The organism is Legionella beliardensis, from assembly GCF_900452395.1.
In the GTDB taxonomy this organism is placed as follows: Bacteria; Pseudomonadota; Gammaproteobacteria; order Legionellales; family Legionellaceae; genus Legionella_C; species Legionella_C beliardensis.
Window position 1 is genome coordinate 858,870 of the sequence record NZ_UGNV01000001.1, and the last position, 57,671, is coordinate 916,540.

Sequence of the window (57,671 nt, forward strand, 5' to 3'; positions counted from 1 at the left end):
CAGATAGCATTGATCCTAGTTGGCTAAAAATTTTTCTTAGCTCATTACCTTATATGACCAGTGGTTTTTGTATAGGTTTATATCTTGAGGAGCTTTCTTTACTGTATGCTGCTTTATATGTAGTTGCTCAAAGTGGCAGCTGGCTTAAAAAATCTGATGTAAAAATTTTGCAGTATTTAGGCAATGTAGCGTATGAATTTAGCCGAGCAATCTCTAATGCAGCGACGACTTTAACGTTTTATTTTATTAGTATGAATTTTGCAGCTATTAATACCACTTATTACCTTGGTATTGAAGCCTGTTCAAAGGTTTATCAGCTCATCGATTCTGTTATTTCATCTAAGGCTACTACTAATCCAGCCAATGCTCACTCCCAATCTTTAATTTTAGCGCCACAATATTTTTTACCCGGTAAATTCATTTTTGAAACGTTAGAATTAAAATTAATGGCTTTGAAGTTAGAGCAATATCAAGAGCAACAAAAGCAGCAATATTTTGCTTCTTGGCGCAAAGGTTGTAAAAAAAGTAAACTTATCGAGCAGGCATTGCAACAATTTAAAGAAATTGATGTAAAGTCTTTGCCAACCGAACAAAAATTAGCTGAAGCTGAAGTCATTATTAATAGATTAGCTAGCCAACCCTATTTTAAAGAAAATAGAAGTAAGGCGCAGGAAACAATGGAAGCAGTAAAGGTTATTATACGATCTTTAAGTAGCAATTTTAACAAAAATCAAAACGAGCAGCCTAGGGTAGTAGATGAAGATTATATCGCAGTCGATGGTACTTTTTTTATCTAACCACATCAAAGATTAAAGGCCGTGCAAGCGTTATTTGTTAAATAATGATTAAATATTGTCATCCTGATGCGGTATTGTTGCGTGGATAAACTAAGCTGCCTATGGCTTTAATCCATTTGCTCGTCTTTGCGAGCGAAGCGAAGCAATCTAGGGCGGGTGTTGTAAATAGTACCGTTCTGGATTGCTTCACCTTTTACTTCGTAAAGGTTCGCAATGACGGGGTGTTTTGATCATTTAGTTATCCATGCAACAATGCTTTCCGTGTAGGCGCGAATCCATACTCAATATTCGCACCCCGCTACTTTGAGGCATGGATCGCCTCTAAATTCAAAAAATTAACCAAAGATCGGCTGAATATCAGATAATAGACATCTTTTAACAAGATTATTTGTTATTCATGTAAATTTTATTAATAATACTCCCTAGGTTGATAGTGTGAGTAAATAATGATCATTGCAGTTTTTGGTGCTGGTTATGTTGGTTTAGTGTCTGCTGCCTGCTTTGCTAAGCTTGGTCATCAAGTCATATGTGCAGATATAAATACTAAACGTATAGAAATGTTGCAAAAAGGTGTTTGTCCTATCTATGAAGAAGGCTTAGATAAGCTAGTGCAAGAGCAATTAGCCTGTGCAAATTTAATGTTTACCACGGATTTAATTGATGCCGTGCAATCCAGCCAAGTATTTATTATCGCTACTGGAACACCGAGTCTAGCTGATGGTAGTGCCGATTTATCACAAGTATTTTCAGTGGCAGACTTAGTGGCAGAGCATGTGCAAAATGATGCTTTATTAATAACGAAGTCAACTGTGCCTGTTGGCACAGGCGATAGCATTGAAAATTTAGTGAAGAAAAAATTAGCTAGTGCTAAAAAAACTATCAAGATTGATGTTGCCTCTAATCCAGAATTCCTGCGTGAGGGTTGTGCAATTGATGATTTTTTAAATGCTGACCGAATTATTGTAGGCGGTGATAAACGCTGCATGCCGCTGCTAAAAAAACTGTATCAACCTTTAATCGAACAGGGCGTCCCTTTTTTAACGATGAATAGAACTTCAGCTGAATTAACCAAATATTCAGCAAATGCTATGCTCGCGTGCCGTATTAGTTTTATGAATCAAGTCAGTCAATTAGCCCAAGAATTTAATGCTGACATTGATGATATCCGTGAAGGCATGGCACTTGACCCACGCATTGGCCCTTATTTTCTACAAGCAGGCATTGGCTATGGCGGTTCATGTTTTCCCAAAGATGTTCGTGCGCTAGCGCAATCAGCTAAATCTATAGGTCTAGATACTTCATTTTTAGAGGCTATCGATAAGGTTAATGAATTACAAAAAAATTGGTTATTCAAACAAGTTGCTAAGCATTTTAAACAAAAGTTACAAGGCTTAAAAATTGGGTTTTGGGGGTTATCTTTTAAACCTGGTACAGATGATTTGCGTGAAGCAAGCAGCTTAGTTGCTATTTCTGCTTTTTTGGATGCGGGAGCAAAGATCATAGCCTTTGATCCTGTTGCTGTAACTTGTGCGCAGCAATTATTTAAACCGCAAGATGATATCGTCTGGTGTCAGACTATGGATGAGGTTTTTGAGTTTAATCTAGATGTATTAATTATTGCCACTGAATGGCCTCATTTTAAAAATTATTCCTTATCTAATTTACGTAATAAATTGCAGGGAGCGCCCCTATTTGATGGACGTAACTGTTTTTCATTAGTAGCAGTGCAAGAAGCAGGGATAGCTTACTATTATTCTGTTGGTCGGCCTGTTATTTCAAAACAAGAAAGCATGGAGCTTGTTGGTTATGCAAATTAAAAAAGCTGTTTTTCCAGTAGCAGGCCTTGGTACACGCTTTTTACCAGCAACCAAAGCAAACCCAAAAGAGATGCTGCCTATTGTTGATAAACCATTAATTCAGTATGCAGTAGAAGAGGCTGTGCAAGCAGGTATTACCCATATGATTTTTATTACCAGCTCAACTAAGCGCTCAATTGAAGATCATTTTGATAAGCATTTTGAATTAGAAGCACGCTTGGAGGAAGAGGGAAAAGAAGTCTTATTAGAATTAGTGAAAAATGTTTCGCCTACTAATATTCAATTTACGTACGTGCGGCAAAATCAACCGCTAGGCTTAGGGCATGCTATTCTTTGTGCTGAGCATGTGGTTGGTAATGAGCCTTTTGCGGTATTGTTAGCAGACGATTTAATTGATGAATCAAAGCTGCCTTGCTTGTCTGCCATGACTGAGCATTTTAACTCGCATGCGCATTCTATTTTTGCCGTACAACAAGTACCGTGGGAAAATGTTCATCAATATGGGGTTGTTAGGCTAAGTGATACCAGCGGTGATTATGCCCAAGTACAAGCCATGGTTGAAAAACCAAGTGTTGAAAAAGCACCTTCAAATTATGTTGCCGTGGGGCGCTATATTTTTACAGCAGGTATTTTTTCTTCTCTTAAAACCATTAAAGCCGATCATCGCGGCGAAATTCAGTTAACCGATGCGATTCAGCACTTACTAAATTACGAAGCAGTGACTACTTATCACTTCCGTGGTAAGCGTTATGATTGCGGTTCTAAATTAGGTTATTTACAAGCGGCAGTTGAATTTGGATTACGCCATGCTGAAATTGGTAGTGAATTTTCTATGTATTTAAATGAGCTTTTAACTTAAGAAATGCTACTAAAAATTAGTCTTTAAGAATATAATGCGTGCTCTTTGAAAAATATGTAAGCAATTGATATCTTTATGAAAAAAAATATTGAGCTAACTAATGAAGAGCGAGTGAAATTAAAACTTAAAAATGCTTTACACTATGTTTTAAGTATGTGCGAATGGGGTGCCTCAAATAAAGTTAAAGATGTAAAAAAAACAAATGCCTGGAACTCATTTCTTGAAGAGCGTTACAATTTTTATGGTAAATTTTTTAAAACTAACAATTTGCCCTTGCTTGAACGTAAAGGGACATTTAATTCTGGTATTAATAACAACCACTTGGTTTATTTCTTTAATAAAAAATGGAATTACCGTGCCAATTTAATTCAATCAAAAGGCAACCCCTTCCACTTAAAGCTAAATGCTCGTGTCGATGGGGTATCACCACTAGAGGATAGCCAATTTGATTTGAGTCTAGAGAAACTTACCTTACTTGGGGCAGCGATGTTAACTATGGTAAGGAGACAAGGAAATTGTGGTGATAGATCAGCTTTATTAGCTAAATATCTTTGGGAAAACAACGCTGACATTACCAGGATAGAATTAACAGGTACTTCAACCTTTGATCATGGGTTTGTCATTGTCAACCGCGCTGCCAATAGCAATCTAGCAAATCCAGATGAATGGGGGCCTGCCTGGATTGTGGATTCATGGTATGAGGATGAGGGTTTAATTTTTCCAGCATCTGAGTTTAGAGCTAAAATTAAAGACATTAAAGACTTTGTAATAGAGCAATATGATAAATTGTTTCCAAAAGGAATTTTGGGTACGCCACCTCTTAGAGGTGCGCAAGAAGAAATCTTAACAGTTACCTGTGAAATTAACTTATCTTCTGATCATTTTGATAAATACCCTACGTATTCACGTGATCCATTTTACCCGGTTGAATACTATTATAGAATCGGTAATGAATATCCTCTTGATTTCCGAGATAAGATGATGGATGACTTACAAGCTCATAAAGAAAAATTTGAAGATTGTCTAACCGAAATTAAAATGCGTTAAGCTTTAAAAAATTAAACGATTACTTTGAAGGGTTGTGTTTGTTTAAACTATAGTTAAAGTACAAGTTTAGAAGTGATGTTGATTTTGGTACTTAACAGTCCGTTTAAATTATTCGATAAAGAATAAAATGCTTCCCAACTTGAATTGGATATATACCTCTGGCAAGATGCTTGTTGATTTGGATTTCCAGCGAGGAAGTATGAAAATTCTTGTTGCAATAAAACGTGTTATTGATCCCTACGTCAAGATAAGGATAAAACCAGATCACACTGGGGTTGAAACACAAAATGTAAAAATGTCAATAAATCCTTTTGATGAAATTGCTCTAGAAGAAGCAATTCGCTTGCGAGAGCAAAATATTGCTTCTGAAGTCATTGCTGTTACCATTGGCAACGATTTGGCGCAAGAAACCTTAAGACATGCGTTAGCATTAGGAGCAGATAGGGCAATTCTTATTAAGAGTGAAAAGGCTTACTGCAGTTTAAACATCGCTAAAATTTTACAAACGATCGTAAATCAAGAGCAGCCTGAATTAGTATTAATGGGTAAGCAAACGATTGATGGCGATAATAACCAAACACCGCAAATGCTAGCGGCACTTCTTAATTGGTCACAAGCAACGTATGCCTCGAAAATTTTAATTGAAGGCAAATCGCTTACGGTAACGCGTGAAATAGATGGTGGTTTAGAAACATTAACCATGAATTTACCTGCCGTGGTAAGTACTGATTTACGCTTAAATGAACCTAGATACGCAAGCCTACCTAATATTATGAAAGCAAAACGCAAGCCTTTAGATATTCTAGAGGTGGACAGTTTGCAATTAGATTTAAAAGACCATATTCAAATACTTTCTGTGAAACCTCCTTCAGCACGTACAGCGGGCGTGATCCTTGATTCAGTCAAGACACTTGTTGAAAAATTAAATGAAGCCAAAGCGCTTTGAAGGAGAAAAAATGAGTGTTTTAGTCATTGTAGAACATGATAATCAAAAAATGCATCCCTCAACTCGTAGTACCTTTGCTGCGGCATTAGGTCTAGACGAACACCCGGTATTATTAGTCATAGGCTATCAATGCAGGCAAGTAGCTAATGAGGCAGCCACGTTAGCTGGCGCAAGTGCAGTCTTATTGGTGGATAATCAATGTTATGAACATCAGCTAGCAGAAAATACCAGTAAGCTTGTGTTATCATTAGCAGAAAATTACCAAGCCATATTAGCCCCATCAACGACGTTTGGTAAAAATTTAATGCCTCGGATTGCTGCTCAATTGGATGTGGCACAAGTGTCAGATGTTATTCGCATTATTGATGAAGATACCTTTGAGCATTCTATTTATGCCGGTAATGCCATCGAGGCCGTCAAAGTACTTGATGCTAAAAAAGTGTTAACCATTCGCACGACAGCTTTTGAAAGCGTTTCAGCAACGCAAGAGCCATGCTGCATTGAAGTAATCGAAAATGCTATTGATGAAACTAACACAACATTCGTTAAACAGGAATTAAGCAAGTCCGTTAGACCTGATCTGACTAGTGCTAAAATTGTTGTTTCAGGCGGTCGGGGTTTGCAAAACGCAGAAAAATTTAAACTGATTGAAGAACTAGCAGATGCTTTAGGCGCTGCTGTAGGTGCGTCAAGAGCAGCGGTTGATGCCGGATATGTTCTCAATGATTGCCAGGTTGGGCAGACAGGTAAAATTGTCGCCCCTGATTTATACATCGCTATAGGAATTTCAGGGGCTGTACAGCATTTAGCTGGTATGAAGGATTCAAAGATCATTGTTGCTATTAACAAAGATGCTGATGCTCCTATATTTCAAATTGCGACCTATGGTTTAGTGGGCGATTTATTTGAATTAGTTCCAGAATTGATTGAGCAATTGAAGCAACATTAGGAGATATTATGATTGTTGGTGTGCCTAAAGAAATCAAACCGCAAGAAAATCGGGTTGGTTTAGTTCCTGCAAGTGTTAGAGAGATTGTTCGAGCTGGGTGTTCAGTGTTTGTGGAAAAAGGAGCGGGCCTTGGTATTGGCATTAGTGATGCAGATTATCAAGCAGCAGGCGCTGAAATTCTTGATACGGCTGATGAAGTATTTGCTAAGGCAGAATTGATTGTTAAAGTTAAAGAGCCGCAGCCTATTGAATGTAAACGCTTAAGAGAAGGTCAAACCCTATTCACTTATTTACATCTAGCGCCAGATCCACAACAAGCACGTTTATTAAAAGAATCAGGCGTGACCGCCATAGCTTATGAAACTGTGACTCAAGACGACGGTGGGTTACCCTTGTTAACACCTATGTCACAAGTTGCAGGCCGTATGTCAATTCAAGCGGGTGCTCACTGCCTTGAAATGGCTCAAGGCGGTAGTGGGGTGTTATTAGGTGGCGTGCCAGGGGTAGCTGCTGCAAATGTAGTTGTCATTGGCGGTGGGGTGGTTGGCACCAATGCAGTGCGTATGGCTATGGGTATGGAGGCACGGGTTATTGTATTAGACAAATCGCTGCCTCGTTTAAGAGAATTAGATTTTCAATTTGGTGCTAAATTAAATACCATTTATGCGACCTCTGATGCCCTTGAGCATTATGTGACTTCAGCTGATTTAGTAATTGGTGCGGTCTTAGTTCATGGAGCAGCAGCACCTAAATTAGTCACGCGTTCCATGCTAAAGGCAATGCGTCCAGGCTCCGTTGTTGTCGATGTGGCGATTGACCAAGGTGGTTGCTTTGAAACAAGCCGTGTGACTACTCATCAAGAACCTACCTATGTTGTCGATGGCGTTGTCCATTATTGTGTAGCGAATATGCCCGGCGCTGTACCCCGTACGTCTACCTTTGCTTTAAATAATGCGACTTTGCCGTTTGTAATGAATTTAGTGACTAAAGGTATTAAATCAGCCTTATCAGATGATCCACATTTATTAAATGGTTTAAATGTTCATAAGGGTATGATTACTTATGAAGCCGTGGCTTTGGATTTAGGTTATGATTATATTCCGGCTATGAATGCATTAAAAAGCTAGCGTAATCTAATGGGACTGTGGTGTTAGGTTCCTTACCTAGGCAGCAATAATGCCTAGGTAAAATGATAAATGAAGCGAATTTGAAGCACTTAAAATAAATCTTCCTGCTCCTGCTGTTGCTCTGGCACTCCTGCAACATTTGGCATACTGGCGACACCTTCCTCTGTTGGCACATCTTGTTCTTTAAAATATTCTATAATGCTATTACTTTGATCTTGCCTAGCTAATAAGCCTGTTTTTGGATCAATACGCACGGCTACAACATTTTTAGGCTGCGGCAATGCTTTCTCAGGTATTTCTTGTAGAGCAACTTTCATAAAATCAATCCACATAGGTAATGCCAGGCTTGCTGCATATTCATGCAACGATTGTGGATTATCGTAACCAACCCAAGTTGTTACTACGATATCGGGTGTAAAGCCTGCAAACCAGGCATCAACTTGCTCGTTAGTTGTTCCCGTTTTTCCAGCAATATCTTGACGATTAAGTATACTGGCAGCGTGAGCAGTTCCATGCTGAACAACACCCTTTAAAGCAGAGGACATCAGAAATGCAATATCAGCAGGGATAACCCGTGGCGCCAGTAAAGAGGGATCAATAGTGTTCTCTTGCCCATCACACTCTGGGCAAACCTTGGCGGGGCTGGCTTGTAGTAACAGTTTTCCTTCATTATCCGTAATATGATCAATTAAATAAGGCTCAACTTTATAGCCGCCGTTAGCAAAAACTGCATAGGCTGTCGTTAACTCCATAGGACTTACTGATAAAGTACCTAACGCTAATGATAAAGCCTTTGGTAACTTCTCTTTATGAAAACCAAAGCGGGAGACGTAATCAATGGTATAATTGAAGCCTAAGTCATCTAGTACCCGAATAGAAACCATGTTACGTGAGCGTACCAGTGCTTCTTTAAGACGCGTTGGGCCATTAAATGTTAAATTGTCATTGTGTGGGCGCCACAACGTTGGCTGGCTTGGATCATCTACGACAATCGGCGCATCATTGACTAAGGTTGCTAGTGTATAGCCTTTATCTAAGGCTGCGGCATAGATAAAGGGTTTAAAGCTAGAACCAGGTTGTCTATTAGATTGGGTGGCTCGATTAAACTTACTTTTATCAAAATTAAAGCCTCCAACTAAGGCTTCAAGCGCGCCGTTGTTGGGATTTAATGCGATTAAAGCCGCTTCAACTTCAGGAAGTTGACTTAAAATCCAAGTGTCTTGTTGCTGCTTGACATAAACAATATCACCTGCTTTAAGAATTTGCTTAGCACTGGTTGGCTGTTTACCAACCCAACCTTTTTTAAGAGCAGGCCTTGCCCAAGACATGCCTTCCCACCCTAACGTAAAGTGTTGATTAGTGCGTGTTAATGCTTGCGCTTCCTTGTTATCAACAGCAAGGATAATTGCTGGCTCTAAACCATTAAAAGCTGGGTATTGAAGGAGGTGTTTGCTCAATGATTCAGGTGACTTATCTTTTATGACTAAGTTACCTACAGGGCCGCGATAACCATGCCGATGATCATAATTGATTAAATGCTCTGCTACCGCTTGATTAGCAGTTAATTGTAATGGTGCTTTAACAGTTGTGTAAACGTTATAGCCTTTTGTATAAGCGGCAGGCCCAAAGTGATTATAGAGCGATTGACGAATCATTTCTGCCACATAAGGTGCTGGCACTTCAACATTTGCACCATGGTATTTAGCCGTAATAGGTTGGCTAATGGCTTCTTTATACTGCTCTTCCGTAATGTATTTTTCTTCAAATAAGCGCTCTAACACATGATCACGCCGCTTACGTGCAGCCCCAGGATTTACAATAGGATTTTGGGTAGAGGGAGCCTGCGGTAGGCCCGCAATCATAGCTAATTCAGCTAAATTAAGTTCTTTTAAAGGTTTGCCATAATATACGCTGGCTGCTGCACCTACACCGTAAGCGCGATTACCGAGATAAATTTTATTAAGATAAAGTTCAAGGATTTTTTCTTTACTTAGTTCGCGGTCAATTTTAATCGCTAGCAAAATTTCATTGAATTTACGTAAAAAGGTTTTTTTGCGGCTTAGGAAAAAATTACGTGCAACTTGCATGGTAATCGTACTGCCGCCTTGCGATTTAGTTCCAGTTTGAATCATACGCAACGTAGCGCGGCCTAGACCAAAAATATCAACCCCAGAGTGCTCAAAGAAGCGTTGATCTTCGGTTGCTAGCAGCGCATAAACTAGCATTTTAGGAATTTCATCATACATGAGTGGAATGCGTTTTTTTTCACCATATTCTTGAATCAATTTTCCATCTTGGGTATAAATTCTTAAGGGAACTTGTAAGTGGACAGTATTAAGAGATTCAACATCAGGTAATTGGCTTTCTAAATATAAATAGAGGAAGCTTACCCCAATGATAAGAAGAAAAAAAAGGCTAAGTAGCGACCATAAACTATGTCGCCAAAAATAAATCGCTTTTTTCATATTAGAAATAATGTAAATTTGCACTTAAATTTATTGAACTTGCGATTATAACGCTATTTGACCTAACTTTGCGAACGATACTAAGCATAATTATTTAAAAATAACTTAGTTTTAGCAGGTAAGCCTCATTTAAGAGGCCTAGTTTTGGTAATCTTTAAGAAATTAGTTCTAAAATTACTCGATAGTACCAGTACCTGAGCCGCCAGGATTTAAGGAAGAGGAACCTACGCTAGAATCATTATTTTGTGAACCTGTGTCGTTAGTTCGCTCAAATATACGAGTATTAGGAAAGAAACCATGAAAAGATGAACGCCCACCTAGCAGTAGATTAGGCATTAAAATAGGGGGAGTTGTTGTTCTAGTTGCCTTAAGTTGTCTATTTTCTTCTTGTAGCGTTGCAATAGTATTTGCAGATTTAAGATTTGATTCTTGCGAACTAGTCAGTTGCTGTTTTGTTTCTTGTAATTCAACTTGTTTAGTCTCAAGCTGATGTTGTAAAAGTGAGCTTTCTTTTTGCAATTTAGCAATAATTTGTTCCAATTTATTATATTGTTCTTGGGAAAAATTGAGCTGATCTTTAGTTTCCCGTAATTCAGATTGGCAAACTTGAAGTTGTTGCTGAAAGTACTCATTTTCTTGTTTTAGCTTATCAATGATTTGTTTAGATTCAAGGTATTGTGTTTGTGCGGCAAGAAGTTGTATTTTTGCTTCTTTTAAATCACTGCTTTGATTTTCAAGTTGCTGTTGTAATTGAATTAATACTTTTTGTAGGCCAGCAATTGTTTGTTTGGCATCATTGTATTGTTCCTCTAGAAAAGCTAACTGCTTTTTCATTTCGGGTAGTTGGGATGAACTGAGCTCTGTTTCAAGTTGTTGTTGTAGTTGTGCAATAAGTTCTTCTTGTTGTTTCTTAATTTCTTCCAGTTCTTTTATCCGCTCTTCAAGCAATGGCTTAAGCATAATGCTTTGATGTTCATCGATAATTGTTTCAACATAGTAAGCAACTTCTTTACTTGTTTTAGCACTAATATTATTTACTAAATAATCAGTTAGCGTTTTCCCCATAACGGAAAGTACACGTGATACTGTCCAACTTCTAGTACTAATAAAGCGTTGTGCTGTCGTCTCAATATTATTATACTTTAGTTGTACCTCGGTTGATTTAGTGATATCTAGTAACTCAAATAAAGTCATTAGAAAATTATTGAGGATCTCTTTGATTAGTAATGTTTCTTCTTCTGTTAAGGGTGTTGTTTTTGCTACCAGCGGCTTTACTGTGTTTATCACGTAGACAATATAATTTAAGACTGTGTTTCGGGTTTCATATTTAATTGCTTTTTGAATAAGGTCAGTTAGTTCCTCTACTATTTGTGGGTAAGGCTTAGCTAAAATTTCTTCAGTATTGTAAGAGTCTGACGTTTGACTTTCAGCATAACGTATAATAACTCGGCCTAATTTAGTGATAAATTCCTGTAAGCGTGACATAAAAGCTCCTTTCACGTAATTTAAAGAGTAGTTTCCATAGTTACCAACTATATTTAATCCGGGCTGCAAGTGCAAGCTTTGAACAGTTTAATGAGTTAAGAATTAATGTGCTCTTTTAAAAATCTTACATACATTCAATTAAATAGTATGTTAAAAAAACAGTAAAATTGACATTTGTTTTTGAATAAAAACCCTAATAAAGATTTATTTTTTATAGGGCTTAAGCTAGCATGCTATATATACATATGGAGATGGTAACATTGTTTAATTTTAATACTAAATGTCCTCCTGTTTTAGGAATAGATATAAGCTCAACGTCTATTAAAATTGTTGAAATATCTGGAAGAGCAGGTCATCGTATTGTTGAAGGGTATGGCTATCAGATGTTGCCGCCTAGTGCTGTTGAAGGGCATACCATTAAAGATATTGATATTGTCAGTCAAACGATAAAAAATGTGATTGAGCGTAGCCGCTTAAAGAGTAAAGTTGCTGTATTGTCTGTGCCCGATTCACTGGTAATCAGTAAAGTTGTGCAGATTAATGAAGGATTGAATGACTCGGAAATTGAAGAATTAGTCATTATGGAAGCAGATAAATTTATTCCATTTCCAATTGAAGAAATTAATATTGATTTTGAAATTATAGGTCATTCCGCCAGGAATACGGCCATGTTGAATGTACTGATTGTGGCATCACGTTCTGAAAATGTGACTACCCGTATAGAAGCAGCAACAAGAGCAGGTTTACAAGTTAAAATCATGGATGTAGAGTCTTTTGCAGTAGAAAGGGTGTGTCATATCTTATTAGAGCATTTACTTCCCCAAAGCGTAAATAAAATTATTGCGGTTATTGATATTGGCGCATTGTTTGCCAATTTATATGTGTTACGCAATAATGAAATTATCTTCACACGGGAAGAGGAATTTGGCGGCAGCCACCTTACTAATGCTATTGAGCATCATTATAATATCTCACATGAAGAGGCTTTACGAATTGAGGCTCAACAACCTTTACCAGCAGATTATCATGAGGAAATTATTATCCCCTTCATAGAAACATTAACCTTACACGTAAAACGTGCTTTACAATTTTTTTATTCTACAAGTAATTACACTACTGTTGACCAAATCATTTTAACAGGTGGGGTAACTAAATTGCCTAACTTAGTGCAAGCAATTGAACAAGAAATAAAAATACCTACTCTTGCGGCTAATCCTTTTAGCTATTTAAATTTAGGAAGAAAAATAAACGCTGAATACATTGCTAATGATGCTCCGTTTCTCATGATTTCTTGTGGATTAGCTTTAAGGAATATTGGTAAATCGCTATGACTGATATTAACCTATTACCTTGGCGAGAACGAAGGCGCGAGCAGGAAAAGAAAAAATTTCTGACCCTATTATTAGGTGCTACGTTTATCGGCATCGGTATTGTTATGCTTATAAATTATTATGTGCATGATTTAATTAATATTCAAACAGCAAGAAATCAGCGCCTACAAGATGAAATTAACACATTTAACCGACAAATTATCGAGATAAAGCAACTTAAAGAGGTTAGAGCGGGTTTAATTTCGCGCATGAAAATAATTCAAGGCCTACAAGCGAGGCGGACTTTAACGGTCTATTTATTTGATGAGTTAATTAAAGTAGTTCCAGACGGGATTTATCTAACCCAGGTTACAAGAGAAGGTGATAAAGTCACGCTACAAGGTTATTCGGAATCAAATACGAATGTTTCTATCTTAATGCGTAATATTGAACGAAGTCCCTGGATTAAAGAGCCTGTATTAACGGAAATTAAAAAAAGCAAAGAAGCAACGACAGCTGTAAATAATGAATTTATTCTAAGCTTTGTTCTTAAACCAAAAAATGCGCCATGATGAATAATTTTAACTTAAGTGAATTAACAATAGAAAACGCTGGTCAATGGCCATTAGTCGTTAAATATTTAGCAGCAGCGATACTTGCAGCTGCTATTATTGCTTTTGGCTATTTTTTGTTAATCAAGCCTAACCTCGCTACACGCGACAGCCTTTTAGCACAAGAAACAACCTTAAAAGAGGAATTTGAACGAAAACAACAATTAGCGGCTAATTTATTTGCTTATAGAAATCAGCTACAAGAAATGAATAAACGATTTGGTGCGCTATTAAAGCAGCTACCTGCAGAAAATGAAATGCCAGGCTTACTGGAGGATATTTCAAAAACGGGTATAGCCAGTGGATTAACATTTGATAGATTTGCGCCTCAGCCTGAAGTAAAGCACGATTTTTATATTGAACTACCTATTAATATCGTTGTTGTAGGTAATTACCACCAATTGGCGGTGTTTATTAGTCGTATTATCCAAATGAGCCGAATTGTTACCTTACATGATTTTGAATTAAAGCCTCAGATGGATGAAAAGCAAAAAAAGCCTATCGGTGATTTATTGGTCATGCAATTAACAGCAAAAATTTACAGATATAAGACTAAATGAATAAACTAGGATGTTTGATTTTATTATTGATTTTAATATTGACAGCTTGTTCATCTCCTCAGGACGATGATTTAGGACAATATATTGAGCAGGTTAAGGCGAAAAAAGCACGTCCAATTGAGCCTTTACCTACATTTGTGGTACCCAAAAAATTTATTTATCCTGAAAATGATAATCGTCGTAGTCCATTTAAACAGAAAGAAGTAGTCGTTGCGGTACCTGATCAATTAGCGCCGGACACGAAACGGCCAAAACAACGTTTAGAGCAATTTCCACTTGATGCTTTAAAATTTGTTGGTACATTAGAACAAGGTTCTATCACGTGGGGTTTGATTAGCCTACCTAACGGCGAGATTGTGCGCGTCAGGCCAGGCGATTACATGGGAAAAAATTTTGGTCGCATACTGCGTATTACGGATACGGTCCTTGTCCTTGAAGAAACTATTCGGGCTGCAGGGAAGTGGCAGAAAAAACAAACCATCTTTAATTTAAATGCAGGGAAATAGGAGTTGCGTTTTGCATAGAATCATTTTAGTAGTTGCATTGCTTATTTGTTTTTGCAATCCCTTATTAGCTCAAGACAATACATTAGTTGGCTTAAAAGTAACGCCCTTGCCAAACGAACGAGTGAAAATAAATTTTATCTTTGCAAAGCCAATCACAACCTTACCAACTAGCTTTATTACACAAAAGCCTGCACGCTTAGTTCTTGATTTTGCCAATGTCACCAACCAACTTGACGACACTGTGGTTTCTAAAAAAATTAATTTAGGTGCATTAAGTGATTATACTATTTTAGCAGTGGATAACCGTTTGCGTGCTGTTTTTAATTTATCAACATTAGCTATCTATTCAGGTTATGTGGCGGGTAAGGTTTATACGCTGACCTTGAGTGGTAAAACACCGCAAGTGTTTGAGCAGCGTAAGGAAGTATTTATTACAAATAGGCCGGTTAAAGCGCATTTTACGATTAATAATATTGATTTTCGTGGTACAGGTAAGCAAGCTGGTCGAGCGATTATTGATGTGTCTAGCAGCAGTGTTCCCGTTGAAGTAAGCCAAACAGGCAGGGAAGTGGTTATTAATTTTATTAGTACTCGCGTTCCTGGTCGCCTAATGAAGCGCTATGATGTTGCTGATTTTCAAAGCCCAGCCCAACTCATGACGCTGCGTCAAGTTGGCAAAAATGCCCGGCTCGTGATTAAAAGTAAAGGCGATTATGGTCATTTTGCTTATCAAGTCAATAAACAACTTTTTGTGGATATTTTTCCTCTGACTGCAGAGGAAATTAGGCAGGCTAAGTTAAGAAAGCAAGTTTATACAGGCAAATCGCTATCGTTAAACTTCCAAGACATCTCTATTCGTGCTGTATTGCAGTTATTAGCTGATTTTAGTGGTTTTAACATCATTGTTAGCAATGCTGTTGAAGGTAAAATTACGCTGCGTTTACATGATGTGCCTTGGGATCAAGCGCTAGATATTATTCTTAAAACCAATAATCTAGATAAGAGACAAACGGGTAATATTATATTCGTAGCGCCGGCTAAAGAGTTATTAGATAGAGAAAAAGCAGAACTTAAATCACAGCAAGAGGTTGTTAATTTAGTCCCATTGCGCTCGGAGTTGTTGCAGTTAAATTTTGCTAAAGCTGCAGATATAGCTACCCTTTTAAAAGATAAAAATACTTCCCTTTTATCAAAAAGAGGCTCAGTAAGCGTTGATGAGCGCACTAATATGATTTGGATTCAAGATGTTGGTGAGCAAATTGAACGTGTTCGTGAGCTGATTAAACAATTGGATATTCCAGTTAAGCAGGTGCAAATTGAGGCGCGTATTGTGAACGTAACTCGGGAAGCCATTAAAGATTTAGGCGTTCGTTTTGGTGTTTCTCGCCCCCCTCATTTAAGTGGAACATTAGAGGGCGCAAATCAGTTAGCCGCAGGCGTGCCACCAGCCGAGATAATTCCATTAGCTGATCGCTTAAATGTCGATTTGGCCGCACCTGCCGCTAATCCAGCGTCTATTGGAATTGCTTTAGCTAAACTTGGTGATGATGTTTTACTAGATTTAGAGCTATCAGCGTTAGAGAGTGAAGATAAGGCCGACATTATTGCTAGTCCACGTTTAATGACGACTAATCAACAATCAGCTATGATTGAGTCAGGTGAAGAAATTCCTTATCAAGAGGCGACTTCCAGTGGAGCTACAGCTGTAGCCTTTAAAAAAGCAGTGCTTAGCTTGAAAGTAACGCCACAAATTACCCCGGATAATAAGATTCTGATGGACTTACAGATTAATCAAGACGCACCATCAGGTCGTTTGGTTAATGGTGTACCTGCTATTTTAACTAAGCAAATACAAACGAATGTTTTAGTAAACAATGGCCAAACAGTCGTATTAGGTGGTATTTACAGACAAGATAAAAATAATACCATTAATCGAGTGCCTTTTTTAGGCGAATTACCAGGGCTTGGTATCTTATTTCGTAATAAACACTCTAGAATTAGAAATGAGGAGTTGCTCATTTTCATTACTCCAAGGATAATAACGGATAATTTATCGATTATGACAGTGAATGGACAGGGTGTTGGTTTGGACAAATTTGGCAAGCCAATAGCTGTATATAAATAAACTTCTTGAATAATTAATAAGAAATTAATAATAATTTGCAATTTTAATCGGAATGTACATCTACTTTTTTGTATACTTAGTGGTTAAATCATAATTTAATAAGAGATGCGCCTAAAGTTTTGGAGGAAAAGCAAAGTTCGGGCGGTTGTATGTCAATGTCAGCTTTAGGTATTACGTTAATCAAAAAGAATTGTTAAGGCAATTCTATCTTAGCAAAGAGGTATGTGATCAAAAATGAGCATAGTTAAAGTACGCAATATTTTCTTAATTGGGCCTATGGGAGCAGGAAAAAGCACTATTGGCCGTACTTTGGCAAAAGAGCTCAAATTAGAGTTCTTTGATTCTGACGAAGTAATTGAAGAACGTGCAGGAGCCGATATTTCCTGGATATTTGATATTGAAGGGGAAGACGGTTTTCGACGACGTGAACAGAAAGTAATCGATGAGTTAACGCAAAAGACAAATATTGTCCTCGCTACCGGTGGTGGTGTGGTAATGACACCTGAGAACCGTAATGCTTTGGCTGGTCGAGGAACAGTTATTTATTTAAAAACATCATTGCAGCAGCAATTTGAGCGCACCAAACGTGACACGAAAAGGCCTTTGCTACAAACAGACGATCTAGAAGGACGTTTAGAAATGTTGCGTGATGAGCGCGAACCCTATTATGAAGAGTTAGCTGATATTAGCTTTGAAACGGATAAACTAACTGTTAAAGCAGTTGCTAATAATATTATTAAATATATTTATGGCGAGCTCTGAGTTGCTTTATCAATTAAAGGTTAATTTACTACAACATGATTACCCTATTTTAATAGGAACTAACTTTTTAAAAGATAATGAATTATTGCCTGCTTATGTTAAATCTAAGCAAGTGATGATCATTACCAATCAAACGATTGCGCCTTTGTATTTAGAAGGTCTACAACGCTTGTTTGCCGATAAGCAATGTGATTGTGTCATTCTTGCTGATGGTGAAGAATATAAAAATCAACAAAGCCTTTTTCAGATATTTGACACACTAATCGAAAAAAAGCATCATCGCGACACGACTATCATTGCATTAGGTGGTGGGGTAATTGGTGATATTGCGGGATTTGCGGCATCTGCGTATCAGCGTGGCGTTGACTTTATTCAAGTTCCTACGACATTGCTAGCTCAGGTTGATGCATCAGTAGGTGGAAAAACTGCTATTAATCATCCACAAGGTAAAAATATGATTGGCAGTTTTTATCAACCAAATGCCGTAGTTATTGACGTTGCTGTTTTAAATACGCTACCTATACGAGAATTTCGGGCAGGCTTTGCTGAAGTCATTAAATATGCCATTTTAGAAGGCGGGGATTTTTTTTCTAATGTAAGGCATGCTTTAAAAAAAGGCTTGTCCAGAAACTCGCCTGAACTTGCTGAGATTATTTATCAGTGCTGCCAAATCAAAGCAAATTATGTGCAAAAGGATGAACGTGAATCAGGCCTTAGAGCCTTACTAAATTTAGGCCATACCATAGGGCATGCCTTAGAAGCTTATACACAGTATAAGCGCTGGCTGCATGGCGAAGCAGTAGGTATAGGTTTATATTGTGCTGCTTTATTATCTCATCAGCTAGGGGAGTTAAGCTTGCAGGCTGTGGAAGAAATAGACGAGTTATTAACATTAGCGAATTTACCTAGACGAATACCAAAAGATATTAATCTGGAGCATTTACAAATGTTGTTAGCAACAGACAAAAAAATTAAGAATAATACGTTGCGCTTTATTGTGATTAAAGGAATTGGCAATTGCTCTCTTGCAACTAACATTAATGGATTAATGATTCAACAAGTGATGGTTAGCGCAGTTGAGGGAGAATAACGATATGTTATCTAGTTCCAATGCAGCTATATCACCTACTGAATCAGTCAATACGTTACTATATAAGCCTAATAACTGGCTTGCCAAGATTAATTTTATTAATCATCTCATATTATTTAATGATTTGATGATTGTTGTCATGGCTGAACAAGGTGGCGGAAAAACAGCGTTCATCCAATTATTACAAGAGGGTTTAAGTGCCGAAATAAGTGCCTATACTGTCGATGCTAAAGTTCCTTTAGCAGAAGCGCAGACCTTAACACAAATTGAGAAGTTTTGTCATTTACCGGCTAGTTCTGAGCCGCAATTAAGTGATTTAGTCGAAAAAATCAATACGCTTAAAAAACATATCTTAATCATTATTGATAATGCACATTGCCTAAGGGAAGATTTTTTAAAAAACTTGCTGCATGAAGTGAAAAAATATAGAAATAATTTTTTCCATGTTTGCTTAGCATCCGATTTTTCGCTTAATCCCCTTTTAAATGTATTGCATGGCGATACATTTAAAGACTTAATTCACACGATTGATTTGGGTCTGTTAAGCAAGCAAGAGACTAAAGAATATTTATTGAAAAAATTACCTGTCTCTACCAAAGGGTTAAATAAACAGTTAACCGATAAAATTTTAAATGAATTTTATGATTTAACCAGTGGTTGTATTGCTCAAATTAATACACATTTGGCTTCTTTCTTTAATTTAAATAAGACAAATTACTCATTTTTAACTAAGCGTTTACCGGTTATTACAAGTTTATTTTTACTGCTTTTAGCTATGACTTATTTAGGCCAGGCAAAGATTAAATCTAATTCCCCAGCAGCAAGTTATGCTGACTTGACTAAGGGAAATGGTACTATAAAAAGTAATCTAATCAGACATAATGATATAAAATTAGATAGTAAGCTGCTTGCTATCCCTATTAATCATGAACAAGAAAGTTTGCCACTCCAGGAAGAAAGGACAAAAACTGTAACTGCAACGGCGCTTGACCAGCACCATCAAGAGTTCGTAACTGTTAATGAAAGCACAATAGCCAGTGCTATTTTCCCAGAAGAAATCGCTGAAACGGTATTAGAATCATCTTTATTGGCAATAGATGAGGTTTTTAAGCAATCTAATTTGGCAAAAACCACAGCCGAGCAGCAATTAGAAAATTTTTATACTATCCAACTATTAGCAGGAGCTGATAAAGAAGGTTTAAATCACTTTCTAAGGAAGCAGCCCATTCAAGGGACAACAATAAATCACCTAAAACGACGAGGTAAAGATTGGTTTGTTCTGACTTTGGGTGAATATAGTCAATCTAATCAAGCCAAAATTGCCTTACAACAGTTACCGCCTGAGCTTAGGAAACTAAAACCATGGGTTAGAGCGTTACCTAGAAAGTAGGAGATAAAAATGGGTACCGTGGTTAAGATCAAAGCGCGGTACGTTGGGCTAAACGCAGTGCAGCCCAACAAGATTCAGAATAACCTACCAGAGCTGCTTTGGTTTAATAACAATCTATTAAGGCTTAAATGAAGCCTGGTTGCAGGTTAATTCATCGGTTACTTCGTTACCATAATTTGCCATTAATTTTTCTAGCTCCTTTTTATTACACTCTGCTGTTAATTTTTCTAACTCCTCTTTTTTTTCTTGAAAATTATCTTTAAAGGTTAGATGTGCATTATCTAAAATAAGGGTTTGCTTAGGAAGCACGCCAGAAAATATAGTGACTTTATGTGTCGTATGATTAAAAATAATACTTTTAGTTTGTAAAGTGTCGTCCAGCGCAAGTTGATTGTAATTATCGTGATAACTGGCAGTAATTTTTATATTTTGTGAGGATAGATAAGCTGCTATAGCATCAAACAAACGTTGCTCCCCACCAATTAGGATTGCTTCATAAGTATCCACTGGTAGCGGGCTATCTTTTAAATAACCCATTATCTCTTTAAAATCATCATTAAGCAGATTTCTTGGGCCGGAAGGTAAAATATATTCTATGCTATTAAAATGTCCAAAAAAATAGGTGGTATTCGATTTCGAGTAGATAATAAAAATACAGCAACTACATACGTCTCGTGTTTCTGAGCTAACGCCATTTAAAATTTTATACGCTGGAAAACTAATCACTTCTATTTCTTGAAAATTTTTTCTTTCCGATTCGTATTTTTCGAGAGCGTTATTTCGTAAGCTTCGAATGCTGATGGTTGAGCTTAAGTCAGTTTTCTTAAACATCTTATGACTACTTTATAATATATGTGTCCTAGTTTAAGCCACAAAGCTTAAGATTATATTAAATATATTTAATTAGGAATCAGCTGTATTCTATCTCGGCGATGGTTTCTTAAAGCTTTAAGCCAGCTGAAATAGCCATAGCTAGCCATGATTGTGTAGATAAGCATTAACAAAACATGAAAGGGAATGTGCTTTTGTAAGTATAAATACGCATAAAGCGCATCAGTAATAAACCAAATTAGCCAAGTTGTTATAATTTTATGACACATAAGCCATTGGCCTGCCAAACTTAGAGCCGTTGTTAGCGCATCAAGCGCTGCTACGTTCGAGTTAGTGAACGCCGTTAAAATGAAAAAGATAATCATAAAAAGCGCTAAAATTGCTATACCTAGCGTAAACCATTGCTTCTCTTTTAAGACAAGAATAGGTTTATTAGTGCTGGTAATGGGGCGCTGCCATTGGAGCCAACCATAGCAAGTCGTGATAAAGTAAAATGATTCTAAGAGCATGTCAGAATAAATGCCCTTTTGCCAGTAAAGCCAACCATTTAAGCTTGTAGCCACCAGACTGATTAGCCAACCGCGGCTATTTAAACGAATAAAATAATAAGTAGCTAAAAATGAGGTCAATGCACCAACAATATCTAAGAACATCACTAAATCCCTACGCCGGCATGACCCGAACAGGTTCAATGGGTATAATCTCAGCCCACAGTTGGGCACCCCGCAAAATGAAATAGTTCTCTTTCGAAACTTCAAGATCATAGCAATTACTTTGTAAATAGATACTTTTAGGCACAGTATTTGATTGCTACGATATAATTTAAGCGCTTAATTTAACAAAAGAGCAATGGTATATGCAACCCGTTGCTGTGCCATTAAAAGGTATAAAATTTGCTAGAATTACTGAGCTTTAATAAAATAAATTAATGCATTTGAGCGCCATATGAAAATTTTACTATTTCTGATAGGCTTATATTAAGCAGAAGTCCTAAGGGAGATTAGAATGTATAAAAGGGTAATGTTTGCTACGGATTTTGATGAAGTAGGTATTAAGGCCGCACAAAAAGCTAAAAAAATTGCTGATGAGAATGGGGCTGATTTATTACTTGTTCATGTAGTAGAACCTATTCCAGCTTATGCTTATCCAGGGTTTGCTGGTTTTGCGGAAGTAGAGATTTCTATTCGTGAGCAAGCAGAAAAAGAATTGGCATCGCTTGCGCAGATGTTAGGTATTGATGCAGCACATTGTATGATTGAATATGGCTCTACCAAAAATGAAATTCTGCGGGTTGCCAAAGAAAAAAATATTGATCTCATTGTAACAGGTAGCCATGGAAAGCATGGGCTTTCTTTATTACTAGGCTCAACAGCAAATGCAATTTTGCATGGCGCAGAGTGCGATGTGTTAATTGTAAGGCCTGTTCTTGATAAGAAATAAGCTTAGCATCACCCACTAAGCTTTATACGTCATTGCAAGCTCCTTCGGCTTTCTTCTACGCAACAATGCCTACTTGCAAAGACGAGCAAATGGCTGCATTAAGACAAAACAAATGTCGCCTGGGTGCAGGTCCGCAGGACCTAAACCCGGGTTTCACTTCGTTTCACCCAGGCTAAAAGGTCGTTTTAATCACTTATTCTATCCACGCAACAAGGCCAAAACTTAGTGAGCGATGCTATATTATCCCGCATAAGCGGGAGTTTAAAATCTTAATATAAAGTTAAAACTAATCCATTAATAATGCATCAACCTTGGCGGCGCAGATAAAATCATTCATGGTGAGGCCTTTTAAGGCATGGGTCATAAAACTAACATGGCAATAATTATACCCAACTTCTAAATCAGGGTGATGGTTTTCTAAATTAGCAATCCAAGCTAGCGCATTAACAAAGGCCATCGTTTCATAAAAATTATGAAATTTAAACGAGCGTTTAATGACCTTGCTATCAGCCGAAACTTGCCAATTATTGTTAAGTTGGGGCATTAAATGCTTAACTTGTTGGTCATTTAAGGCCTCCCCAATGCCTTCACAAGATTGACAATGTTTTTGACGTAATTCGCTACTCATAAAAATATCCTCATGTTGCAAGACAAGCTGCTAGATTATTAAGAAATCGAGTATTATGTTCCGGCATACCAATACTAACGCGTAGGTGATTAGGAAGGGCATAAGCATTAAGTGGGCGCACTATAATACCTTTTTCGAGCAATTGCTGGTAGAGTGTTAAACCATCTTTACCGCAATCAAAGGTAATAAAATTACACGCAGAAGGTAATGAGCTAAGGTTTAGGGCATTTAAACCCTGCTGCATTTGTTTTAATCCCGCTGCATTTAAGTCAATTGTGTCTGCAAGAAATTGTTCATCTTCTAGCGCTGCATAACCACCTGCTAAAGCGGCTTGGTTGACTGAAAAAGGCAGTTGTACCTTATGTAATAAATTAATAATATCTGGATGGGCGATGGCATACCCTAATCTTAAGCCTGCAAGACCATACGCTTTGGAGAAGGTTCGGGTGACCACTAAATTAGAAAACTGCTCAAGTAAGCTCAGTGAGGTTCGCTCGTGCGGCTCATAAGCGTATTCATAATAAGCCTCATCAATGACTACTAAGGTTGAATCCGGTACATTTTTTAGTAAGTAATGAATTTTCTCTAGTGGAATAAGCAGGCCAGTAGGATTATTTGGATTAGCTAAAAAGATGATGGCGGTATTTTCATTAGCCATTTTTACCATAGCCTCTATGTCAACTTCCCAATTAGGCAATAAAGGACTTGAACGTACAGGTATACTTAAGATTTGTGCCTGAATACTATAAGTAATAAAAGCCTGATCGTGCGTTAACATATGCTTATTGGTGTGTAGGCCAAAAATAGTAAGTAGTAAGGAAAATAATAGGTCTGAGCCATTACTTAATGCTAAATTGCTTTCAGAAACACCTAATTTTGCACTTAATTTTTTCTTAATAGGGTGATTTGCGGCGTCAGGATAGGTAGCGATTTTTAAGTGATTTAATTTATTAATAGCAGCATTTACTTTAAAACTACAGCCTAATGGGTTCTCATTACTGGCAAGTTTAATAATGTCTGTTATTCCCTGTTCGTGACTGAGTTCCTCGACTGACTTTCCCGGCACATAAGGGTTGAGATTTCTAATACCGATATGGGGCAGCTGTTGATAATCACAAGGCAACGTTCTCTCCTTAATAGTGCGGTTATCCCAAAAATCTTAGTAAGTTAGTCATATTACTTAAGAAATACCACAAAGTGAATGCTCTGTTTAAAATTAAACATTGCCTCTACCGGATGAAAAGATTATCCTAAGCCGGCAATTCAAACCTCAAAAATGGATTATTTTATGCAGCGCGGATTTTCTTTAATCGAAGTGCTTATTTCTTTATTTATAATGAGCACCACTGTTTTATCTCTCTTAAATCAACAACTACACAGCTACTTAGTAAGCCACCAATTAGTTATTCATGGGGATTCGTTAAATAAAGTAATTAACTTAAAAGAGCAGTGTATGGCAGAGGCGCTGTTGCACTGACGTCTTAAATGGCACTTATGCAACGAGGCGTGAGCTTAATTGAACTACTCATTAGCCTTACTTTATCGTGTTTATTGCTAGGGATGTTGATGCAATTTTATTTAAACAGTAAGCAGCATTATTTGAGCACGCAAAAAAAATTTGCACAAAATAGTGATGTGCAGTTAGTCAGTCAACTACTACGTGACAGCATTAGGAGTGCAGGCTTTACCCCTTGCCTTAGTATTAATTACTTAACTATGCAAGATAGGCGTAATGAACAATCAGCGCTTATAGCTATCGAGACAAAAGGTAGTGGCAGTAATCACTTAATTGTGAGGCGCATGAGCGATGACTTTTTTTTAATCACTAAACAACTTGATGCAAAGCATTTATTAATTGCCAATAAAACATTAACACCTGGCGAAGTTGTGGCAATTACTGACTGCTTTCATGGTGAAATTCAGGAAATAGAAGCAGTTAAGGTTATTTCGTCCGGTTTATTAATCACTTTAAAAAAACCACTTCTTTTTGACTATGCCTCGCCTGGTTACATAGGCGCATGGCTAGAGGAGCAATTTTTTATGCAAGCTCGGAAGCAGAGTATTAACAAGCTTTTTTACAAGGTAAGTCATGCAGAGCAATTGACAACGGCTATTAGCTCTTTTGCTGTAAAAATATTAAAAAATAAAGATTATCAAGAAGTTGTTATTAAGTTAGGTCTAGAAGACCGGGTGATTAGCTTAAATACCAGAGTGCGTATGCCTTGAAGCAGCAGGGAATCATATTATTAACGACCGTCATTTTCTTAAGTATTATTATGTTGCTAGTAGTGGCGCAAGCTCAACTCGTTGCTTTACATACCAAAGCACTTAATTACCACACAAAGCGTGCTTATGTCTTGCAATCTTTAGAAAAACTAGCCTATCGCTTGATGAGTGAGCAACTGACAAAGCAGCAAACGTGTTGCTTAGCTAAGGAACTTAATCCAAACGAAGTAATTAATCTATTAAAAAAACAGCAAGAAGGCTGCTTTATAAGCGATGATAAATTAACTTATATTTATCTAAAAGAATATTTAGGCCAATTTAATTGCTTGCACTCTACAGTAAATGGGCACATCTATAGTACCAAGCATTGGCGACTGACTATTGCAGCACTTACCTCTCCACACCCCTTTGTCCTACAACTACGTTTTGCGACTCTAGCCCCCTTCAGTCCTGAAATCTGTAAATCGACCTTAATGATTTCCCCGGGTATTTTAAGCTGGCGTTATTTAACCTAATTGCTGTATAATGGACGAATTTTTATTAAAATGCACTTATTATGTTCAAATTAATTAGAAATAGTTTCCTTTATTTAATCGTTTTTTCGTTTTACATGGTGCAGGCCACTGCCAATTCAGATGTCGTATCGTTGTTTCCTATAGAACATTATGATCAAAAAATAACTTCTTGGATTAAACCGACTGACCCTAATTATAATAAACCGCTGTTAAGCAAAGAAATCCAAGAGCAGCGTTTAAAGGAATTCTTTGAGCATTATTTTGGTACGATGTCGCCCTGGAGTGCAAGCTTTGTTAATCGTCTATTAGAGCAATCTGCGCCTTATAACCTCAAAGCGCTAGAAGAAAGTTTATTAAATGAATTTAATAATGAAGGTAAAAGTGATCATGCTATTGGTTATGGTGAGAACTTTAGGCCTTATTCTAAACAATGGATAAGAAAAATTGCGCAAAATATTGATTTAAATCAATTGGATAATTTAACTTATCAAAGTACTAACAGAGCTATTGCCATAGATAATTTATATGCACGAGCCCTACCAACTCATGATGTTTATTTTTATCATTATAAAATCCCGGGGCAGGGCTATCCTTTTGATAACTTACAAGAGTCAGCACTTTGGGCAGGAACACCTGTGTATATTTTGGCCCAGACTAACGATAAGGCTTGGTCTTTAGTATTGACACCTGACTACATCGCTTGGGTTGATAGTAAAGGTATTGCGCGTACTAATAATAATTTTGTGCAACAGTGGAAAAAGGCAGCGCAAGCGAATATGGCTGCCATTATTCGCCCGCAAACCAGTCTATTAAATCAGCAAGGGCAGTTATTATTAACAGCTTATGTTGGTGCGGTTTTTCCTGCGAGCAGGCAACAGAATACCATTCATTTATTAGTTCCTACTGCTAATAGCCAACACCAGGCATTAATAAATAACGTAGATGTCTCAACGCAGCAAGCCGTATTAATGCCTTTTGCTGCAACGCCCCACCATTTTGCACGTGTTATGCGCCATTTAATTGGCCGTCCTTATGGCTGGGGTGGCGCTTATTTTTATAATGATTGCTCTGCCGAATTAAAAAGCTTATTTACCCCATTTGGCATTTGGCTGCCCAGGCATTCTTCCCAACAAGTGCACGTAGGCCAACAAGTCGACATATCATCAGCAAGCGCAAAACAGCGCGTTGATTTTTTATTAGAACACGGCAAGCCGTTTGTAACTATAATCTATATTGGCGGCCATGTTGTGTTGTACCTTGGAAAATTTTTAAATCCCAACAACCCATCTGCACCAATGGCTATGACTTATCAAAACCTATGGGGTTTAACGCCACGCGCAAGCGACAAACGTGAGGTCGTCGGCGGTTCGGTGTTCTTTCCAATGCTATTGGAGTACCCTGAAGACTCAAGCCTAATCTCGCAAGCTGATAAGTCTTATTTTCAAATTGCTTATTTAGATGAAACGCCTAATTTATTGCATGAATTCAATAGTATTGATATAAAATCATTAATGTCCCCAGTAAATAACTAAAATCATGAGCGGGATTATTTTAAGGCTTATATACTTTTAAATTATGAGTAAATTCATGAGGAATTACGAGTTTTATGGGCCTATAATTAACGTGAGCTTGATATAAATGCTATACGAGCCTTTATATCGCAAAGCGAACATTATCTCGTAAATTAAGAGCATTTGTACGGGATCCAGATTAAACAGGTCAGTTCGCTTGTAAGGGTTAAAAGTCGAACTTACCTTAGTCAGGGATAAACTATGAATCGTGAACAATTGGCTGAATTTCAATATTGGCCGCATTTGATCACGCTGGTTATTGTTGCCTTATCTTTTTTAGGCTACCGTTATTTTGCTTATTACGACACGCGATCAGACGATTCTTACGTATCCGCCAATGTGATTAATATGGCCTCATTAGTCTCAGGTCCTGTTAGTACGCTCTATGTCCAAGAAAACCAAAACGTAAAAAAAGGCGATAAGCTGATTGAAATTGATCCTAGGCCCTATTTATATGCCTTAAATAAGGCAAAAGCTGATCTAAATTTAGCAAAGATTCGTTATGCAAATGAGAAATTAGCTATCCAAGTCGCTGAAGAAAAATTAAAACAAAACCAAGCTTTTTTAAGTTTAAGTCAAGATCACTTAAACCGCTATCGTAAGTTAGTCAAGCAAGGTGATTTGGCAGAAATACAATTAATTGATGTGATAGCCAGGATACGCGAGCAGGAAGCCGATGTATTAGCTGCAACGCATAATCTTAAAATAGCTCGGCAAAATTTTGATGACAATGAAATCAAAAAGGCACAAGCCGTTTATGATAAGGCCCTTTATTTATATGAACACACGACGGTTGTGGCGCCAACCGATGGGCTAATTACCAATTTTAATCTGCGTGTTGGTCAATACATTAAAACCGGCGAATGGTTATTTGCGCTTATTGATACCAAACAATGGTGGGTAGAAACACGCTATCGGGAAACAGCAATTCGTCTAATTAAACCAGGCGATAAGGCAAAAATCTGGTTGGATATGTATCCAGGAAAAACATTTTATGGCCATGTTAAAAGCATTGGCTGGGGTATTAATCGGGTACAGTCTAAGGGCGCGCCTTCGTCGTTAGTTTATATGGAGGCTACCGAAGATTGGATTCGGATTGCGCAGCGCTTTCCAGTGCGTATTTATATTGATAATGTTAGTCCTGATTATCCATTGCGTATTGGTGCTAGTGCAACCACGGTAACCTATCGTGATTAACATGCCTATCATGCCTGTTCTAAAAAGTTTCTTACCTAAAACCTTAGAAAATCGTGCGGCGTTACGTACAGCAGTTGGGGTTGTATTGGCCATTGTCATTTCTTTTGCTCTGCATATTGAGAAACCCTACTGGGCTGGCATGACAGTTGCGCTTATTGCGAATATTTATACAGGAAATATCATTGATAAAGCGATTATGCGTTTGCTTGGTACCTTTATTGGTGTCTGGTTTGGTTTTTATCTTACTCATTTTGTCGTTAATAGTTTGTTACTTTATATCGTCGTTAATTTTTTTATTATTGCAGCGGCAGTCTATTATTATAATTTTAATAAGTATGCCTATGCTTATTTGTTAGGAGGGATCGGGGCTTTCTTTGTGGTTGGACAATTAGCAATGAATCCGCAGGAAGCATTCCTGGTGGCAGTATGGCGTCCCGTTGAAATTGGCATAGGTGTGGTTGTTTCTGCCATGGTGGCCTTATTTATTTTTCCTAATGATATTGGCAAAAATATTGGCAAAGAGATAACAGATTTATTTAGTTCTATGGATGTATTACTAAAAAAATTAAATATTGCCTTTTCTAATCCTAAGCCCGATTTAAATTTAATTTTAAAACAAGACAATATAAAGATTAGAAAAAAAATACGCAAAGCATCAGAGCTAATAAGCTCTACCCACAGAGAAGTCAGTGTTGATAAGGCGAAAATAGACAAGTTTCGTCTTCTTGTTGCCGCATTTATTAATTTAAGTCAATCAATCAGTTATTTTAGATCAATAATTGAACTGGATGAAAAAACAAAAAACCCTATATTCGTTGATTTAGCTGATGAATTATTTGCAAACGCTCGGCAAGATCTTTCTACCATACTAGAAGCTTTCTTAAGAGAAGAAACCAAAATAACCTTAAGTTTGCCAAATTTAATGGCTGATTTAACTAAATTGCCACCTTTAACGACCAAGGACGAGCTAGCGCTTATCCATTTTTTTCGCCAGCTTAATACAGTTTTACTTGATTTACAAAAAGCTCTGTTAGGTGAAAAAAAGCTAAATAAGTCTGAAAAAATAATTAACGCCGAGCAGCAATTACGTAATGATCCAGATGTACTGATTCATAGTGTAAAAGTTGGTTTAACTGCGCTACTGGCTTTAGCTTTTTGGATAATTAGTGATTGGCCGGGTGGCTTAACTGGGATTATTAGTAGCATTATTATTTCGGTGAAAAAGAATTTATTTGAGATGAAAAATGCTAGCATTTTGCGTTTTTTAGGCGCTTTAATTGGGGGAGGGCTGACGCTTCTTATTATAGCTTGGTTAAATTTAAATTTTTACCTTCTTATCCTTATACTCTTTTTTGCTGCGTGGGGATTTAGCTATGTTGCTTTTAAGTCAACGGCTTATTCTTATCTAGGTTTGCAGGCGAATGTCGCGGTCATTATAACATTGGCGCAAGCAGGCGGCCCGCCAATTGATATCGCAGCTCCCATGGAACGTTTAGCGGGTGTGATCATTGGTATTGTTGCGAGTTTTATTATTGGTAATTTAGTTTGGCGTACGGATTTGTTAGTTATGCTACAAAGGCAGCTTACTAAATTAAAATATTATCTCTTTCGTAATAGTGTCACCTTATTAACTGCGCGCAGTCGTGGTGTTTTATATGATTTAGATAGTTCATTTTGGTTAGGTCGTGGTCTTTTAGATACCTTAGATCATGAATCCCTAAGCATGGCTAAACAGGCAAAACTTACTGAAGCGAGTGATAGATATAAGTCATTAATCTTATTATATTTTTCATTAAAAAATATTCTCATTGCTATTGATCAAGATGAGGCAGAGCAAACAGCTTTGCAATTTGCAATTAACTTAAAAGCCATGGAGCAGCAGGTAGCGGCCTTATTTGCAAGCGCAACACCCTCTAATCTCGATGAGACACATTTAGAGTTAGAAACATTACTCAAGGCAGTCTTAAGTGCAGGCGAGTATTTTTCTACTGCCCAGGAAAATTTAGCAGCTTATCTATATGCTTTAATTCGACTCGTTGAGCTCAGAAAAGATTTAATCTCATAATCCGTGTTAGTTTAAGCCAATTAAAGCTATGTCTATAGCTTTAATTCCATTCTGCTAGGCCTTGAGCTCTTTGTAACCAATTTGAGCTAGGATACGGAAAAGCAGCATCAATAACATGTAATGTATAGGCATGCCTAGATTGATTTGATAAATTGGCATTACTTCTATGGGGTAGCCGGCCATGCAATAAAATGACACTGCCTTGTTTTACTTCTAACGGTGTACAATCTTCTTCTTGCCAGATTAAGCGATGATAATTTTCAAAATAAATCGTGTTATCCTTACGAATCATGCGCATACTAAGTGGTGTGGTACATGGGCTTGGAATAACTTGTAAGCAGCCATTATTAATGGTCGCATCTTCAAGTGCAAACCAAAACCCTAAAATTTCACTATTTTCAGCGTGTAAAAAACTACTGTCCTGATGTAAATTAACTTCAGCGCCAATATTGGGCTGTTTAAAAATATACATGGATTGCAGCAGGCTAGGTTTTTGAAAACCTAATTGATGGCAAATATTTTTTAACCGCAAATCGTAAGAATATTTGCGGAAAACAGGATCAAGTTCATGCAGCGCATGGCCTATTTTATTTAATGATTTTTCTAAAGGCTGTTTCATGTTGCCTGCCTCATCAAATGAATCAGGCTCAAAAAAGAAATGGATTTTATCACCTGAGTCTAAAAAATACTCCGTACGAACATGTTCATTGGTTTGCGTTGAAAAAATAGTGAAGGGGATTTCATGTTGCTGATTGACTAAGAGCCAGTGAATACGTTCTATAAGCTCTTCGCAGGTTGTAGGAGGAAAAAAGTTATCAATAACTAGGTAACCATTATCTTGAAAATATTCAATTTGAGGAGCTGTTAAATCCATTGTAAGGCCTCATGAATGACAAAGTACCCTATCATAATGAGCTAATTTACTTTTAGCAACAGCAGCTTAAACGATTTAAATTGTCCTTTTTTTAATCTGAATTTCGTACAAATAATACGCATTTATGGGCTCGCTTAACTAGCTTATGCTACAATGCTGCTTAATTAGTTTGTTGTTAGCCTAATGATGCGTAAAGTAGATGTAATTATTGTTGGCGCTGGGGCTGCCGGAATGATGTGTGGCATTGAGGCAGGCGCTCGCGGTCGAGACGTTTTAATTCTTGATAAAAGCAATAAGCCTGGTAAGAAAATCCTCATGTCTGGCGGTGGACGTTGTAATTTTACTAATCTTTATGCAAGTCCTGAGCAATTTATTTCGCATAATCCCCATTTTTGTAAGTCAGCACTTAGTCGCTATACCCAGTGGGATTTTATTGAATTAGTCAAACGTCATAAGATTGCTTTTTATGAAAAAACAGCGGGCCAATTGTTTTGTGAAGAGAAGTCACAATTAATCGTTGACATGTTATTAGCAGAATGTCGAAAAAATCAGGTAACGATTAAGTTAAATCAAAATATCACGGCAATAACCAAAAAAGATAATCAATTTATTGTCAAATGCCAAGATAATACCTATCAATGTCAATCACTAGTAATTGCCAGTGGGGGTTTATCTATTCCAACGTTAGGTGCCAGTCCGTTTGGTTATCAAGTGGCTACCCAATTTGGTTTGCATGTTTACCCAACCCGGGCAGGACTTGTGCCTTTTACTTTGCATGAACAGGATAAAGCGTATTTAGCGGAACTTACCGGCATTGCGATTGAGGCATTAGTGCAATGTAATAGCACGTCTTTTCAAGAAAATGTGCTCTTTACTCATCGGGGTTTAAGTGGGCCCGCTGTCTTACAAATTTCTTCGTATTGGCTGCCAGGACAAGCCATTCATGTTAAATTTTTACCGCAAATTGATTTATACGAGACCCTCTTACAAGCGCAACACCATTCACCCGATAGTTTTTTAAGGACGGTTTTAGCTAAGTATGCTGCTAAGCGGGTGGTGGATGTATTTTATGACGCTTCTTTGTTAGAAAAACCGCTCAAACAATTTAACCATAAGCAACTAAAGGCCCTCGCCCAAACCCTACAAGATTGGTCAATAAAGCCTAATGCCACTGAAGGGTATCGAACTGCCGAAGTCACCTTAGGCGGTGTTAATTGCAATGAGATTTCCTCCCAAACGTTAGAAGCGAAAAAAGTACCTGGCCTTTATTTTATTGGCGAAGTATTAGATGTGACAGGCTGGTTAGGCGGTTATAATTTTCAATGGGCTTGGTCATCAGGCTGGGCTGCAGGGCAAGTGGTGTAGAGTTATACGAGCTTATCCATAAATTGCTACGCTTTATCTATCGCCTTCTCCGTGCAGTAGGGCATTGTTGCATAGAAAACCAAGTATGTAACCTGGGCGAAACAAAGTGAAACCCGGGTTCCGGCCCTTTGGGCCTGCGCCTGAGCTACATTTATTAGATGGCGAGCGGTAGGGTATGTGTACGTGATGCTCGTATTTATCATTGCTATCTCCATGCAGGCGGAACTCCATGCCAACGCTAGGCATGGGCTTTCGTTTACACAGGAATGACAGAATTTATCAAGTAAAACAAATAAATTTGTCCTAAAAATGATCAATTTAATAATCTATTAATAATCAAATTGTATAATTGGAGGAAATCTTAATGCATTTTGTATACAAGGTGCTTTTTTAAGCTGTGAGGATTTGAGATGGCTGGTTTATATGATGAGTTTATTCAGGAAGAGGTTGTTTTAGAAGAGGGCAAGATTGTTTTCGATAACGAAAAAGATAGGAAACAATTTGATAAATATCTTGAAGAATTAGGTAGATATAAAAATTTTGGACAACTAGAAGCTGATTCAGATAACTTACTTGGTTGGCAAAACTGGCAGCACCATTTTCGTAATTTATATAAGTTAATAGTTAATGATGCTTTTGTGGCATTGGGAAGGCCAGTCCCTGCAGGCATGGAAGTATATTTTGCTGGATCATTGGCAAGAGCTCAAGCTACCCCTTTTAGTGATTTAGATGCCTTTGTTCTTCTTGAAGACGAAGCTGATATTGATGATGTGAAACACGTATTTCAAGGAATAAATAATTTATGTCAGCGTATTTTTTATGAAAAAAATCAATGCTATCCCGATCCTATTGGCATGAATCCAGGAGTTCTTACCGGTACACCTGATACGTTATTTGATTTATTGGATGGAGGAGAAGTAGCGGATGTGCCGGTAACTACTCGTTCAATCATGTCTTCACTTCCTATATTTGGAAACTTTGAGCTAGGAAATATATTAAAAGACAAAATTAGACAAAGCGACTTAGCAACACATTTTACTCCTATAAATCTTTATAAGAAAGCCATTAAAGATTATAAAGCTCCCGAAAATGGCTTAGCCACTATCAACATTAAATCTCACATACTTAGACCTATCGATTTTATCTTTATGGGCTTGCGTGAGGAGTTTGATTTATATAGCGAAGATGGCTCACATCTTTCTGTGCCCGGAACTATAAGACTACTGAGAGCAAAATTAAATAATAACGAGATAGATCTATCCAACGAAGATGAAGATGCGATTAATTTTATAGTGAAGACATACTATCAAGCTATAGAAAAACGCTGTCAGTTACATGGAGAGCATAAAGCAGAGCATGATACTATGCCTCGTGACGAGGCAGAAGAAATGCTTGCAAGGGTAGAGGCTTTAAGGCAAATGGCTGTAAGGCGAAGAACAAATTTATTAACACAGCAGGCTTCAGCTAATGAGCCTAAATTAGTTGATTTAGGACCTGTTGAAACAGAGAGCTTTTGGGTTAAGCACCAAAATAAATTAAAAGCAGCTGCCACCGCGGTTCTCATACTAGCTGGCGGATTCTTAGGTACCTTTTTAATTCCTATTCCAGGTGTTGGCAGTGTGATTGGCGGCGTTGTCGGTGGTGCAATTGGTACGGGCACAGGCTTAGGCCTTAGTTTAACCGGCTTGGGTTTTCTTGAATTATTTAAGAAAAATCCAGTCAAAGGGACGGCCTTATCGACTATCGGTAGCGCAGGCTTAGGCGCAGGTATTGGTGCCATTCTAGGCACTGTGGCTTTCCCAGGTATAGGAACAGCCATAGGAGCAGCAATTGGTGCTGGAGTTGGATTATCTGCAGGCTTAGCGGTGAGTGGCTTAGCGAACTTTGTGCTTAAAAATCCTAAAACAGCAACAGCGCTTACCACAGCAGGCAGTGCAGGTTTAGGTGCTGGCGTAGGTGCTCTGTTAGGTACGCTGGTTTTTCCAGGCGTAGGTACATTAATAGGATTAGCGATTGGTGCCGGTGTTGGTGCGTCTGCTAGTTTGTTTGCTACCGGTATTTATAATGCTGTGACTAAATATCCTATCTCAGGTGTGGCAATGACTGCGCTGGGTAGCTTCGGTATAGGCGCGTTTTTGGGTACCTTAGTTTTACCAGGCATAGGAACTGCGATTGGCGCGGCCATTGGTTTGAGCGTAACATTACTTACCGCAGGTGTGGCAAAGGCTGTACAAATTTATAGGCGGCCTACTCATCCTGAGGATTATATGCCGCCGGTAAGCACTATACCTTCGGCTTCTAATAATAAAGGCCCAATTAGCCTGGTTCAAGGTCTTAATGTTAGTCCGCCAGTTGAATATGATGTTAACTCGGAAGCAATAATAGAAGATCAGTCTAAATCTTCATCACTTGCAGCTGAACACCATAGTACTGACGAGGACGAAGTACGTGAGGGTATATCTATTACTCCAGTAGGAAGCCCAACCTAAGGCAAAAGAATCGAATCTTCATCACGTATTTGCTAATAGAACTGTTAGCTCCTGCTTTGGCTGGAGCTTTACTTAAATAGAGTAATTGTTATAAAGAGGCAGAATAATATTTAATTGGCTCATCATCAACATTTTCAAGCTTGCTTTGCCGGTCAAGGGCTACTTCTCTGAATTTATCTACTGTTTTCAGCATAATATCTAATTCTTCTGCGGAAACATGCTCAAATAAAGAAATATCGTCAGACTCTTTGCCTGCCTCAATATGTAGCTTCAACCTTAGGTCTAATGTTTGATTGTATACAGACTCTATGGCATCTATGTCTTCTAAAGCTAAAAAGTTATGTTGACGTAACGCGGTTATAATTTCGGTGATTGAGTAAAGTGTCTTATCTTCATGAAATAAATTAAATTCAGTAGCCAAACCCATCAGAATAAAATTAATAGGCCGTAGGAGATGAGATTTAACATTAACTATGTCATCCTCGCCAGGTGCAGGAAATTCTTCTATAGCTAACCTATAAAACTCCTTAGCAGAACAGAAGCCTTCTACGTCTTGCTCAAATTTTCCCCAGTCCTTCCTATCTGAGTGGCCTTTAATTTTTGTTATTATTTCTTCTCGAAGCGGGGTAGGGCCAGTAAAAATAGGTTTTGATTTTAATATTTCAATTGTTGCTATCTTAGGATCACTAACATCGCCATCTCGTATTTTATTATATAATGTGCCAGCTGTACCAATTATACTCGTTGGATTTATTCCCATAGGATCAGGTCTTAGTTGTCCGGTTTCTAAGGAAATGCGCTGACATAAGTGATTAATAGCTGTAAAAACCTCTTGAACTTGGTTAATATCTGCCTCTTCTTTAACAAGCACAAACGCATCTAAATCACTGTAGGGAGTAGCTTGGTTTTGTGCTAGAGAACCACTAAAGTATACTTCCATGCCCTCAGGGCGCTTAATGCCATAGGCTATAAAAGCATCAGTAATCATATCATTGTAAATTTCGCTTAAACCCTGAGCCCAAATTTCTGACGGTGTAAGTATGGAAGATGGCTCATGAATCGCTGCTTTAACTTCTTCAGTAAGAAGACTTAAACTATTCTTATATTTATCAAGTTTTTCTTGGTCAGCCTGAGCGAAGGGCAAAGGTTCCATTTCTATTTGTTCTCGTTCTGCTTGGCGACGATATAAATTAACAGCTTCTTTTCTCTTAATTTGTTGCGGTAAATTTTCCATAGACTTCGCTAAATTTTTTAGCTTACGGTCGGTAAAGAATCCGATACTTATACCTCCACTTGCCATGAAGCCACCACCAACTATTAAGCCGACTCCGGCAACAGCGCCAAAGCCTAATGTTCCTACAAGACATAAAATCCCTGCTGTTATCATGAGTGCGCCTAGTATTGTCATACTAACACCCAACATTTTCCAACCTATTGACGGGCGTGCTCGGACTTTATTTATTAAACTTTGATAGTCCTTTAACTTAGATGGTCTTTCTTCAGGTTTTGTGTAAAGTAAGTCATTCGTCATCGACAATACTTTAGACAATGACTCAAATGAGGCGCCTTCCTTACGAAGTGCTTGCACCTGTCTTAAGATTGATTCTATTGCTTTGTGAATTTGAAAGTCAGTGATTAAACCTTTAGTGTAATTTAAATCATTCAAAAAACCGTAATATCGTTGCGCAGCTAAGTTTTCTTTAGTTAATTTTTTTTGTAACTGTGGCGATGGGATAATAATTTGGCCAAAGGCTGCATCATCACCAAAACGTGTTGTTTTACCTTCATTTTTAGCTAACTCTAAAAGCTCTTGATGCCTTTTATTATTAAGTATAATAAGGTTTTCATATAGGCTTTTTGAATAGTCTATTAATTCTGGCTTGATAGCCAATTTTTTTACGGTATCTGGCTCAGGTGAAGCGGTGTATAATGGTGCTGTTTCTTGTTCTGAAGCAGTATATTCTATTCCATCATGTAAATAAGTATAACCTACTAGTTCATCACCAGCTGCAATTGGTATATTAAATAGGCTATTTCTACTTTTAACTAAGTTAATATTATTTGAACAAGGCCCGTCAAAGGCATCTTTAAATGGATCATGGCGATTATAAGTTACTTCCTGATTGAAAGACAATTGCTCTATTTGATTATTATTTTTACGTTTAATGGCAATGCCTGTATCACCAATACCAAAACCCGAACACCACAACTGGCCGTCTTTTTCATACGTAACAGCCACAGCCATGGTAAATTCAGCATCACTAGCGTATTCCGCCCTTAATTCATAAATTTTATCAATAAAATTACTAGTAACTTCATTAGCATTAGCATCGCCAATTTCTAAATCCTTGGCGTAGTCATCGATTAATGTCGTAACGTAATCGGTAATAAATTGATGAGTTTTTTGTGTCGCGCCAAGGAAAAAGCCATCAACGACAATCTGAAAGGGTAATCCTTTATCAGTATAACCCATGACTATTTTATCATCAGAGGGTTTTGACTTAGTAACAATTTCACCATCAACCACACTCTCAAAGCAGCTACCTGCTTGCAAGGTAGAATGCCTATCATCGATAAAGGTTCTTCTTGTAGTGATAGGTGTTTGACTACGTTCACATTGCTGAATAATGTATACCATACTAGGTTAGTCATAATAGCTAGGGGATAATATAATTATACGCTTTGACTATTAAGCAAAAATTAAGGGTATTGCCTGCAGAAACCTAATTGATAGTTATAGGTGCACAGCTAAACGTTAAAGAATATTGCTTCTCTTTATAATCTATAAAGAGAAGCAGATAGCATTTTAGTTGTTAGAGCTTGGTTTTGAAGTTAAACCGTCTGTTTTTTTACCGCAACATTTAATGCCATCAGTAGTCACGCATGAGCATTGTCCTTTTGGGATGCCTGCGCAAGAAGATTGGCAGCGGCTAGCGTTGTGGCCTTGTGATGTATTAGCCAAAATGATAGGGCTAAATGCAAAGACAGCGCTACTTAAAAGTACAGAATGGATTAACGTCGTTTTCATATTAACTCTCCTTGTTGTGTTATGAAAAACAAATTCCTCTATAGTATAGCGCTATTCACTAAATTTTCTGGTGCAATTAACAAAAAGTGAGCACAGTAATATAGTTCCGTAATGTAACCAGCTAACTAAAGCAGCCAGCATAGAAAACATGTTTAAAAAATAAAAAATGAGTTACCATACGAAAACTTAAACGATGATGCAAAATTTGTAAAACTTAAGCTACACCATTTTAATTTAAAAAGCTCTTCTCTATAATTAGATTTTTCAAGTTTTTAAGCTTGAAAAATTGATTCATGAGCATAAATCAAGGAATGCTTGAGTAATGGATTATCATGCAGCAAGAAATTTTACCTTTAACCAGTTTGCGCTTTGTCGCGGCTTTTTACGTTTTTCTATTTCATATACATTTGCGTTGGCCCTTAGTTAGCTCAGCTAGCCCTATTGCAACGTTTTTCAACCACGGCGCTTGCGGGATGAGTATCTTTTTTATCTTATCAGGCGTGGTCTTAGGCTATCGTTTTAATAAGGGGGTAAAGAATTATTATGATTATGCGTTTAGCCGCCTAACTCGTATTTACCCAATTTATTTGTTAGCCGCTTTATTGATGCTACCCTGGCTTTTTTCATCAATGCAGCACTATCAATCTCATATTGAAATTAGATATATCTTTATTATTCTGATTAACCTTTTTTTACTGCAAGCTTGGTTACCGCAATTATTTACTTATTGGAATGATAACGGAAGTTGGTCAATTTCAGTTGAAGCTTTTTTTTATGTGTGTTTCCCCTTTGCTATTAATCGCTTTAAAGACTTATCGAATCGACATTTATTTTTTTTAGCTACCCTTTTTTATTTCTTAGCCGCTATACCTGGGCTAGCAATTATCTTATTTAACAACAATCAAAGTTTTGTTATCTTCTATTCAATACCTATTTTTAGATTATCTGAGTTTATTTTAGGTATGCTTGGGGGGTTATGGTTATCTAGAGGCAATACCTTACAAAAGCCAGCGCTTTATACACTGATTTCGTTTCTCTGTATTTATCTATTCTTAACGCTTGGTTATACCGTTGAATTTCAATTTATAACTGAAAACTGGCTACTTACTCCGCTTATTTTATTATTAATAATAAGCTTAGCGTCTTTGCAAAAAGGGACACTTTATCGATTTTTTTGTAATCGGCTGTTTGTGTATTTAGGGCATATAAGCTATTCATTTTACTCCTTTCAGGGACTCGTTAATTCAACCTTATTTAATAATTATCCTTATTTAGTAAACAAATTTCCTCCTCTAGCTCATTCTTATCTGCTGGGGCTACTTGCTTTTCTTATTCTTACGGTCATTTCTATATTTTTTTATCACTTAATAGAAGTAAAATTTAGGCATTTTCTTTACAAGAAATTAAAAGGAAAAGCGGTAGAGCCCCATTCAATTATGGCAATGGAACCGATAATAACTACTTAGCTTCCTTCATGCGCTAAAGATATGTTAGCTGCTAGTACGAGAAATTTGAATTTGGAGGATGAATGAAATTACATGAGTTGCGACAGTTATTAATAGAATATGATGAAACTACGTATTTACGCAAATACCTTCTTGGCAATCATGAACGTGCTCAAAAATTTAGGCAATATCTAGAAGAATATAAAAATAAACCAGGGAATTATGAGCTAATTGCTTCTGATATTTTTACTCTGCTAAACAAGGTTCCTGAAATAACTGCGGCAAACAGTAATTTGCAACTTATACAATCAATAAGAAGTAAACTTCAAGACAATTATTTTTTTGAGATTTACACTGCTTTCCATAATAAAGGCCTTATTAATAAAACTAATTTTGAGCTTATTTACGGTCTTTCCCAAAAGGGACGGTTAGTTTTGTATAATTTATTTTGTAGTATTTCAATAGAGCAAATTTATTTAAATTCAGAAGGTCTGGAGAAAGTTTTATTATTACTTTCTCATCCTTTTTTTAGTTACTATCAAGCAGCTGAGGATTGTTTAAGATTTTTGCATAATCGAAATTATTTAACCTCAGTTGCACTAGACTTACTCTTAAATAAAAAAGAAGATTTACCTGAGCTTTTAAAAATATTAAAAGCTCTTGATGACAATAGAATTTTAAATGATATTTGTTTAAAATATTTGAATTTACCTGGACTACCTTATTACATTTCAGATCTGATTTCCTTGCTAAATCAAGCTAATATGGATATTACACAAGAACTCTTTCAAGCAATATGTAGAAGTAATATTAGGTATATTTTGATACCTATTTTAGCCATTCTAATTGCTGCAGAAAACTATGAATTGAAGATTGAGAAGATTATTATGCTTTTGCAGCGGGATTTTTCATTTCTATATGATAAACTGTCTTTATTGCAGTTACTGCATGAAAATCACATGCTTGATAACAATACATTCGATTTTGTTTTTAACAATAATGTCTTTTATTTCGAAAAAATACTAGAAATTTTAACTAGAAGGTTTTTAGTAAAAACAAACCAAGAATTATTAAATAAATTTATAAATAAAGAGCTTGATTGTTGTCAAATTTATCCAGCCATTAGTTATTTAAATGATGCCAATTTGCTCGACCAAAAGTCATTTAATGAATGCATTAAATTAATTTTACTTACACCCACTTATGATCCATTTGGATTAAATGTATTTAGTTTATTTAAATTATTTGAAAACGCTAATTTTTACATTACTAGAGAAAAATTAGATACTTTGTTTTCTTTGTCTAACACCAATATATGTCGATTATATCGAGTAACATTAAACCTTATCACTCATCAGCTCCTCAATCAAGATTCATTTGAAAAAGCATTTCAACGAGTAACGGCAAAATTACCGTCGGTGTCAGAATCTGAAGTAATAAAAAAGAGTAGAAAGCAAACAGGCCTTTTGCGTTCGGAAATCATATTAGATAATAAGAATCACTTTTTTACAGATCACGATAAACAATATGAAAAGGGGGGATTTGGTAAAGTTAAAAAAGGATTTAATTCATTAACTTCAGATGAAGCATTCTGTGGCATTAAAAAGCTGAAAGAACCATTGCCCGATAACGCTCAAAAGGAGGCAATTCGTGAAGTTAAATATAACCATTTGCTCGGCCGGCCGGCATTTTATTATTCTAGAAAAGGCGCTACTAGCGTTTTAACTCAATGGCAACGAGACAAAGGTTTGCATCTTTATAGCCGAGATAATGAGTTACTTCAAATACCTCTGGGCAACAGATTAAGGTGCCTTAGCGCGGCCTTAGCCGAGCTTAATATTTTACATCGTAATCATCGTGTGCATGGTGATATTAAATGTCAAAATTTAGTTCTTAATTTAAAAAAATTATCACTAAAGTTAATTGATTTTGGTAGTGCTCATAAAGTAGGATCCGCGAAAATGTTTGCCCGAACTCGAGCGTATAAAGATCCTTATTTTTCTGGTGATCATTTCAGTAAAGATCTCTATGCCATGGGTCTAGTAGTCATGTATTTGTTTCCTGAAGTATATACAATCACTTTTGATAAAGATAAGACAAGCGCATCACTTGTTAATAAACCTAATTTCACCGTACCTGAACGCGCAATTATTAATTTAGTAAATTCGATGATGCATTCTAATATTAATGTAAGATGTACAAGTGAAGATGCCTTAGACTACTGTAATAAGTTACTCGCTAATTTTAATAAGCTTAATCTATTTATGTTAGAGACAATAACAAATTCAAGCCTCCACTATGATAAGCTTACGGTTGAACAGGCATTGCGTGTCTAAGCTAAATGATAACTAGTTTGAACTGGGCGTTTATTCGCCCGGTTAAGCTGTTTCGTTATAATTTTAGCAAGCTCTACATAACCTTCGTAACTGGGATGTAAGCGGTCAGGAAGTAATTTTTGCCAATCTGCTAAGGCATAAAAAGCACCACCTACATCAAGGACCTGACACTTAGGACAGATAGGCCTTTTTTGCAGCAATAATTTATTAACAGTTTGATTACGCTCGAAATAATCATCACTGCGAGGTAACAGGGTGCTGATGTAAATTTTTGCGTTGCGATTTTTAGTATGAAGACCCTTAGCAATTTGAATAATATTATTGACTGTTTCTTGTGGCGGGATTCGATCATTAGTGCCAATGAGTAAAAAATAAGCATCTGTTATAGGTATTTGGTTAATACGTTTTAATACATCTTGCGTTGTATCACCGCCTTCGCCATCATGCTCAAAGCCAAAGGTGTCTGTGTGACTTCCTTTAAAATCATAAGGCAAGCCTTGATCGCGCATAAGGCAACGTAAAAATCGACCATTTCTTACCCAAGTGAGGCTATCGCCTATAGTATCTATTGTTTGATTAAACTCAGATTTTTTATTAGTTTGAAATGAGGCAAGGTAATAAATACCAGGAGAGGGTAAATCTTTTTCAACCCAACTTATTAAATAGGAGGCTTCTGGGTCAGGAACAGGAATACGCTCATTAATTCGAAAAAACCATAGATCTTTCCCATCAGTTATACCGTATAATTCATCCAAACTAAAGGGAGGAATTCTACTAGCTAACTCAAGTGTTATTGTGTTTTCCGTCACTTTTTGAAAATAAATTGTTCCTAAATCTTCTTTAAATGTCATTAATGGGTCAAAAATGAGTTGGCAAGATGTGGTAGATTGTGCACTAGACATTCCTAAAAGATTTATCATTAGGGTTATGAGAATTAAATTTCTTTTTAAGAATTTCTTAAGTAAATAATAAACCTTCAATTTTCCACCTTCAAATTTCAGATTAAAAGTTATCCCTAGACTAGATTCATGGCTTTGCTGCCGAACCCAGGGTAATCTATATTTTTTTTAATAAAAAATCCATATCGTTTAAAAGCCTCTGCAAATAATATGTAAATTTAATGAGGGATAAAAATTAATCTATTTGCTCAATATATAATGTAAGTTACGCAACATAGCGGGTTACTTTTATGCAGGATAAGTTTGAATTAGGCGAAAGTGATACAGGCCATATGTCTAGGGCTTTGGATAATTACCTTGATTTAGTACCAAAAACTAAATCAGGCGCGATTGATTTAACTAAAGCATCGCGGATTGCAGAAGGTGGGACACATCTACTTTATCGATTTCCAGATGCACCTTATGTTATTAAATTAATGAAACAAAACCCCAACGCTCAAGAACTTAAAGAGCTAGAAAAAAAATATGCTGTGTTATATATGTGTTTTGATCAAGATGGAAAACAACGCTGTATTCGAGAACAACACCTGACTCTTCCAGTTAAGCTACCTGGCAAAGATACCTATCCTGCCGCTTTATCCATCGTGCCGTATGAAAACTGTTTTAAATCCAAAATAAAATTCGATTTTAAAATAGAACCTGCCGAACTTGACCCATACTTAATCGATCATCATGAAGGGTTGTTTGCTCAAGCAAATAAAACACTTATTCATAAAGATGACTCTGAATCTGGTTTTAATTTGAAGGATTATAAAGTCATTGATGAACGAATTGGTGCAATTTTGCAACGTCTAGACAGTGATCCTAAGCTTCAAGAGGCCATGATTGAATTCCTAAATCATTACCGTGAATTTTACCAACAGACAAACATCATCTTAGACGCTATGGGATTTGAAAATATTCTCTTTTTTAAAGATGAAAGTGGTGATTGGCAATTTAAAATAGGGAGCGCTATTAAGCATGATACTGGCGCATATACCAACGAATTATTTGCGACGCTAAATGCTGATAGCGAAGTGAATTTGCAGGAGTTTTTTAATTTTACGCATGCGTATTTTTCACCAGCAAACATTAGGGCTGTGAATGCCTGTGCCATGAAATTAGGTTTAGAGCCTGTTATTCATGATGTTATAATCGATACGAAAGATTTAGTTAAAATATCGCAACAGTTATCCCTAGCAGAGCGCATGCTTGCCTATGCAAAGCATGGTGATTTTACCAAAATGCATACAATACTTGAGGAAAATAAAGATAAACTTAACTTTAACCTTAAAGATTTTTGGGCCTATCCACTTATAGCTGATGAGTATATTAAACATGGACGACCAGCAAGAGAATTTAGTAATTACCTAAAAATCGTTAGCCAATTACCTGTTAATTTACCTGAAAATGAGGAGCAGGCACAACAAATACAGGATGTAAAAATGGCAATTGTCGATCGGAAAACCGTGCATGATAAAAAAACCAGGCTTCATGAGGAGCTTAAAGCGATACTCCCAAAATTTAGCATTTGGGCATCACTAAATGAAGAAAAAGAGTCCAAAAATGAAGACATCACGCCTCATTTTAAAAATTATTGATGGTTTATTTTCATGCATGCGCTCTTTAGCCTAGTCAAAAAAGTCACTTTGCCCATGGCAATGTCTTGCATACTACCAGCTATCGCAATACCTCTGAGACTTCTGACAAGCCGGTTTAAAATATCCTGTGATTTGGTTATAAATGACGCTAAGTAAATAGTTTATTAAAGGATAATTTATTATACTATTTATTTTAAGCGCTAAGGCCTAAACTAATTCTTACTGTACATTAAGCTATTAGTTAATTTCTATTTTCAGGATGATCAAAAATGAAATCATTTATTGAGCAAGCTCAGTTTTATGCCGAATATCATCAAAAGCCTATTACTTTTTATACTCATATTATCGGTGTACCGCTTATCATTTTTTCCTTGATGATTTTTTTTAGCTTTTTTCATATCGTCGTTCCAGGGGTTATGGATATTAGAATATCTGATGTCCTCACGGCCTTTATTCTTATTTACTATGTTATTTTAAACTGGCGTTTGGGTCTTATCGTAACGCCGATTTTTATTTTCATGGTATGGATTGCGGATTTGATAGGGTGGTCTGGGCCTACCAAAGAGGCATTATGGACTTTTGTTGTTTTTTTTGTTTTAGGTTGGGTTTTACAGTTAATTGGCCATGTTATTGAAGGTAAGCGCCCAGCATTGGTTGATAATTTTTGGTCAACACTCACCGCGCCACTCTATTTAACCGCTGAATTATTTTTTAAAATGGGACGAATGCAAGACCTTAAAGCGCAAATTCATACTGAAGAAAATTTACCTTATAACACCCATGATTTAGATAAAAAAATTGACTAATGCAAAATGTATAGATAGTGAATATCCTTCTACTCGTTAAGCTTAACTAATGAACTATACTCTTTATAATTTCATTGGAATAGAAAGCAGATCATGGCTAGCCGAGAATCTGATGTACACGACAGAATTAGGCAATTGCGCCAATGTGGCAGGCATTGGGGTGAAGATGTTAATTTAGGTGCTGATAGTAGTAGGGTTGGACCTGATGCCTGGTATGAAACAGCCGTATTAGGTACGGTTGGCTTAAACGGTAACAACCCAGGTGAAGGGCCTGGGGTAATCATAAGAGATATAGAACATAAAGATATAGACATGTTGTGGACAGCAGGCTTAATTGGTTGTATGGGTCTGGCGATTACAGGCAGAGATGCAGAGGGCCGCTTAGATGTTTTTTTTAGCCATGCCAGGCAATATGATAAGACAACGGCTACAACAGATGCAGCAAATCCTATCCATTTAGCAAAAGAGTTCGTAGATTCTCATGATGGAGTACGTGTTTTTTGGGGAACTGATTTTTTTGTTGGTCATGATGTTAGTACGGCTCAGGTTAATCGCCATAAGGCTCAACAGAAATTAAGTAATGACTTAGGATGTTGGGTTCGAGAAAGTGATTGTGTGCCTGCCAGTGAGTTAGTTTTTCTGCCAAAATTAGGGCTCCTAAAGCAGGGGAAGCCAGCAGAAGTACAAGCCGAATTAGCTACTGATCCAGATTTAGCGCATAAGGTTGAATTTTCAAATAGCAAGCGCTTAAGCAAGTTTATGCCTGATCCAGACATTAGTGGCAGGATTGAATTGCAATTAGCTGAATTAAGAATGCAGCGAAATGCACGTCTTAGGTTATATCATCAAGATGGCTTACGGGATAATAAAATTTTTGTTTTACAAAAAGTGTTGGATGCTTATCAGGTAGGAAATATTGATGTATTAAGGCATTATGCTATTCATGCCAAAGAAAAAACATCGCCTTTTGCCGATCCTAGTGGCGTGAATGTTTGGCACGCTAAAGAAGAAAGTAAGACAGCGCAATTAGTGCAAGAAGCATTTGCAGATGCTCATACTAAAACTTATGCCATGGGCGAAAAAGGCTGCGGGCTTAAAAGCGATGGGAGTAATATTCATAATTTTAAGGAATTTAAAGAATTAGACGAGGAAAGAGGTCTTAGGCTCTGAAGATTAAATGCTGCTCTATTTTTTAATTTAAATACAGATTCCCTTTGACAATAATATCAATTTTGCCATATAAGCCTTATTAATCCGTTTAGAGAAACTGTCCCTTGATATTAATATTTATTGCCATCAGGCCAATGTTCGGTATGGATTCCCGTCTACACGGGAAGGCATTGTTGCGTAGATAGAATAAGTGATCAAAACGATGTAGCCTGGGTGAAACGAAGTGAAACCCGGGTTTAGGCCCTAGTTCTGGTTATATTATTTCGATGTTGAGCTTAAGGCACAAAAAAAAGAAGAGGGTTTAGAAATAGACAAAAATTCTATTTATTATCAAGCTGTTTTTGAGTCAGCTGTAATTTTTAAAGTAAAAGGGATGGTTAAATCCTTGTTCAATAGTTGGGTGATCCATGTTAAACAGCTATACCCTGACTATTTATTTCAGGCAGAAGATGAGGTTTTAGTCGACGATTTAGTCATAGCCTTGGCCAAAGGTTTGGAATTAATATGGCGAAATAAGAGCAAAACTAAACAGACTATGTGTGATTTGTCTGTAGACTCGGTTTTAATTGCGGCGTCTACTGCTTTAAACTCACATTGGTATCAAGAATATGTTTTTAAACACACTCATCATTATAAAGAACTCTATTTTCTTAAGACCATTATTCAATACTTAAAAATTGATGCAATTGCTGTTAAAAAAATTGAAACACTTTATAAGTATATGATGAGTAAAGAGAGAGCTATTGTAGAAGAAGCGTGTACTAAACATGAAAAAATTATTGATTTAAATCAATTTAAGAAAAGCAAGCAAACTGATTCTAGTTTTAAACAAAATATGGTTGATTATTTAGAATCAATTTATTTTGAAAAAAATTTTCATATATTTGGTGAAATTCTTAAAAATAAATATACTATCGTGTTAGCAGATTTCTTTACTGCAGATGAAGTAAAACAGCTTTTTGAATATGTTAATCAAAACTTTTTAGCTCATTAAATTACATCGTAGGGATTTTTACTAGGATTAAGCCATGCATTTATCTTCTCCAAATAAAGCACTTTACGCAGGTGTTTTAGGTACTGTTTTACAATGGTATGACTTTGCTCTTTTTGGCTATTTTGCACCAATTATTGCAACAACTTATTTTCCTAATGATGACAGATTTGCCGCTCTTTTGAGTGCATTTGGCATTTTTGCCGTAGGGTATTTGTTAGCACCACTTGGCTCACTATTATTTGGTTATATTGGTGATCGCTTTGGTCGAAAACGGGCTTTAACTATTAGTATTTTAGCAATGGCTATTCCAACTGCGCTGATTAGCCTTGTGCCTTCCTATGAAGCCATTGGCTTGGCCGCACCTATTCTCATTACCTTATTTCGAGTCATACAGGGGTTTGTTGCCAGCTCTGAATTTACCGGTTCTGCTATTTTTTTAGTGGAGCATGCTAAAGAAGGCAACAAAGCATTTTACGGTTGTTTAACAAGTTCTGCTTACAGTGTCGGTTCACTCTTAGCAGGATTGACAGCGTCCTTGTTAACAGCTTCCTTTATGCCTGATTGGGGCTGGCGAATAGGATTTGCTATGGCATTGATTGCGGGCCTGGTTATTTTTTATTTACGATTTAATGTCCAAGAAACACCAGAATATATGCAAATGGTACGTACTAGAAACGTGCGCTTTCCGTTTCTCCTAGCCTTAAAAGAAAATCCCTTAGCCATTATTGGGGTAATAGGGTTAGCGTGGCTTGTGAGTGTTCTAACCTTTGGCACCTATATTTTTACAGCCACTTATTTGCATCGTTATTTTAACATGTCACTCAGTATAGCCACTCTGATTATCACGTTTGCCTTGGCGGTGGACGCAGTCTTAGAGCCTTTTTTTGCCATCTTAGCTGACCGAATTGGTTTTTTAAAGGTGGTATGTTTTGGCTTAATAGCTACTATTTGTTTAAGTCTTCCTATCTTTTTGCTACTCGCTACGGGTCAAGTTAGTTTAATTACACTGAGCATGGCGTTATTGTCTCTTTTAATTGCAATGACTTTTGCACCCTTAAATGCGTATATGATTTCTTTATTTCCGCATCATTATCGCTATAGTGGATTTGGGGTGGCATTTCATATTGGTATTTCATTATTTGGTGGGACAACACCGTTAGCGTTAATGTGGCTAGTTAACCAAACAGGTAATTTGACCTCCCCTGCTTATTATTACATTGCTGCCGCAATCATTGGGTTAGCCTCTTTAAGGCTTTGTGAATACAGCCAAGGCAGGTCAACTAGGTCAAAATCAGCTACACTAGCGCCAGTTATTGAGGATTAAGTATGTTACTTTTCAGTTCAGCTTTAAAACAGCATAAGCTTACGTTTAAGCCCTTAAGTCAGTGTATGGATTATGTTCCCCTTGCCGCTCAATGGGCGGAAGGTGAGTGGGGCTATATTCGTAATATGGGGGTTGAATATCGTACAAGGGTAATGTGTGATCTTAGTCAATATGTTTACATTGGGTTGTTTGCAGAAAAACCTGTCGCTATGTTTGCTCTGTTAGAGCGCAAATTTAGTCCTGACTTAGTTGCAGCTACAGATTGTCCTATCCATGCACGTGAATTAATGTATGTCTATGTGGATAAAAATTACCGGGGTTTTGGGTTTGGTAAACAAATCATTGATGAGGCAAAACAGCTAGCAAAGCAAGCAGGTGCGACGTTAATTTTGCTGGATACTTTAAAGCCTAGTTTGAATCGCTTTTATGAAAAGCAGGGGGCTAGAATAGTGTGTGAAAGTGAGTTATTTTCGCATGCAACGGATGTGTTAAAAATCAGTGTTTAATCAATCTTTGGATTATTTTTTTGATAATCATGGCGCTCTTGATAAGCATATTCTAGTGCTATTAGTCCATACGAAATACACCAATATATTCATGTTCTTCTTCATGTTCTCCTGAAAGGCAAGCATCTAAGGCTTGATTTAGTTGTGATTTTTCATCTGTGCTCTTAGCACTTAATAAATCAGCTAGATTTTCTTTTAAAGTATCAACTGAACTTTCAAGCGCCGAAATAAGCGGTTTATTCTTAATTGATGCAGCTTGTTGACTTGAGATTTCATTGCCTAGCTTTTTAGTTCTATCCTTTAGAGAACTATCACGAGCTAGTAAACTTACCCTTTCTTCTTCTAAAGAAGTTTTTTGAGCTTCTAATGAAGACTTGCGCATGTTATTTTCATTAGCTGAATCATATTCAATGCATTTCTTTTTACTGTCATTAATGGGCCAAAAACTATTTAACAAACTCATAGCAATAGATTTAAAGAAACCAGGATTCTTATCAGCTAAAAACCTATCTAAGCCACTTGGTACTGCTGGAAAAGGATGGGGCGAAGCAAGTTTTTCAATTTCCATTTGGATGTCTGTTATTCGCAAAAACTTAGCGTCTCTTTTTTTACCTATATCTGTGCGTTCATCTTGTAAATTTTTCTGCATATCTTGTAGAGTGGTCAGCTTTTTTGCAATTTCGTCTTGCTCCAACGAATTGTATTCTATTTTATCATTTAAATTTTGTAATAAGTCAATAATATCTGATATACGAATACTTCTTAAGTCATATAAATCATCTAGATCTTTCTCAGCTAGTGCGGCAGGAAACAAAGATATACCATATTTTTTCTCAATGTCTTTTATTGTCTTAAGTGTTGCTTTTATTTTCGATAATATATTTATCTCAGGCACATTGCCTTCGAGTATTAGCTCTTCGATAGTTTTTCCGGAATTAAGTTTTTTTTCATAATCAGACATAGTAATAACCGTAATCTCTTTGTATAAAGATATATCAATAAGATTATAGTTTAAACTAATTGGATTAAGGCAATATTAGGTAAATAAAAAGTTTTAAAAATAGTATGTAAAAACTGCTCCGCCTGCTGAAAATTAATCCAGTGCATCGTATTTTATTTTTTTATAATAATAGAAAACCTGGTTTTTTAATCTCCATAATCAAGATAAAAGTAATCAAATAAGTTATTGATAAAAGAAAAAATAAATAAATTTGGCGCCGTATTTAGGGGCAATGTGCCTTTAAAATTTATTTGTTATTCTTATACCGCGCACTAAGTGGATAAGGTTCTTGTTATCGCCAAGGATCTAAGCTCACATGATAGCTTCGATAGACTACTGTAATCATTTAATCAAGCGCAGGAAGCATTAAAATTAAACAAAGAGCATGCTATTATGGCGCCCTTGTTGAATCACGTTTGTATACTTACTATGACTAATTCTTACCGCATTATTTCTATTGACGATAGCTATCATGACACTGGAAAGGTTTATGTAAAAATTCAAATGGTAGGTAAATCACAAATATTTGCTAGGCCGGTTAGTGAGCTTTATCAAAAAACATGGTTAGAACATTTTTCTTGCGAGGATGTTGCTCATATTGCAGCCCTTTATACGGCAGAGCACACCAAAAATTTAGATTTAATAAAAAAATTTCCTAAAGCAACGCCTGCTACCAAATCAAGTGTCATTGTTGTAGGCATTCTTTTTACCGCTTTGCTTATTTTATCTAATTTGACTGCCTTTAAGCTTGCAACCTTTGCTTCTATTAATTTTCCCGCAGGACTTATCTTTTTTCCATTGACTTATGTTTTTGATGACATTTTGACTGAGGTTTATGGGTTTAAAGTCAGTCGCCGCATTATCTGGATGGCACTGCTTGCAAATACCATTATTTTTATAGGCACCTGGGGCACGATATACCTAAATCCATCACCTTTCTGGCATGATCAAGCAGCTTATGCCACCGTGTATCAAGCAACGTTGCGGGTTTTTATTGCCTCAATGATTGGTTATTTCTTAGGTGAATTTGCTAATTCTACGCTTTTAGCCAAATTAAAAGTATTAACCTCAGGAAAACATTTATGGTTACGAGCCATTACCAGTACAGTCGTTGGCGTTGGCATTGATACTATTTTTTTCACCCACATCGCTTTTTTATTTACCATGCCTTATGGCAATCTTTGGGAAATAATTGCCACTATGTATGCACTTAAAGTAATTTATGAATTTTGTGCACTTCCTATTACATATAAAGTAACTAATTATTTAAAGAGAAAAGACAACATTGATCATTACGACTTTAAAACAAACTTTAATCCATTTTCTTTAGAAGTTTAAAGTCATACGTGACTCTTTAAGCTATTCAAAACCATTAACTATTCAATCTTCTCGCCTGGTGCATCACTTAAAACAAAAATAAAAAATTGACATGTATGATAAAAATACCTCGTTTAATATTTTTAATTTTGATACAAATTATAGTAACAGTGATAATGAATACAGAGCTTATGCTTAAATTTTAGATGCCTTGATTATTCTTTAACGACGGTTTGATAAAAGGAATTAACCATGTACAACCTGATTTCCCAAATTAGAATTATAATTTTATTAGCGATTTTTATTTTAGGGCCAGCTGCTTACGCTCGCACATTTCAAACCAGTGATAATCGATTTATTGGCTACACGGATATAGGGCAGGGTAGACCCATTGTGCTTATACACGCTTTTCCTACTGACAGGCGGCTATGGGAACTGGCTACCCAAGACCTGGAAGATGCTCTGCAAGGCAGTAATGGGTTGCGAATTATAAGTCTAGATTTATGGGGATTTGGCCAGTCTTCTTCTGCAAATGGGCAAGCCATTACGATGGTCGATTACGCGCGTGAAGTAAATGAATTACTTAATCATCTCCAGATTCAACAGGCAGTCATTGGTGGTGAATCAATGGGAGGATATATTACGCTTGCTTTTCTTGCATCCTTTCCCGAAAAAGTAGAAGGGTTAATTCTATCTAATACCCAATCCATTGCCGACAGTCTAGAGGCAAAAGCCAATCGTGAAGCCACGGCTAAAGATGTCTTAGAGCATGGTACGGAGAATTTAATCAATGGCTTTATGTCTAAGGCACTTTCTCCTACTGCCTCTGAAAAAACAAAACTGTTTTTAAAGCACATTCTAGAGAGGCAAGATAAAATGGCCATTGCTTCAGCATTACGCGGTATGGCGCTACGCCCTGATACGTCAGATATACTCACTAATTCTCCTATACCCATTCTCATTTTATCTGGCGAGAAAGACGTACTGATTTCACCGCAACAAAGCGAGAATATGCATAAGCTAGCTAAACACAGCAAATTAGTGCTTATCCCAGATGCGGGTCATCTTGCAAGTTTAGAACAGCCAAAACAATGGATGCAGGCAGTTGTTGCTATGTTCTCTTATAAATAGCTTCAGTAATCATAGCAAACCTTCAAATTAGGGAAGAAGAGATTGTGATATTAAAATTACTGATTCACACGTTTATAACAATAATAATTATGGCGTTATTTCTTTTTATACCTGTGGGTACTATTAATTGGCCAAGTGCCTGGGTTTTTCTGTTTCTGCAAGGAGGTTTTGGCTTAAGTATTGGTTTTTGGCTAGCTAAACATGACCCAGAATTGTTAAAAGAAAGGCTATCCTTTGTGATTCAACGCGGCCAAAAAAAATGGGACAAGGTTGTGATGATTATCTTCTCAATCTTGCAAATCACATGGCTGCCTTTTATATCATTTGATGTGGCTCGATCACAGATAGAGTTAGTTCCCGTGTTTGTCAAAGTATTGGCAGCTATTTTATTGATTATTTCATTTTATATTTTTTATTTGGTATTTAAAGAAAACAGTTATGCTTCTCCTGTGGTAAAAATTCAGAAAGCGCGTGAGCATAGAATCATTACGACAGGCCCTTATCAATATGTTCGGCATCCTATGTATAGTGGCGCCATACTCTATTTTATTGGTATACCATTGTTGCTTGGCTCTTGGTATGGATTATTATTTACTTTATTTCTAACCCTTCTTTTAGTCATTCGTGCTTCATTTGAGGAAAAAGCGCTGATAGAAGAGTTTGCAAATAATTATAGGGAGTATGCTAAGCGAGTTCAGTATCGGTTTATTCCTTTAATTTATTAGCAGTACATTGGGGTTAGAAACTCATTGGCAACATTGCTTACTGGTAGGTGCTGCATAGGGAAATCAGGATGAAAATATTATTAACTGGCTCGATAGGGCGGTTGGGTAGAGAAATTGCAAAATTCCTAAATGTTGCTGATAATAAAATCGCTTTGCATGGTAGAAATTTAAATCGCTTAAATACACTCGCCAAAACCTTAGATAAAAGCCAGATTTTAACTGTTGCTCGTGATTTAACGCAGCCTGAAGCGGCTGAATCCATTATAGAAGAGGTCATTCATCATTTTAAAGGCTTAGATGTTTTAATTAATAACGCGGCTTGTTTTAATTTTGGCAATCTTATAGACATGCCCCCTCATAGTTTAAAAGATACCCTGCAAACTAACCTAGTGTCTCTAATTATGCTCACCAGATTCGCCTTGCCCTACTTGATTGCTAGTAAGCGCGGTCTAATAATTAATATTGCTTCTGTAGCAGGGCGAGAGTATATACCTGGTGCTGCGACTTATTGTGCGACCAAACATGGTATTTTTGGGTTTGCTGGATCATTATTTGAAGAAGTAAGGGATAAGGGCGTTAGAGTTTGTACCATTGGTCCGGGACAGCTTACCGTATCTGATTTAAATGAAGACAATACAATACCACCTAAAGAGCTAGCGCAGCTTGTACATTTTCTTATTCATTATCCGGGCAAGAAAAGTTTTCCCCGTGAGATTATAGTTTCTGCTAGCTAATGCTTACTGCCGCCTTATTTTTCCGTAAATTCTGCCAGTGAGGCTTTTACATACTGACTATTATCTTTAAATGCTAAAGCCAAATCAGCAGACTTATCCTCATGATTTGCTAAGATTGCTTTCCAGGCGATTGCCCTTAATTGCTCGTTAGCATGAGTTAGCGCAATTTTCCGTACAAGTTCTAGGCTGCTTTTATCTCCTAATTTTATTGCGACATCAATTAAAGTGCGTACTTGTGTCAAACGGTCAAGACCGCCTAAGATTAATCTAGCTTTTTCTCCATTTTCTTGCTCAAGCAATTCAAATTCATATTGGCGACGTTTAGCAGGGTATGTTTTCGGTAAAATTAAATTCAATGACACTGTAATGGACTCTGGGGGATACTGAATATGGGCATCAGAACTGCCATAGTAATACATGACTTTGCCTTGGGTTAGATAGCTTTCTTCCTTAAATTGCAAATTAACTTCTTCACCAGGGATGCCTTTTACTGAATCATAATCGTACTTATAAATTCGTGTTTTATAACCAGGCCCAAAGTAATTAACGGTAAAAAAATCAAAATTATGATCGTGAGGTTCAAAGTAAGAAAAAATTTTCGCCTGATTACGATCAGAGGTAGGCATCCAAATCACGGCTCTTATCACATAGCCATCCCCTTTATGCAGCATAATAGTTGAAGGCTTGAATTGATTGTCTAGTTGAAAGTTTTCAAAATTCTTTAATTCATGACTTAATTGTTTTGCCAAAAACGTTTTATTAAGGGCTAACTGCGCTAATTTTTTGGCAATAATTGCAAAGTACTCCGGTTTATAGTTTGAAGATTTCAAGGCAGTGATGATTGGATTGTTATCAATAAATTTAACGAATGCTGCTAATGAAATGGGTGTTTTTACTTTAGGATTGAGTGTTTCCGTCATGCTGACTCCCCATTATCGATTCCAACGTTTTTTGTGCAGCTCGCCGTATTTCTGGATCACAGTCTTCAAAAGCAATTTTTTTTAATAAAGGCAGTGTGTGTTTATTATTAATTTTATAGTAGTATTTTATTGCCTCCCAGCGAACATTTGCATCATAATTTGATAAAATCAGTTTTTCTAACAGTGATTTAATTCGTCTAACTTGCATTGCTTGAAATAGCTCTAACGTTAAGCGAATTCTTGAAGCGCGAACATCAGTACTTATTCTTCGTATAGGATTCAAAGAATCCCTGTCAAATGCCCAGGTAGTTTTAGCTTTTTTATTAGAGTGCACAATAATCAAAGGTGCATTTTGTGAGGCATCATAAAAATCAAGAATTGATGAAAATGCAGGTAAACAGTAAGCTTGGTGTGATGCAAGAAGCAAGTCATTTTCTCGTTTTAAAGGGCTAGGTTTTTCATACAAGCGATTGTGTTGAATGTTGCAATGGTATAAAGGGACTTTCACTTCTTTTTCCGATAAATTCATCACAATTGCATCAACTTCACTTGCTAATAACGCGCTAGACGATGCCTTACAGTGCGTGAAACGCATTAATAAATAGATACCTGGTTGTTGGTAAAGATAGACATTGTTTTCTGCAATCATTTTATCATTAGTCGTTATTTCTATTAGAAAGCTATTGATTAGCGAAATGATATCGTTTCTTTTTAAGTTGTTAAAAACCGTGACCAAATCAAAGAAATTTGTATTGGGCTTATTAAGTGTTTCATAAAGGAGCTGACCGAGTTGATAGAATGTGAGTGAACTCAAATGCAAACCCTCCCGTAATTTATCTGAATATAGCTAAAAAATATTGATATATCCAATTCGCGAAAGAACTTTGAGTTTATTTTATAGATATGCAAGATTCGCGCTGCAATTTATGCAAATTATACTAAAATAAAAATAGAACAAGCTTATGCAGCTTGTATTATATAAAGCCACTGGCCAATTGCAATTTGGGGGTAAAATGAAAAACGAGATGCTTAATGAAATTCAAAATGATACAGAAATTGAATTTGTTGAATTGGATGATGTGTCTATTGCAGGAGCAGATCCAACTCAGATAACGGCACAAGAAGAAGGTCGAGTTCTCGGTTTTGGTTGTATAGATACTGAATAACTAATTTTTAAATTTAAAGAGCACGCTACTAATTTTTCACAACTGGAAAAGTAGTTAGTAGGCTCTTTTTTATTGTAAAAATTTTATAGATTAAGGGCTCATTTTTTTAGCTTTTAACAGGATAATAGTTGTAATTCGAGCTTCCTTATTAATTGCTGGATAGTTTTATCGTGTTTTGCTAATAGGGAAAGAAAAGATTGATTTTCTTCGCCAGATAAAGCCTTTTTGGCTGCCATCAAGAATTTTTTTCTGATTAATAAAGGATTAGAAAATTTAGTCAATGCGCTCTCATCCCACCAGAAATTCAAATTAATATTGACATCGTTTAAGTGTGTGAAGCTATGTAGCCAATAGGCAGGAATAAATAAGAGCTCTCCTTCCTCTAATTTTCCCTCGTAGTAAGCAGCATGTTTGTAGAGAGGAAAGCGGTTATAATCAGGATTTAAGAGATTTACTTGACTGAAATTTCCTAGCTCACTTTCACTGTATAAATGTAGATAGTAGCTTTGTGTGTTTGAAGGCGGGCATAATACAACGCTTTTTGCGCCCTTAATCTGAGCATTCAAATTGTGGCAACCGTTTTGATCGTAATGCAGCCAAGATACAATGTTTTTAGGAGAAATCCATAAGCCGCCACTATGCAAGGTGTTTTTATTTAAAAATGATGGGATTTCGAAGTCTTTGGTTAGCATGTCCAGCTGTTTATTATATTTTTTTTTATCAAAAAGTGATAATTCATCGCCAGCCAGAAAGACATGTTTAAAGTCTTTTACCAGTTTAATAAAATGAACGAGTTTTCCCTCATTAAAGAATTTATTTTTTTCTATATTTTCTTTACCTATCAGACTAAGATCAGGATACAAGTTTGATTTAGAAATATAATAGTGTACTTTAATTTGACCTATGGTTTTGGCAAAATAATCGAGCGACCATAGTTTATAAGCCGGCCAGAAGTTAACCACATTTTTTATAATGACAGGTTTATTAGGCAAAACATAGTGAGTATGAAATATTTCTGGAGTAAGAGCGCTTACCTGATCAATAGTACCAATTTTTTTCATCACAATACCTTTTTAATTGTGAAAATTAATTAAAATTGACCAAGTAAAAGCGCTCTCTAAAAAAACTATCCCTGCAACTTATATTGCTTTATTTTAAAAGTTGCTCTTTAAAAGAGAATAAACAAGTTCTTTTTTCAGGTTTTCCTTGCGCGTCCATCCAATTAGTGATCATCATCAGCGCGCTTGCTGGTTCATTTTTATCTGCATTGTGAGCTTTTGTGAAACTAACAATGGCATCAGCTGTTTCTTGATTATTGAATTTCACATGATGTCTTACTAAAACTTGATCATATCCTGGATAGCTTTTCATAATACGCTCTCCATAAATGATCGCATGCCCTTCAGGAAGGATTGTTTGTTTATCTTTATCCCAAGTCCAACCTTTTTCTTTTAGTGATTGACTAAAGAGTTGCTGGCACTCG

Annotated in this window: 52 protein-coding genes and 1 riboswitch (2 of these 53 cut by a window edge); of the genes, 37 read left to right on the top strand and 15 right to left on the bottom strand. The window is 36.7% G+C overall.

Translation table 11 applies throughout. The features are described 5' to 3' along the window. The 7 genes from DYE47_RS03860 to ald form a co-directional block, all read left to right on the top strand. Positions 1–797 carry the 3' portion of a hypothetical protein gene (locus DYE47_RS03860; RefSeq protein ID WP_115302003.1) on the top strand. 517 nt of this gene lie to the left of the window's left edge, so 797 of the gene's 1,314 nt are visible here — the last part of the coding sequence; the start codon falls outside the window, past its left edge; the stop codon is at positions 795–797. Positions 798–1,243: 446 nt separating this feature from the next. Further along, the gene (locus DYE47_RS03865) at positions 1,244–2,614 is read left to right on the top strand and encodes a UDP-glucose dehydrogenase family protein (RefSeq protein ID WP_115302004.1); all 1,371 of its coding nucleotides are present in this window, start codon (positions 1,244–1,246) and stop codon (positions 2,612–2,614) included. Next, positions 2,604–3,473, top strand: a complete 870-nt coding sequence (gene galU / locus DYE47_RS03870) for a UTP--glucose-1-phosphate uridylyltransferase GalU (protein WP_115302005.1) — start codon at positions 2,604–2,606, stop codon at positions 3,471–3,473. The genes DYE47_RS03865 and galU overlap by 11 nt, the downstream gene beginning before the upstream one ends. Before the next feature lie 75 nt (positions 3,474–3,548). Further along, positions 3,549–4,520 carry a hypothetical protein gene (locus tag DYE47_RS03875; RefSeq protein WP_115302006.1) on the top strand — a complete coding sequence of 324 codons (972 nt, stop codon included), beginning with the start codon at positions 3,549–3,551 and terminating at the stop codon, positions 4,518–4,520. Positions 4,521–4,719: 199 nt separating this feature from the next. Further along, positions 4,720–5,466 (top strand): electron transfer flavoprotein subunit beta/FixA family protein, encoded by a 747-nt coding sequence (locus DYE47_RS03880; protein WP_115302007.1) that lies wholly within the window; start codon positions 4,720–4,722, stop codon positions 5,464–5,466. A gap of 10 nt (positions 5,467–5,476) precedes the next feature. Beyond that, positions 5,477–6,415 (top strand): electron transfer flavoprotein subunit alpha/FixB family protein, encoded by a 939-nt coding sequence (locus tag DYE47_RS03885; protein WP_115302008.1) that lies wholly within the window; start codon positions 5,477–5,479, stop codon positions 6,413–6,415. An 8-nt stretch (positions 6,416–6,423) separates the two neighbouring features. Beyond that, the gene (gene ald / locus DYE47_RS03890) at positions 6,424–7,542 is read left to right on the top strand and encodes an alanine dehydrogenase (protein WP_115302009.1); all 1,119 of its coding nucleotides are present in this window, start codon (positions 6,424–6,426) and stop codon (positions 7,540–7,542) included. A gap of 89 nt (positions 7,543–7,631) precedes the next feature. Here ald and DYE47_RS03895 read toward each other — a convergent pair whose 3' ends face one another. Next, the gene (locus DYE47_RS03895) at positions 7,632–10,007 is read right to left on the bottom strand and encodes a penicillin-binding protein 1A (RefSeq protein ID WP_115304007.1); all 2,376 of its coding nucleotides are present in this window, start codon (positions 10,005–10,007) and stop codon (positions 7,632–7,634) included. 174 nt (positions 10,008–10,181) lie between these two features. Then, complete coding sequence (locus DYE47_RS03900) at positions 10,182–11,492, bottom strand: hypothetical protein (protein ID WP_115302010.1); 1,311 nt, start codon at positions 11,490–11,492, stop codon at positions 10,182–10,184. Between the two features lie 260 nt (positions 11,493–11,752). Between DYE47_RS03900 and pilM the strand changes: the two genes are divergently transcribed. The 8 genes from pilM (at position 11,753) to DYE47_RS03940 (ending at position 19,846) form a co-directional block, all read left to right on the top strand. Further along, on the top strand, positions 11,753–12,823 hold the full coding sequence (gene pilM / locus DYE47_RS03905) for a type IV pilus assembly protein PilM (RefSeq protein ID WP_244924154.1): 1,071 nt from the start codon (positions 11,753–11,755) through the stop codon (positions 12,821–12,823). Continuing rightward, positions 12,820–13,374, top strand: coding sequence for a PilN domain-containing protein (locus tag DYE47_RS03910; RefSeq protein WP_115302011.1), 555 nt, complete (start codon positions 12,820–12,822; stop codon positions 13,372–13,374). Before pilM ends, DYE47_RS03910 begins: the two co-directional genes overlap by 4 nt. After that, positions 13,374–13,973, top strand: coding sequence for a type IV pilus inner membrane component PilO (locus tag DYE47_RS03915; protein ID WP_115302012.1), 600 nt, complete (start codon positions 13,374–13,376; stop codon positions 13,971–13,973). The genes DYE47_RS03910 and DYE47_RS03915 overlap by 1 nt, the downstream gene beginning before the upstream one ends. Beyond that, positions 13,970–14,479, top strand: a complete 510-nt coding sequence (locus DYE47_RS03920) for a pilus assembly protein PilP (protein ID WP_115302013.1) — start codon at positions 13,970–13,972, stop codon at positions 14,477–14,479. Before DYE47_RS03915 ends, DYE47_RS03920 begins: the two co-directional genes overlap by 4 nt. Positions 14,480–14,489: 10 nt before the next feature. After that, entirely contained in the window at positions 14,490–16,604 is a 2,115-nt protein-coding gene (locus tag DYE47_RS03925) for a type IV pilus secretin PilQ (protein ID WP_242604185.1), read from the top strand. Positions 16,605–16,838: 234 nt separating this feature from the next. After that, positions 16,839–17,366, top strand: a complete 528-nt coding sequence (gene aroK, locus DYE47_RS03930; protein ID WP_115302015.1) for a shikimate kinase AroK — start codon at positions 16,839–16,841, stop codon at positions 17,364–17,366. Then, on the top strand, positions 17,353–18,456 hold the full coding sequence (gene aroB / locus DYE47_RS03935) for a 3-dehydroquinate synthase (RefSeq protein WP_115302016.1): 1,104 nt from the start codon (positions 17,353–17,355) through the stop codon (positions 18,454–18,456). Before aroK ends, aroB begins: the two co-directional genes overlap by 14 nt. A gap of 4 nt (positions 18,457–18,460) precedes the next feature. After that, positions 18,461–19,846, top strand: a complete 1,386-nt coding sequence (locus DYE47_RS03940) for an ATP-binding protein (protein WP_115302017.1) — start codon at positions 18,461–18,463, stop codon at positions 19,844–19,846. A gap of 117 nt (positions 19,847–19,963) precedes the next feature. Here DYE47_RS03940 and DYE47_RS03945 read toward each other — a convergent pair whose 3' ends face one another. Both DYE47_RS03945 and pnuC read right to left on the bottom strand, forming a co-directional pair. Continuing rightward, a complete protein-coding gene (locus tag DYE47_RS03945; RefSeq protein ID WP_115302018.1) occupies positions 19,964–20,677 on the bottom strand; it encodes a hypothetical protein in 714 nt (237 codons plus the stop codon). Between the two features lie 68 nt (positions 20,678–20,745). Then, positions 20,746–21,330: a nicotinamide riboside transporter PnuC gene (gene pnuC, locus DYE47_RS03950; RefSeq protein WP_115302019.1), complete on the bottom strand. Its 585-nt coding sequence runs from the start codon at positions 21,328–21,330 to the stop codon at positions 20,746–20,748. Further along, positions 21,321–21,413, bottom strand: a riboswitch (TPP riboswitch). (Overlaps the previous gene by 10 nt.) Before the next feature lie 269 nt (positions 21,414–21,682). On the opposite strand from pnuC, the gene DYE47_RS03955 reads away from it, so the two are divergent. After that, positions 21,683–22,117 (top strand): universal stress protein, encoded by a 435-nt coding sequence (locus DYE47_RS03955; protein ID WP_115302020.1) that lies wholly within the window; start codon positions 21,683–21,685, stop codon positions 22,115–22,117. A 286-nt stretch (positions 22,118–22,403) separates the two neighbouring features. Here the strand turns inward: DYE47_RS03955 and DYE47_RS03960 are convergent, their stop codons facing one another. Beyond that, the gene (locus tag DYE47_RS03960) at positions 22,404–22,745 is read right to left on the bottom strand and encodes a 4a-hydroxytetrahydrobiopterin dehydratase (protein WP_115302021.1); all 342 of its coding nucleotides are present in this window, start codon (positions 22,743–22,745) and stop codon (positions 22,404–22,406) included. A 10-nt stretch (positions 22,746–22,755) separates the two neighbouring features. Continuing rightward, the gene (hisC, locus tag DYE47_RS03965; protein WP_115302022.1) at positions 22,756–23,868 is read right to left on the bottom strand and encodes a histidinol-phosphate transaminase; all 1,113 of its coding nucleotides are present in this window, start codon (positions 23,866–23,868) and stop codon (positions 22,756–22,758) included. A 165-nt stretch (positions 23,869–24,033) separates the two neighbouring features. Between hisC and DYE47_RS03970 the strand changes: the two genes are divergently transcribed. From DYE47_RS03970 to DYE47_RS03995, 6 genes are all read left to right on the top strand, one after another. Then, positions 24,034–24,222, top strand: a complete 189-nt coding sequence (locus DYE47_RS03970) for a type IV pilus modification PilV family protein (protein ID WP_160149838.1) — start codon at positions 24,034–24,036, stop codon at positions 24,220–24,222. Between the two features lie 17 nt (positions 24,223–24,239). After that, positions 24,240–24,971: a PilW family protein gene (locus tag DYE47_RS03975; protein ID WP_218019040.1), complete on the top strand. Its 732-nt coding sequence runs from the start codon at positions 24,240–24,242 to the stop codon at positions 24,969–24,971. 50 nt (positions 24,972–25,021) lie between these two features. Next, positions 25,022–25,486 (top strand): hypothetical protein, encoded by a 465-nt coding sequence (locus tag DYE47_RS03980; RefSeq protein ID WP_115302025.1) that lies wholly within the window; start codon positions 25,022–25,024, stop codon positions 25,484–25,486. A 41-nt stretch (positions 25,487–25,527) separates the two neighbouring features. Then, a complete protein-coding gene (locus tag DYE47_RS03985) occupies positions 25,528–27,018 on the top strand; it encodes a C40 family peptidase (RefSeq protein ID WP_115302026.1) in 1,491 nt (496 codons plus the stop codon). A 240-nt stretch (positions 27,019–27,258) separates the two neighbouring features. Further along, positions 27,259–28,254: an HlyD family secretion protein gene (locus DYE47_RS03990; RefSeq protein ID WP_115302027.1), complete on the top strand. Its 996-nt coding sequence runs from the start codon at positions 27,259–27,261 to the stop codon at positions 28,252–28,254. A gap of 1 nt (position 28,255) precedes the next feature. Next, positions 28,256–30,319 carry an FUSC family protein gene (locus tag DYE47_RS03995; protein WP_115302028.1) on the top strand — a complete coding sequence of 688 codons (2,064 nt, stop codon included), beginning with the start codon at positions 28,256–28,258 and terminating at the stop codon, positions 30,317–30,319. Between the two features lie 40 nt (positions 30,320–30,359). Here DYE47_RS03995 and DYE47_RS04000 read toward each other — a convergent pair whose 3' ends face one another. Continuing rightward, positions 30,360–31,193, bottom strand: coding sequence for a phytanoyl-CoA dioxygenase family protein (locus DYE47_RS04000; protein WP_115302029.1), 834 nt, complete (start codon positions 31,191–31,193; stop codon positions 30,360–30,362). Between the two features lie 186 nt (positions 31,194–31,379). Here DYE47_RS04000 and DYE47_RS04005 point away from each other — a divergent pair, with 186 nt between their 5' ends. Both DYE47_RS04005 and DYE47_RS04015 read left to right on the top strand, forming a co-directional pair. Next, the gene (locus DYE47_RS04005) at positions 31,380–32,558 is read left to right on the top strand and encodes a BaiN/RdsA family NAD(P)/FAD-dependent oxidoreductase (RefSeq protein ID WP_115302030.1); all 1,179 of its coding nucleotides are present in this window, start codon (positions 31,380–31,382) and stop codon (positions 32,556–32,558) included. 410 nt (positions 32,559–32,968) lie between these two features. Beyond that, positions 32,969–35,047, top strand: a complete 2,079-nt coding sequence (locus DYE47_RS04015; RefSeq protein WP_115302032.1) for a hypothetical protein — start codon at positions 32,969–32,971, stop codon at positions 35,045–35,047. A gap of 88 nt (positions 35,048–35,135) precedes the next feature. Here the strand turns inward: DYE47_RS04015 and DYE47_RS04020 are convergent, their stop codons facing one another. Both DYE47_RS04020 and DYE47_RS15935 read right to left on the bottom strand, forming a co-directional pair. Beyond that, positions 35,136–37,685 carry a deAMPylase SidD family protein gene (locus DYE47_RS04020; RefSeq protein WP_115302033.1) on the bottom strand — a complete coding sequence of 850 codons (2,550 nt, stop codon included), beginning with the start codon at positions 37,683–37,685 and terminating at the stop codon, positions 35,136–35,138. Positions 37,686–37,853: 168 nt separating this feature from the next. Further along, the gene (locus tag DYE47_RS15935; RefSeq protein WP_131750066.1) at positions 37,854–38,075 is read right to left on the bottom strand and encodes a hypothetical protein; all 222 of its coding nucleotides are present in this window, start codon (positions 38,073–38,075) and stop codon (positions 37,854–37,856) included. Positions 38,076–38,407: 332 nt separating this feature from the next. On the opposite strand from DYE47_RS15935, the gene DYE47_RS04030 reads away from it, so the two are divergent. Together DYE47_RS04030 and DYE47_RS04035 are read left to right on the top strand one after the other, a co-directional pair. After that, entirely contained in the window at positions 38,408–39,541 is a 1,134-nt protein-coding gene (locus DYE47_RS04030; protein WP_115302035.1) for an acyltransferase family protein, read from the top strand. Positions 39,542–39,603: 62 nt separating this feature from the next. Further along, positions 39,604–41,856 carry a protein kinase domain-containing protein gene (locus tag DYE47_RS04035; RefSeq protein ID WP_115302036.1) on the top strand — a complete coding sequence of 751 codons (2,253 nt, stop codon included), beginning with the start codon at positions 39,604–39,606 and terminating at the stop codon, positions 41,854–41,856. Here the strand turns inward: DYE47_RS04035 and DYE47_RS04040 are convergent. After that, positions 41,853–42,758: an SGNH/GDSL hydrolase family protein gene (locus DYE47_RS04040; RefSeq protein ID WP_160149839.1), complete on the bottom strand. Its 906-nt coding sequence runs from the start codon at positions 42,756–42,758 to the stop codon at positions 41,853–41,855. The genes DYE47_RS04035 and DYE47_RS04040 overlap by 4 nt on opposite strands. A gap of 287 nt (positions 42,759–43,045) precedes the next feature. Here DYE47_RS04040 and DYE47_RS04045 point away from each other — a divergent pair, with 287 nt between their 5' ends. From DYE47_RS04045 to DYE47_RS04070, 6 genes are all read left to right on the top strand, one after another. Next, the gene (locus tag DYE47_RS04045) at positions 43,046–44,395 is read left to right on the top strand and encodes a hypothetical protein (RefSeq protein ID WP_242604184.1); all 1,350 of its coding nucleotides are present in this window, start codon (positions 43,046–43,048) and stop codon (positions 44,393–44,395) included. A 269-nt stretch (positions 44,396–44,664) separates the two neighbouring features. After that, entirely contained in the window at positions 44,665–45,201 is a 537-nt protein-coding gene (locus DYE47_RS04050) for an Mpo1 family 2-hydroxy fatty acid dioxygenase (protein WP_115302038.1), read from the top strand. 93 nt (positions 45,202–45,294) lie between these two features. Next, positions 45,295–46,371, top strand: a complete 1,077-nt coding sequence (locus DYE47_RS04055; RefSeq protein WP_115302039.1) for a hypothetical protein — start codon at positions 45,295–45,297, stop codon at positions 46,369–46,371. 373 nt (positions 46,372–46,744) lie between these two features. After that, entirely contained in the window at positions 46,745–47,365 is a 621-nt protein-coding gene (locus tag DYE47_RS04060; protein WP_115302040.1) for a hypothetical protein, read from the top strand. Between the two features lie 34 nt (positions 47,366–47,399). Then, on the top strand, positions 47,400–48,689 hold the full coding sequence (locus DYE47_RS04065) for an MFS transporter (protein WP_115302041.1): 1,290 nt from the start codon (positions 47,400–47,402) through the stop codon (positions 48,687–48,689). A gap of 2 nt (positions 48,690–48,691) precedes the next feature. Next, positions 48,692–49,195 (top strand): GNAT family N-acetyltransferase, encoded by a 504-nt coding sequence (locus DYE47_RS04070; protein WP_115302042.1) that lies wholly within the window; start codon positions 48,692–48,694, stop codon positions 49,193–49,195. Between the two features lie 61 nt (positions 49,196–49,256). On the opposite strand, the gene DYE47_RS04075 is transcribed toward DYE47_RS04070, so the two are convergent. Beyond that, positions 49,257–50,156 (bottom strand): coiled-coil domain-containing protein, encoded by a 900-nt coding sequence (locus DYE47_RS04075; protein WP_115302043.1) that lies wholly within the window; start codon positions 50,154–50,156, stop codon positions 49,257–49,259. A 468-nt stretch (positions 50,157–50,624) separates the two neighbouring features. Here DYE47_RS04075 and DYE47_RS04080 point away from each other — a divergent pair, with 468 nt between their 5' ends. From DYE47_RS04080 to DYE47_RS04095, 4 genes are all read left to right on the top strand, one after another. Then, the gene (locus DYE47_RS04080) at positions 50,625–51,533 is read left to right on the top strand and encodes a queuosine precursor transporter (protein WP_242604183.1); all 909 of its coding nucleotides are present in this window, start codon (positions 50,625–50,627) and stop codon (positions 51,531–51,533) included. Between the two features lie 231 nt (positions 51,534–51,764). Then, positions 51,765–52,643 (top strand): alpha/beta fold hydrolase, encoded by an 879-nt coding sequence (locus DYE47_RS04085; protein WP_115302045.1) that lies wholly within the window; start codon positions 51,765–51,767, stop codon positions 52,641–52,643. Between the two features lie 44 nt (positions 52,644–52,687). Continuing rightward, entirely contained in the window at positions 52,688–53,368 is a 681-nt protein-coding gene (locus DYE47_RS04090; RefSeq protein WP_115302046.1) for a methyltransferase family protein, read from the top strand. Positions 53,369–53,436: 68 nt separating this feature from the next. Continuing rightward, positions 53,437–54,102, top strand: a complete 666-nt coding sequence (locus tag DYE47_RS04095) for an SDR family NAD(P)-dependent oxidoreductase (RefSeq protein ID WP_115302047.1) — start codon at positions 53,437–53,439, stop codon at positions 54,100–54,102. Between the two features lie 14 nt (positions 54,103–54,116). Here DYE47_RS04095 and DYE47_RS04100 read toward each other — a convergent pair whose 3' ends face one another. After that, positions 54,117–55,022, bottom strand: a complete 906-nt coding sequence (locus tag DYE47_RS04100; protein WP_115302048.1) for a hypothetical protein — start codon at positions 55,020–55,022, stop codon at positions 54,117–54,119. Then, positions 55,000–55,836, bottom strand: coding sequence for a HEAT repeat domain-containing protein (locus DYE47_RS04105; protein WP_115302049.1), 837 nt, complete (start codon positions 55,834–55,836; stop codon positions 55,000–55,002). The genes DYE47_RS04100 and DYE47_RS04105 overlap by 23 nt, the downstream gene beginning before the upstream one ends. A gap of 148 nt (positions 55,837–55,984) precedes the next feature. On the opposite strand from DYE47_RS04105, the gene DYE47_RS04110 reads away from it, so the two are divergent. After that, positions 55,985–56,188, top strand: a complete 204-nt coding sequence (locus DYE47_RS04110; RefSeq protein ID WP_115302050.1) for a hypothetical protein — start codon at positions 55,985–55,987, stop codon at positions 56,186–56,188. Between the two features lie 113 nt (positions 56,189–56,301). Here DYE47_RS04110 and DYE47_RS04115 read toward each other — a convergent pair whose 3' ends face one another. Both DYE47_RS04115 and DYE47_RS04120 read right to left on the bottom strand, forming a co-directional pair. Beyond that, positions 56,302–57,249: a cupin-like domain-containing protein gene (locus tag DYE47_RS04115; RefSeq protein ID WP_115302051.1), complete on the bottom strand. Its 948-nt coding sequence runs from the start codon at positions 57,247–57,249 to the stop codon at positions 56,302–56,304. An 88-nt stretch (positions 57,250–57,337) separates the two neighbouring features. Beyond that, a protein-coding gene (locus DYE47_RS04120) for a hypothetical protein (protein WP_115302052.1) crosses the window boundary here: on the bottom strand, positions 57,338–57,671 show its 3' portion. Its footprint extends 302 nt past the window's final position; only the last 334 of its 636 coding nucleotides appear in the window; the start codon falls outside the window, past its right edge — the gene reads right to left on this strand; it ends in the stop codon at positions 57,338–57,340.

Coding starts and splice junctions, on each gene's coding strand:
- DYE47_RS03865 (WP_115302004.1), top strand. CDS start 1,244: ATGATCATTGCAGTTTTTGGTGCTGGTTATGTTGGTTTAGTGTCTGCT.
- galU (WP_115302005.1), top strand. CDS start 2,604: ATGCAAATTAAAAAAGCTGTTTTTCCAGTAGCAGGCCTTGGTACACGC.
- DYE47_RS03875 (WP_115302006.1), top strand. CDS start 3,549: ATGAAAAAAAATATTGAGCTAACTAATGAAGAGCGAGTGAAATTAAAA.
- DYE47_RS03880 (WP_115302007.1), top strand. CDS start 4,720: ATGAAAATTCTTGTTGCAATAAAACGTGTTATTGATCCCTACGTCAAG.
- DYE47_RS03885 (WP_115302008.1), top strand. CDS start 5,477: ATGAGTGTTTTAGTCATTGTAGAACATGATAATCAAAAAATGCATCCC.
- ald (WP_115302009.1), top strand. CDS start 6,424: ATGATTGTTGGTGTGCCTAAAGAAATCAAACCGCAAGAAAATCGGGTT.
- DYE47_RS03895 (WP_115304007.1), bottom strand. CDS start 10,007: ATGAAAAAAGCGATTTATTTTTGGCGACATAGTTTATGGTCGCTACTT.
- DYE47_RS03900 (WP_115302010.1), bottom strand. CDS start 11,492: ATGTCACGCTTACAGGAATTTATCACTAAATTAGGCCGAGTTATTATA.
- DYE47_RS03910 (WP_115302011.1), top strand. CDS start 12,820: ATGACTGATATTAACCTATTACCTTGGCGAGAACGAAGGCGCGAGCAG.
- DYE47_RS03915 (WP_115302012.1), top strand. CDS start 13,374: ATGAATAATTTTAACTTAAGTGAATTAACAATAGAAAACGCTGGTCAA.
- DYE47_RS03920 (WP_115302013.1), top strand. CDS start 13,970: ATGAATAAACTAGGATGTTTGATTTTATTATTGATTTTAATATTGACA.
- aroK (WP_115302015.1), top strand. CDS start 16,839: ATGAGCATAGTTAAAGTACGCAATATTTTCTTAATTGGGCCTATGGGA.
- aroB (WP_115302016.1), top strand. CDS start 17,353: ATGGCGAGCTCTGAGTTGCTTTATCAATTAAAGGTTAATTTACTACAA.
- DYE47_RS03940 (WP_115302017.1), top strand. CDS start 18,461: ATGTTATCTAGTTCCAATGCAGCTATATCACCTACTGAATCAGTCAAT.
- DYE47_RS03945 (WP_115302018.1), bottom strand. CDS start 20,677: ATGTTTAAGAAAACTGACTTAAGCTCAACCATCAGCATTCGAAGCTTA.
- pnuC (WP_115302019.1), bottom strand. CDS start 21,330: ATGTTCTTAGATATTGTTGGTGCATTGACCTCATTTTTAGCTACTTAT.
- DYE47_RS03955 (WP_115302020.1), top strand. CDS start 21,683: ATGTATAAAAGGGTAATGTTTGCTACGGATTTTGATGAAGTAGGTATT.
- DYE47_RS03960 (WP_115302021.1), bottom strand. CDS start 22,745: ATGAGTAGCGAATTACGTCAAAAACATTGTCAATCTTGTGAAGGCATT.
- DYE47_RS03970 (WP_160149838.1), top strand. CDS start 24,034: ATGCAGCGCGGATTTTCTTTAATCGAAGTGCTTATTTCTTTATTTATA.
- DYE47_RS03975 (WP_218019040.1), top strand. CDS start 24,240: ATGCAACGAGGCGTGAGCTTAATTGAACTACTCATTAGCCTTACTTTA.
- DYE47_RS03980 (WP_115302025.1), top strand. CDS start 25,022: ATGTTGCTAGTAGTGGCGCAAGCTCAACTCGTTGCTTTACATACCAAA.
- DYE47_RS03985 (WP_115302026.1), top strand. CDS start 25,528: ATGTTCAAATTAATTAGAAATAGTTTCCTTTATTTAATCGTTTTTTCG.
- DYE47_RS03990 (WP_115302027.1), top strand. CDS start 27,259: ATGAATCGTGAACAATTGGCTGAATTTCAATATTGGCCGCATTTGATC.
- DYE47_RS03995 (WP_115302028.1), top strand. CDS start 28,256: ATGCCTATCATGCCTGTTCTAAAAAGTTTCTTACCTAAAACCTTAGAA.
- DYE47_RS04000 (WP_115302029.1), bottom strand. CDS start 31,193: ATGGATTTAACAGCTCCTCAAATTGAATATTTTCAAGATAATGGTTAC.
- DYE47_RS04005 (WP_115302030.1), top strand. CDS start 31,380: ATGCGTAAAGTAGATGTAATTATTGTTGGCGCTGGGGCTGCCGGAATG.
- DYE47_RS04015 (WP_115302032.1), top strand. CDS start 32,969: ATGGCTGGTTTATATGATGAGTTTATTCAGGAAGAGGTTGTTTTAGAA.
- DYE47_RS04020 (WP_115302033.1), bottom strand. CDS start 37,685: ATGGTATACATTATTCAGCAATGTGAACGTAGTCAAACACCTATCACT.
- DYE47_RS15935 (WP_131750066.1), bottom strand. CDS start 38,075: ATGAAAACGACGTTAATCCATTCTGTACTTTTAAGTAGCGCTGTCTTT.
- DYE47_RS04030 (WP_115302035.1), top strand. CDS start 38,408: ATGCAGCAAGAAATTTTACCTTTAACCAGTTTGCGCTTTGTCGCGGCT.
- DYE47_RS04035 (WP_115302036.1), top strand. CDS start 39,604: ATGAAATTACATGAGTTGCGACAGTTATTAATAGAATATGATGAAACT.
- DYE47_RS04040 (WP_160149839.1), bottom strand. CDS start 42,758: ATGTCTAGTGCACAATCTACCACATCTTGCCAACTCATTTTTGACCCA.
- DYE47_RS04045 (WP_242604184.1), top strand. CDS start 43,046: ATGCAGGATAAGTTTGAATTAGGCGAAAGTGATACAGGCCATATGTCT.
- DYE47_RS04050 (WP_115302038.1), top strand. CDS start 44,665: ATGAAATCATTTATTGAGCAAGCTCAGTTTTATGCCGAATATCATCAA.
- DYE47_RS04055 (WP_115302039.1), top strand. CDS start 45,295: ATGGCTAGCCGAGAATCTGATGTACACGACAGAATTAGGCAATTGCGC.
- DYE47_RS04060 (WP_115302040.1), top strand. CDS start 46,745: ATGGTTAAATCCTTGTTCAATAGTTGGGTGATCCATGTTAAACAGCTA.
- DYE47_RS04065 (WP_115302041.1), top strand. CDS start 47,400: ATGCATTTATCTTCTCCAAATAAAGCACTTTACGCAGGTGTTTTAGGT.
- DYE47_RS04070 (WP_115302042.1), top strand. CDS start 48,692: ATGTTACTTTTCAGTTCAGCTTTAAAACAGCATAAGCTTACGTTTAAG.
- DYE47_RS04075 (WP_115302043.1), bottom strand. CDS start 50,156: ATGTCTGATTATGAAAAAAAACTTAATTCCGGAAAAACTATCGAAGAG.
- DYE47_RS04080 (WP_242604183.1), top strand. CDS start 50,625: ATGACTAATTCTTACCGCATTATTTCTATTGACGATAGCTATCATGAC.
- DYE47_RS04085 (WP_115302045.1), top strand. CDS start 51,765: ATGTACAACCTGATTTCCCAAATTAGAATTATAATTTTATTAGCGATT.
- DYE47_RS04095 (WP_115302047.1), top strand. CDS start 53,437: ATGAAAATATTATTAACTGGCTCGATAGGGCGGTTGGGTAGAGAAATT.
- DYE47_RS04100 (WP_115302048.1), bottom strand. CDS start 55,022: ATGACGGAAACACTCAATCCTAAAGTAAAAACACCCATTTCATTAGCA.
- DYE47_RS04110 (WP_115302050.1), top strand. CDS start 55,985: ATGCAGCTTGTATTATATAAAGCCACTGGCCAATTGCAATTTGGGGGT.
- DYE47_RS04115 (WP_115302051.1), bottom strand. CDS start 57,249: ATGAAAAAAATTGGTACTATTGATCAGGTAAGCGCTCTTACTCCAGAA.